Here is a 57,671-nt window from a genome sequence, read left to right as displayed (position 1 = left end):
ATCAACCTCTGACGAAATCCGTGAAAGTTGGTCTTGTAAAAAACGCTAAAAAAAACAAAAATGGAATCCTTAGTAAAATTTGTTGAAGACGAATTTGTTCCAAAAAAAGAATTTCCAAAATTTTCAGCTGGTGATACCATCACTGTTTATTACGAAATCAAAGAAGGTGAAAAAACACGTACCCAGTTCTTTAAAGGTGTAGTGATACAACGTAGAGGGAGCGGTGCCACTGAAACCTTTACCATCCGCAAAATGTCAGGTACCGTAGGTGTGGAAAGAATTTTCCCGGTAAACATGCCGGCTTTGCAAAGAATTGAAGTAAACAAAAAAGGTAAAGTACGTAGATCTAGAATCTTCTACTTTAGAGGTCTTACCGGTAAAAAGGCACGTATCAAAGAAGTTAAGGGATAATCAATATCCACTACAACATGTAAAAGCACCCAAATTGGGTGCTTTTTTTATGAACAATTGTTAATAACTATGGTTCATATTGTGTTGATTTTTAATGCTTTGAAAAGTTGCTGAATTTAATTTTACGCTCTACTTTAGCAGAAGATATGATGGTGATACCATCACGATTATATCAAATTTTAAAGTTGACGTTCTTTAAAACTGTGGATTCCCTTTTAATTGGTAACACTACTGATCACAAAAGGAATTTCGATTTGGGAAGTGCTTTGGCAGAACCCAATGAGAAATAATAAATTTTATGTGCGAATGGAAGAGCAATTTTCCGTTTTGATAAAATTTAGGAATACAACAGCACGCTTTGCAAAATGTAGTTTAGTTGAAAAATTAAAAACATAGCAGCGTATAAACGTCGAAAGGGCAATAGATGTAATCTGATAGATTGCAGTTTTGGTACCACCAAACAAATCTTGAGTCCTATCTGAAAGCCATATCTTTTGTAAAAAAAATGATATGGCTTTTGTTTTTTTCACAAATTCTTATCAAAAGCACACACTTTTAGCCACTTCCATTCGTGCTTCACGGCCCATAAATCGTATATTTGCAACCGCTCAAACAAATACATATAAATGGCTAAACTTTATTATACCAAAACAGACGAGGCTCCTGCCTTAGCAACATTATCATTCTTACCCATTGTAAAATCTTTTACCGAAACCGCCAATATTGCCGTAGAAACCAAGGATATTTCTTTGGCCGGTAGAATTGCCGCCGTATTTCCGGAATTGTTAACCGAGGACCAACAAGTTTCTGACGACCTGTCCATTTTGGGCGAACTCGCCAAAACCCCTGAGGCCAACATTATCAAACTTCCAAATATCAGTGCTTCCATCCCACAGTTAAAAGAAGCCATTGAGGAACTTCAAGGAAAAGGCTATAAACTGCCAGATTACCCAGATGAACCCAAAACAGACGAAGAAAAAACCATTAAGGCCAAATACGACAAAGTAAAAGGTAGCGCGGTAAACCCGGTGCTTCGTGAGGGCAACTCAGACAGACGCGCTCCAAAAGCCGTTAAAAACTACGCCAAAGCTCACCCACATACCATGGGCGAATGGTCTTCGGATTCCAAAACCCATGTAGCTACCATGTCTCATGGTGACTTTAAGGCCAACGAAAAATCGTTGACCATGGCCCATGCCGAGGATATCCGAATTGAATTGGTGGACACAGCGGGCAATACAACCGTGCTTAAAGATAAACTTTCCCTGTTGCAAGGTGAGGTTATCGATGCCACGGTGATGAGCAAAAAAGCATTGGTAGATTTCTTGACCAAGGAAATCGCCGATGCCAGAGAAAAAAACATCTTGCTTTCCTTGCACTTTAAGGCTACTATGATGAAGGTTTCCGACCCAATTATTTTTGGACATGCTTTGAAAGTATATTTTTCTGAATTGTTCAAAACCTACGGAGATACTTTTGAAAAATTGGGAATCAACCCAAACAATGGCCTAGAGACTTTGTTGGACAAAATCGGGGAACTGCCCGAAGAGCAGCACAAAGAAATTGAAGAGGCCATCAAATCCAGCATAGAAAACGGACCCGATTTGGCTATGGTAAATTCCGACAAGGGGATTACCAACCTTCATGTACCTAGCGATATAATTATTGATGCCTCCATGCCTGCCATGATCAGAAACTCAGGTAAAATGTGGGACAAAAGCGGAGAGCTTCAAGATACCAAGGCCATTATTCCAGACAGTAGTTATGCTGGAGTATACCAGGCCACTATAGATTTTTGTAAGGCACACGGTGCTTTTGACCCCAAAACCATGGGAACTGTTCCCAATGTAGGTTTAATGGCCCAAAAAGCCGAAGAATACGGTTCACACGACAAAACTTTCGAAATTGAAAAAGCTGGAACCGTAAAAGTAGTCAACACAGCTGGCGAAACATTGATTGAACACGCTGTTGAGGAAGGCGATATTTGGAGAATGTGCCAAGTAAAGGATGCCCCTGTTCAGGATTGGGTAAAATTGGCCGTATCCCGTGCCAGGGCCACCAATACCCCAGCCGTTTTTTGGTTGGATGAAAACAGGGCACACGATGCCGAATTGATCAAAAAAGTAAACCTTTACCTAAAGGACCACGATACAAATGGATTGGACATCAGAATCCTTTCCCCTATCGAAGCTACCAAGTTCACCTTGAAGCGCATGAAGGAAGGAAAAGATACCATTTCTGTATCGGGCAACGTATTAAGAGACTACTTGACCGACCTCTTCCCTATTTTGGAAGTTGGTACCAGTGCCAAAATGTTATCCATTGTACCGTTGATGAACGGTGGTGGATTGTTTGAGACCGGTGCCGGTGGTTCCGCTCCAAAACACGTAGAACAATTCTTGGAAGAAGGTCACCTTAGATGGGATTCCCTTGGGGAGTTCTTGGCACTAGCTGTTTCTTTGGAATTCTTTGGAGAAAAGAACAACAATACAAAAGCCCAAGTTTTAGCTGATGCCTTGGATAAGGCTACTGAAGAATTCTTGAACCAAGACAGATCACCATCCAGAAAAGTAAACGAACTGGATACGCGTGGAAGCCACTTCTACCTTGCATTGTACTGGGCAGAAGAACTGGCCAAACAAGATAAAGACGGTGAACTAAAGGCTGTATTCAGCAAGGTTTATGATGCAATGTCATCCAACGAGGAGAAAATTGCTCAAGAATTGATAAACGCACAAGGATCGCCCGTGGATATCGGAGGCTATTACCTTCCAAACCCTGAGATGGCTTCAAAAGCTATGCGACCTAGTGAAACTTTGAACAATATTCTAACTTCTATAGGATAAATAATTTCAAAATTGCTTTAAAAATGCAAATCTATGTTCTTCTGGGTTTGCATTTTTTTGTTTTTGATGGTAGGTAAACCCCCATCATCAAACAAAAAAGTACAGCAACAGTATCATTAAAATACCTACAGCCCCCTGAACCAATGTGCCTAGGGTATGTCCTCGTAGTGCCGTTTTTACCTTCATATTGGAAAATTGCGAAACTACCCAAAAATAACTGTCGTTGATATGGGAAACGGTCATGGCCCCTGCTCCAATAGCCAAAACGGCCAAAGCCTTGTCTGTAATAGAAACCAGCCCAAAAGTCTCCAGTAATGGCGCTATGATGGCCGAAGTGGTTATAATGGCTACTGTGGATGACCCCTGAGCCGTTTTAAGCACGGCTGCAATCACAAAAGCAATCAAAAGCCCAGCAACCCCCGTACTGGATTCCAAATTAATGATGGATGCAATGTCCATAGTACGAAGAATGATCCCAAAAGCCCCTCCTGCACCAGTTATGAGCACAATGGCACCTGCCTGCTTAAAAGCTTCAGGCACCCATCCTTTTTTGTCTTCGGACGGTACATTCCTACCTAGGGCGAACGCAAAGAAAACACCGATGAGCAATGCAATTACAGGACTGCCCAAAAAGTTGAAAATATTGAAAACCCAACCTTCACCCAAAGGGTGTGTTGGATAATCTACAATGGACTTCATCGCAATCAAAATTATGGGAACGAGCAAGGGGAGAAAAGCTTGAAATGGTTTTACTGTAGATTGAATCTCCTCTTTTTCTTTCTGTAGATGGGCAGTTTCATCTTCCTTTAAAGATTTACCTATGAACCGTGCCCAAAAATACCCTGAAATAGAAACAGGAATGGCAACTACCAGCCCAAAAATCAGTACCATGCCCAAATCAGCATCTAAAATGGCTGCCGCAGCCAGCGGTCCAGGTGTGGGAGGCACAAAAACGTGGGCAGAATATAAGCCTGTGGCCAATGCAATGGCAAAAACCAAAGTAGGAATCCCCGTTTTTTTACTGATAGCCTTGTTTAAGGAGGAAAGTATGATGTAACCCGAATCGCAATACACCGGAATGGAAATGACGAATCCAGCCAAATTCATCGCCAATGGGGAACGTTTTAAGCCAATCACTTTTAAGATGCTGTTGGCCAAAACCTGGGTGCTTCCCGTTCTTTCCAAATAAATACCGATAACAGTTCCGAATGCGATAACCAATCCAATACCCGAAAGTGTATTTCCAAAGCCTTCGGCCATGGTGGACATGATATCTTTAGGCGCAATTCCCAACAAAAAACCAGAAGCTATGGCAGCAATGGTCAGTGAAAAAATGGGGTGCATCTTAAATTTTACGGTTGCAATAATAATGAAGAGGACGACAACTCCAAGAACTAGTATTTCCATGGTCAATTTTTGGCGCTATTTGCTCTAAATATAAGCTAATATTCCTACTTTGGTCCCATGAGGCGAACTAACAAGGAACTTCTGGTAAAAGGAATAAAATCGTTTGGCTACACCGTGCTTGCCATGTTTATGGGGCCATTTTTAATCTACGAGGCCTTTAAAAATGAGGGGCACCCTTTTTATTGGCCTGTTTTGATTTTGGGCATTATCTGCGCCATTTTGGCCATCTATTTAGGGTTTAGGTCTGTAAAAATTGTAATGGACGCTGTTTTTGGTAAGAAACCTAAAAATTAGTTGCCCGTGCTGGACGGTTTGCTTTTCCATTTATTGGTGAGTTGGGCGTAATCATAATCCAAGACCGATTCTTGCCGTTCCAACCTGCTTGCAGCAAAAGCACGTTGTAGAATGTCCTCTATTAAATAATCCTCATGGATTTCTTCGGGCCTAAACTCTTCCTTTAAACTGATCTTGAACAAGCTTGCCGTGGTGTTGTACCAAAATGCCCGCCAACCGCTACGGAGTTCCTTTACCAAATCAAAAGCGGTTGTTCCTGTTTGACGATGAATCAGTTTTACCAAAATCTGTCCTTCGGTACGGGTCAATTTTTTTAGTTCTTCGGAAAACTCCCCTTCAATATATTTTTGAACCTTTCGGGTATAACGCCTTTGGTGCCTACGTTTTTTTATGAGTTCTAAGCTATCATTGAGCTCTACTAATCGTTCTGCGGCCAACTTGGCATAAGGGTACACCTTCAAGGTTTTTCGTCGTAGAATGTAATAGCGAAGTTTATCATTGCGGTTTGCGAACTCCAGTTTTCCAAAAATGTAGACTTCGTCAAGTTCAATGGAGCTCATCAAAATGGAGTCTCCCTCAAACCGAACATAATAATCGGCAATGGAATCGTTGACAATGGAATCCTTGGGGTTCATCAACGAATCCTTTTGCGGTTCCTGAGCCAACCCAAGGGTGTTAATTACCAGAAAAACAACAAGAAAACAGTTACGCAGCATAACATTTCTTTCGCAATAGTCTTGCCAAAAGTAAGTATAAAGGTGTGATTTGGCTATTAAATAAAAGTGAATATTCTTATGTTTGTGTACTAAATCAGATACATGGCAAAAGAGAAGATCATCAACGAAAAATCCCTTGAATTTTTAGAAAAATACTTGAACAACCCATCCCCGACAGGTTATGAATGGGAAGGGCAGAAAATTTGGATGGACTATGTAAAACCTTATGTGGACGAATTTATTACGGACACCTACGGAACGGCGGTTGGAGTTATCAATCCAGATGCCAAATACAGGGTTGTGATCGAGGGGCATTCCGATGAAATTTCTTGGTACGTTAACTATATCACCGATGAAGGTCTCCTTTACGTTATCCGAAATGGAGGGAGCGACCATCAAATTGCCCCATCTAAATGGGTAAACATCCATACCAAAAATGGTATTGTAAAAGGTGTTTTCGGATGGCCCGCCATCCACACAAGGGACAAGGCCAAGGAGGAACCACCGAAATTGGACAACATATTTATTGATATAGGCGCCAAGGACAAGAAAGAAGTGGAAAAAATGGGCGTGCACGTAGGTTGTGTGATCACTTACCCTGACAATTTCCAGATTCTGAACAAGGACAAGTTTGTTTGTAGGGCTTTGGACAACCGTATGGGCGGTTTTATGATTGCCGAAGTGGCCCGTTTGCTCAAAACGAACAAAAAAGAGCTTCCTTTTGGACTGTACATCACCAATTCGGTGCAGGAAGAGATTGGGCTTCGTGGTGCTGAAATGATCACACAGACCATAAAACCGAACGTAGCCATCGTAACAGATGTCTGCCACGACACCACTACCCCCATGATCAATAAAAAGACTGAGGGTGAGACCAAAATCGGTGATGGGCCTGTAATTTCTTATGCCCCTGCTGTACAGAACAAATTGCGAGAGCGTATTTTAGAAACAGCGGAATCCAAAAAGATTCCGTTCCAGCGTAATGCATCATCAAGGTACACGGGAACGGATACCGATGCCTTTGCGTACAGTAACGGAGGTGTGGCGTCTGCATTGATTTCACTGCCTTTACGTTATATGCATACTACGGTAGAAACAGTACATAAAGATGATGTAGAAAATGTTATCCGGTTGATTTACGAAACTTTATTGAACATCAAAGAAGGGGAAACTTTCAGTTATTTTGATTAAAACTTGTCATTTCGAACGGATGTGAGAAATCTCACGCTTAGATTTCTCAATCGATACTTTGTATCTCATTTCGAAATGACACAAAAATCTTAAAGCATCGTAATCCAAAAATAGGTTACGATGCTTTTTTTGTTATTGGTTGATTATCATTGTTTGCCATCATCCTGTCCCCAATAACTATCGGGATGGTTTCAGGGGCTTACAACGAATGGATTCCTGCTTCCGCAGGAATGACACTAGCACCTATCATCCTATGTTTGTAAGAGGATGACATAGAGAAACATAAAAACCGATTTCAAGAAATTATATTCCATCTCGACTGCGCTCGATGTGACAATTTCTTATCTTTATATAATATGGATGAGCGCATTGACATTTTGGACGAACAAGGAAAGCCTACGGGGAAATCCTGTTTAAAATCGGAAGCACACCGCAAAGGATTGCTCCATCCTACCGTTCACGTTTGGCTCTACACATCCGATGGTCGAGTTTTGATTCAGCAAAGGGGCAGAAATAAGTCCACCCACCCTTTACTTTGGGATGTCTCCGTCGCTGGCCACGTTGCTGCAGGGGAAGAAATTGTAACCGCTGCCATACGTGAAGTTGAAGAGGAAATTGGCCTTACCATATCAGAACCCGATTTGGAACCTTTGGGCACTTATAAAGCCGTTCACAAAATTGCTGAAGATTTTATAGATGCGGAACTACATCATATCTTTTTATGCAAGTTGAACGTTCCTTTGAATCAACTTACCAAACAGGAAAGCGAGGTCGAGGACTTGGCATTGGCACCCCTTTTTAAATTTGCCGAAGAAACTTGGGGTTTGGCCAGTGTGGGGAAATACGTGCCCCACGGCCCTACCTACTACAAAACCATCATTAAAGCGATTAAAAGTCGGACTTAACTTTTTCCGCAAATTCTTCGAGCGAATCTAAAGCGTAATCGTTTTGGTCGCCTGTCTTCATGTTTTTGGCTACAAACTTACCATCGGTCAATTCTTGGTCCCCCAAAAGTATCACGTAGGGAACACCCCTTTTATCAGCATACTTAAATTGCTTCTGCACTTTGGTATCCATTGGGTATAAATCCGCCCTAAGTCCTTGTTTGCGCAGTCCAGACACCAATTTTAAGGTTGCCATCCCCTCTTTTTTCCCAAAATTGAGGCAAAGTACGTCCAACGAAGTATCCAGGCTGTCAGGGAACAGATTTAATTCTTCCAGAACCAAGTAAATACGGTCCAGTCCAAAGGAAATCCCCACACCGCTCACATCTTTGAGCCCAAAAATACCAGTAAGGTCATCATAACGGCCTCCACCGCCAATGGAACCCATTTTTACGCCTTCGGGTGCGGCGACTTCAAAAATGGCACCTGTATAATAGTTAAGCCCGCGGGCAAGGGTTACATCCAACTGCAAATTGGCCGACTGCAGCCCGACCATATCCACGGTGGAGATAATCTCTTCCAATTCGGAAACACCCAACATTCCGACCTCGGAGTCGGCAAGAATGGTTTTTAGTTTTTCCAATTGTTCCGAAGCGGTACCTGTCATATCAAACAAAGGCTGTGCATTGGCAATAGCAGCTTCGGAAATTCCTTTTTCCATCATCTCCGTTTTTACCTTCTCCTCCCCTATTTTATCCAACTTGTCCAAGGCCACAGTAAAATCTACCAATAAATGTTTGGCACCGATAACTTCGGCAATTCCTGAAAGTATCTTTCGGTTGTTGATTTTGATGGTGGCTCCTTTCAGTCCCAAATCGGTGAAAACGGCATCATACAACTGTATAAATTCCACTTCTTGAAGCAAGGAATTGGCGCCAACCACATCGGCATCACATTGGTAAAACTCACGGAAACGCCCTTTTTGCGGACGGTCGGCACGCCACACAGGCTGAATTTGGTAGCGTTTAAATGGAAAATCAATTTCATTCTGGTGCATCACCACATAACGGGCAAAAGGTACAGTAAGGTCGTAGCGTAGGGCCTTTTCTGAAATTTTCGGCGTCAACGAGGCTGAATTCTTAGAACTATAGGTTACATCATCCACTTTGGAAATAAAGTCTCCCGAATTCAATATTTTAAATATCAAACGATCGCCTTCATCCCCATATTTACCCATCAGGGTTTCCGAATTTTCGAAAGAAGGAGTTTCAATCGGTTGAAAACCATAGGTTTCAAAATGTTTTTTTATGGTCTGGATGATATAGTTACGCTTGGACACCTCTGCAGGTGAAAAATCGCGGGTTCCTTTAGGTATGGATGGTTTCTTTGCCATGTGGTGTTAAATTCTCGTGCAAATATACGTTTTAGGTTGAAGATGCAGTAGGCAGTAATCAGTTAACAGTTGGCAGTGGGTAGTCAAAGGTTTCGGATTACGGATTACGGGTTTCAAGCACCAAATCCCAGATTCCCTGCTTGCCGCAGGCAGGCAATAACCTGATAACAAAATAACCCCGTAGGCAGTTGCAGTTGGTTCTAATCATGTGCCTCTATTTTCTATGCGCTGTTTTAATGTATCCCGTACTTGACACGAATGGCACGAATGACCACAAAACCTTTGGGCTTGATTCTTGAACTTGGTCTTTAAATTTAAGATTATTCCATTATCTGCTCAAACCATTGGTACAGTTCCCCTTTGGTAATGACAGCTCCCTGCTTGATAATTTCAAATTTATCCATATTCTTGTCCTCACCATACGCCTTGGAAGCGGATAGGTATTCCACAAAATCAGATTGATAGTTGCGCTTGAACCAGCCAAAACCTACCTCGGTCCTCAGGTCGATTTCAGGATTTAAAATCTTAACGGACAGGAGCTTCATCTCTTTTTCTGTTAAGTGGAACAAATGCATGTGCCGTTCGGAAATATTCTCCAAATATTCCACTTTGCTCAATACCCCTTCCCAAATCAAATCACTAAAAACGTCTATTTCCTCCTCGGCTACTTCCGGCTTCTCCTTTTTTAAATTATCCCACTCATCTGCGGTGATGGACTGGGTCGCCAAAAAGTTGATGAATTCGGGATGGAGTTCCTCTAATTGCTCCTTGGTCAATCGTTTATATTTCATGCTGCAAAAATATAAAAGGCTAGGTAAAACCACGGTGTTTTTGACTCAAGAAAACCGTCGAATCCTTGAATTCGTTACAATTTCTTTAAGTTTAGATTAACACCCATAATCCCGGTGATTTTTGGCAAGCCCTTTTATTTATTGTAGTTTCGGAAACTAACATTTTTAATAAAACACGTACAGAATGAGATTTTTGAAATCATTTAAAACTTTAGCGGTCTGTATTGCAGCCATTGGTGTAAGTGCTTTTGCACAAGTCAATGCACAAGAACAAGTACAGGTTAGCGATGCGGAATTGAATAAAATCGCCTCGGCATTCCAAGGTATTCAAAAAGTGAATATGGAAGCTCAGCAACAAGTAATGAAAACTGTTGAGGAAAGTGGTTTTGATGCCAATAGGTTCAACGAAATGTACCAAGCCTCTGCTTCTCCGGAAAAAACAGTAGATGCCAGTGATGAGGAAAAAGAACGTTTTGGCAAGTTGATGAACGAGATTCAGCAAATGCAGGTTGGTTTTACCGAACAAATCGAAGAGATTATCAGTAATGAAGGCATGAGCATAGAACGTTACCAAAAAATAGCAATGGCGTTACAAAGTGATGCCGAACTACAAGGTAGACTAAGAACCAAGTTGGAAGAACAACAGCCTGAATAGTTTTTTAAAAAAAGAGGCTGTCTAAAAAGTCCGTTTTAGTCAAACTGAACATGTTACATCTTTCATAATAACCTGTTTGTCAATATGGTGGACATGGGTTAACGGGGGAAATGGTGTATTTCAATGCTTTTAAGACAGCTTCTTTGTGATGTCGAACTCATCTTATATTCACTTTCGTCACTCATATATGGTTTTAGCCGATTGTCGTATGGGTTGTCTTAAAACTGTACAGATAGGGAGCCTTATGGGAATTTCCAGAAAACCTCTTTTCATGACGCAACAAGGTATTTGCACCCAACATTTTTCGTTGAAAACCACTTCGGTTAAAAGAGGTGCCGGTAATGGCCTCATATACCTGTTGTAGCTCTTTCATGGTAAATTTTTTGGGAAGCAAATTCATGCCCAATAGCTTTTTGTCCAGATTTTCTCTAAGGGTTTCAAGTGCTTTTTCAATAATTTGTTGGTGATCCATCATCAAGGGTGGTAGCTCATCTAACGAATACCAATCAATTCCGTCGGATAATGGGTCTGGTTTTGGCATCACTTTTTCAAAGTTGATCAGGGCATAATAGGCAACGGTGATAAACCGGTCCAATAACCAACTATGCGATGTTATGTCCAGCCCGTTCATTTCCAAAATCCGTTTCATGGGCTCTGGGTCAAACCGTTTCACATCACCAAAGGTCCGAAATTGCTCCAAATAGATGTTCTTGAGCCCCGTCCTCTCGCTCACCCCTTTTTTAACAGCTTCTTCTAAACTCTCATTGCGTCTAACAAAACCGCCAGGAAGCGCATAAAGTCCCGTATTTCGATACTCCAGTACAAGTATTTTCAATTTCTTGCCGTTAAAACCAAAAATAACTGAATCAAATGCCAGGTTTGGAATGTAGTCTTCTTTGTTAAGGATCTGTTTTTTTGGGGCCAAAATGAAATTTTTTTTAAATAAAGTATATTTTCTCGTAAAAACAAAGTACTATTGTAACAATATGTAACAATAGAAAAACAAGATATAATGAAAAAGCGACTACTTTCCGTGGCGTTGGTTCTCTTTGTAATGTCGGAACTGAGCTCACAACAGAAAAACGCCTTTCCTGTTCAAGCCAAACTCAAGAACGGTATTATTGAAGGGCTTTACGATACTCATACGGGTATCCAAAAATATTTTGGAATACCTTTTGCAAAACCACCGATCGGTGAATTGCGATGGAAGGCCCCCCAGCCCTTGGACCCTTGGGAGGGTGTGGTAGAGACAAAGCGTTTTGGCCCAAGGCCTATGCAAGCCATGGTATTCGGCGATATGAAGTCCCGCTCCAATGGCGTAAGTGAGGATTGTCTTTACCTTAACGTTTGGACACCTGCCAAGCGTAACGATAAAAACCTTCCCGTTCTGGTATACTTTTATGGGGGCGGGAACGTTGCGGGAGATGCATCGGAATATAGATATGACGGTGAAAGTATGGCGAAAAAGGGCATTGTGGTTGTCACCACCAATTATCGCCTGAATATTTTCGGGAATCTGGCCCATCCAGAGCTGTCTGCCGAGGCTCCTTACAAAGCATCTGGAAATTATGGACAGCTAGATCAAAACATGGCCCTTCAATGGGTACAGGAAAACATAGCTGCCTTTGGCGGAGACCCAAATCAAGTGACCATAGCTGGGGAATCTGCCGGATCTATTGGGGTTAGTGTACAAATGGCCTCCCCTTTGTCCAAAGACCTTATTGCAGGAGCTATTGGGGAAAGCGGAGCTGCCATTCCACCAACTATGGCACCAATTCCTTTGGCAGAGGCGGAAAAGCAAGGTGTACAATTTTTGGATAATGCCGGTATCAAGAACATTTCTCAATTAAGAAAATTGAGCACACGTGACCTGTACGAGATTTATAATGAATCCCAGAGATTTGGCTTTCCTATGGTTATTGACGGGTATTTACTCACCAAGTCCTTGCCCGAAACCTTTGCCTCACAGGAGCAGGCACAGGTTCCATTATTGGTTGGATGGAATTCTGCCGAAATACCTGGTATGGCCTTTACCCAAGGCCCCATTACAAAAGAGGTATTTGTAGCTAAAGTGAAGGAGGCCTATCCGGAGAACCATCAAACTGTATTGGATCTGTACCCACATAGTACAGAAGAAGAGCTTCAATGGGCAGCAACGAACCTTGCTTCCGATCGTTTTATAGCCTATAGCACATGGAAGTGGTTCGACTTACACCGCAAGAACAGTGATCAACCCGTATATCGCTATCTATACAGTAAAATAAGACCTCCGTTAAAGGATAAAAACCTAGTATCTGGATTGGCGGGTGGTACCGTGGAAAAAAATTCCAATGCCCCACAAATGCCCAAGCCCATTGGCGCGCCACATGCAGCTGAAATCGAATACGCTATGGGTAATCTGCATCTTGTGGATGATTATGCTTGGACCGCCGAGGATTACAAGGCTTCCAAAACCATGCAGCAGTTTTTTGCCAATTTTATTAAGAGTGGAAACCCCAATGGTGAAGATTTGCCCAATTGGGAAGCAGTAGAGCCCAAAGCAAATGAACCCGCCGTAATGATCATAGATACGGAGAGCAAATTGACCAAGGCCGTAGATGATGCGCGGTACGAGTTTTTGGACAAGGATTACAAAAATTAATCCTGCTAGTTTGTAAAACAGCGATAAGACACCTTTGTTGTCGAGCATCTTTTCTACAGGGGGCAATGCCAAAAAGGCTTTGCCCCCTGTATGATTGTTAGGAACAATATCATAAACATACATATTAAGCAGGTCGCAGTTATCTAGTGATTGTGCTTTGTTGGTCATCAACATACTCCAAGATGTCGCCTGGTTGGCATTCCAATACATTGCAAATCAATTCCAGTGTGCTGAACCTAATTGCTTTGGCCTTGCCCGTTTTAAGTATTGAAAGATTTGCCAATGTCAAGCCTACTTTCTCGGAAAGTTCATTTAAGGACATCTTCCTCTTGGCCATTACTACATCTAAATTTACTATAATAGCCATATATTAAACGGTTAGATCATTTTCAGATTTTATATTCAAACCGTTTTGAAACAGCTTGAGCAAAACTGCGGCAAATACAGCCACTACAAATGGAACAGCGGCCAAAATTAACCCCATTAATATGACGCCGGGCGCATCGTCAACCTCTCCCACATAATATATATAAGGCATCCCCCCAGTGTACAACAAACTTATCGTAAAAGCACTCAACTTAATTTTGTTTAAGGCTTTGATCGATACATTTGAAAATGCTTCGTTCCTATCAATAAAAAGCAATAGTCTGTGGGCTTGGTAGAGAGCATACAGGAAAGGAATTTCAGTCACACATATCCCCAATAAAATTGGCCTAAACATCCCTACGCTATCGGAGGTAATGGATACATACAATAAAAACCCAAACAAACAGATTGCTGCGATAGCTAAAAATATAACAACAAATTTTAGTAAGAGAGTGGAGCCTCGATCTGTAATTTGTGATTTAATGTCTTTCATTTCTCTTAATTTTTGAATACTGAGGCAAATAAACCAATATTTATTGAAAAACAATAAAAATTTATCGAAAAAAATTATGAGTAATTGAAAATATGTCAGTTTCTTTTAGGAAATTTTTAAGAATATCTGTCATTCCTTTCATTATTTAGACAATGAAAATGAGTTTAAATTGCCATTTTGACATTTCAAAAACCATTTTTGCGATAATAATGTATGATTCATGGTTTGGAATACATTTTGACTAATTGTCAACCGGTATGTTCCAATAGTTTAACATTTAAAAATTTTAGATTATGGAGAATAAACCGGTCAAAGTTAGATTAGTAGGTAAAAGTGGAAGAAACTATAACATCCAATTTCCCTATCTACATATACCCGTAACTGTCAACGAAACTCTTTATCGAAGAATGTTAAAAAGCCCTGATTACCAGTTTGATAATGGTATGGAGAGGTTTAAAGAGCGTGCTGCAAATTGAACTAAAGTTTATGCCTATTGATTGGCATGAATGAATAATTTGAAGATTGTGTTCCAACCTTTTGACTTGAATAGGTTCCACGTTGCTTGGCAGAACCAAAGTTTTGTATGACAAAACGTATTGTCGCTGTAGCAATTTACAAATGTTTAAAAAGTTGAAAAACACTTTCTTCTATAATCAATCAAAGTATTTACCAATACTTATTATTGTTTAGCAGATAAAAAAGACTGTCCAAAAGGCAATAAAATTTTGTTGCCTTTTGGACAGCTTCTATTCTTCACAATATTTCATACCATATTGTTTGGTTTGAAATTACATTTTCAATCTCATGAACAATTCATGGGTATTGTTGTCCAGCCCATCAATAGGATTTTGGATGGAGGTCTCATAGGCATAGCCCAAGTTGAACCCACTGCTGATGTTGAACAGGAACAGCCCGCTGATGCTCTCCTCGTGACGATAACTGGCTCCGAACTCAAAACGTTCCCCAAAGTCCAATATACCTGTCAGTTCCACCGATATAGGGGAAGCATCCACGTAGCGCAACATCCCCATGGTCTTCAAATCCAAGGTTTTGCCCAAGAGAAAGGTATATCCCCCGCTGAGGTAGGCATGCATGCGATCTACACCAAGATAGGCGTTGCCATCGCGCTCTTGTAGCCGTTCCGGGGTCAACAACTTTGGAGCGGACAGAGATGCAAAATACCTATCGTGCTTTAAATAGACCCCCGCCCCGACATTGGGGGTGAAACGGCTCTCGTAGTCCATTAGGGCACCATCCTGACCCACACCGTAGGTCACAAGGCCTTGGGTGTTGGCATCATAGGAGTTGGCACTTCCTTTAATTCCAAAATAGAGCATGTGTTCATCGTCCAATTGAATGTTGTAAGATACATCTATGGCTACCCAGGTCTGCTGTTCGATAAAGGTCTTATCATTGAGTATGGATGCACCCAGCCCAACGTTTTTCCCCACAGGCATACCGAAAATGGCACTTTGGCTTTCCGGGGCTCCCTCAATGCCCGCCCATTGGCTGCGGATTCCCAAAGAGAATTCGGCTGCCTCTGAACTCCCCACAAAGGCGGGGTTGTAAAGGTTCATATTATAGCGGTAAAACGTATAGTTTGGGTCCTGTTGTGCGCTTACCGTAACGGAAACTACAAGCAGTATGACCATTAATTGTATATTATTGAAAAGTTTCATCTGTTTTGTATGGTGTTTTTTGTTCTGTTGGTATTAATAGTTGATGAATATCCATCCTTGCAAGGGAGCGGAGCCATCACCTAAATTGATGACGTACATGTACGATCCGGCAGGGAGTTTCTCGTTCCTATTCTTGTAGAAGCCTTCCCAGTTGTTTCGATACGATTTTGTACCGAACACTTGATGCCCCCATCGGTTGTAAACTTTGACCACATTATTGGGATAGTTGTCTATTCCAGGTATGATCCAAGCATCGTTGTTTCCATCACCATTTGGTGTAAAGGCCTGTGCCGGCACCAATGAAGGTTCTTCACTTGTTGGAAATGCATCATCGACGTCTGCAACACCATCATTGTCATCATCTTCATCCGTGCTGTCAGGAATACCATCACCATCGGTATCCAATGGGGTGCTGGATGCATCCGTTGGGTCGGTTCCTTCGGTCAATTCCACTTCATCGGAATAACCATCGCCATCATCATCGGTATCGGCGTTGTCACCTGTTCCATCTCCATCTGTATCTATTGTTTCAGAGGCATCATTTGGAAAATCGTCCTGATCATCAGGTATCCCATCGTTGTCATCATCGTTGTCAACATTATCTCCAAGACCGTCCCCGTCCGTATCGGTATCGGTTATCCCATCATTGTCGTCGTCCGTATCGGAATTATCACCAATACCATCGCCATCTATGTCGGAATCTTCATTGGGGTCGTTAGGAAAAACATCCTCATCATCAGGGGTACCATCATTGTCGGCATCATTGTCAGCATTGTCCCCCGTTCCGTCCCCATCGGTATCGGTATCCTCGGAATCATCCTTTGGGAAGGCGTCCTCGGAATCCGGTGTACCGTCGTTGTCGTCGTCTTCGTCGGCATTGTCACCAGTTCCGTCTCCGTCTGTATCCGTATCCTCCGAATCATCCTTCGGGAAGGCATCTTCGGAATCAGGCGTACCGTCGTTGTCATCATCTTCGTCTGCATTGTCCCCCGTGCCGTCACCATCGGTATCGGTATCCTCCGAATCATCCTTTGGGAAGGCGTCCTCGGAATCCGGTGTACCGTCATTGTCATCATCTTCGTCTGCATTGTCCCCGGTTCCGTCACCATCGGTATCGGTATCCTCCGAATCATCCTTCGGGAAAGCATCTTCGGCATCGGGTGTACCGTCGTTGTCATCGTCTTCATCCGCATTGTCACCAGTTCCGTCACCATCGGTATCGGTATCCTCCGAATCATCTTTTGGGAAGGCATCTTCGGAATCCGGTGTACCGTCATTGTCATCATCTTCATCCGCATTGTCACCAGTTCCGTCACCATCGGTATCGGTATCCTCCGAATCATCCTTCGGGAAGGCATCTTCGGAATCCGGTGTACCGTCATTGTCATCATCTTCGTCGGCATTGTCACCTGTTCCGTCGCCGTCGGTATCGGTATCCTCCGAATCATCCTTCGGGAAGGCATCTTCGGAATCCGGTGTACCGTCATTGTCATCATCTTCGTCGGCATTGTCACCTGTTCCGTCGCCGTCGGTATCGGTATCCTCGGAATCATCCTTTGGGAAGGCGTCCTCGGAATCCGGTGTACCGTCGTTGTCATCGTCTTCGTCGGCATTGTCCCCTGTTCCGTCTCCGTCTGTATCCGTATCCTCCGAATCATCCTTCGGGAAGGCATCTTCGGAATCAGGCGTACCGTCGTTGTCATCATCTTCGTCTGCATTGTCCCCCGTGCCGTCACCATCGGTATCGGTATCCTCCGAATCATCCTTCGGGAAGGCATCTTCGGCATCGGGTGTGCCATCGTTGTCATCATCCTCATCCGTATTGTCTCCGGTTCCGTCCCCATCGGTATCGGTATCCTCCGAATCATCCTTCGGGAAGGCATCTTCGGCATCGGGTGTACCGTCGTTGTCGTCGTCTTCGTCATCCTCATCGGGTATGCCGTCACCATCGGTATCTTGGGCAGCATTAATACCCGCGGTGTGCGTAGCTGTACTTAGGGCATCATCGCCATCTTTTACCTTAAAAGAAAAAGAGGTATAGTTGTCACCATACTCCCCATCTACCGTTGTGAAGACAAGTTGGGTTACGTCATCGATCATATCATTTGCCTGAACGGGAGTTCCATTGTATTCCAAAGTACCCTTTGCGGGAAGTGAAATCACCTGTATGCCATTAAAAGTGTCACCTGGGTCAACATCAGTAAAGTTGAAATCATCTGTTTTAAAAGTATACCCTGAATCCTGAACCACTTCCAAGGTAATATCACCGCCTTCCGGTGCATCGTTTACATTGGTTATGTTCAAAGTTGCTGTTACAGTTTCCGAAAAGGAAACGGCATCTTCAAAATTATAAGTGAAACTATCCGTTGCTGATTCATCTCCATTATGCTCGTAACTGAACGTACCATCAGCATTAAATGTAAATGCGCTTGCATTTGCCGGGTTTGAGATGATGTGGTAAATTCTATCATCACCGTCCACTTCAACATCGTTGGTCGATACATCTTCATTCAGGGTAGCGTTTTCATCCAAAGTGAAGGAATCCGCTATAGCTGTTGGGGTGTCGTCCACAGCGGTGATGGACAAGGTAAGTGTTGCGGTTACCTTAGTGCCGGCATCATCCAATTCATAGATGACCGAATCACTTCCAAATTCATTTTCATTTGGGGTATAGATAATCTGATTGTTTTCGTCCACCACAGCGGAACCTTTGGCTCCTTGTGTTGTAATGCTTACCGTTGGCGTATTGTTGGTATCGTAGACGTCATTGTACAAAACATCGATGGGGTCGGACTCGGTATCTTCGTCCAATACAGCCAAGTCGTTCTTTGCACCGACCACCAAGGCAAGATCAAACGGACCAAAGGAAGCGGTTCCCGTATTGCCTGCATTGTCCTTGGCCTCAGCATGAATGTACCATCCCGAGCCACCGCTTGAGAACGAGGTGGTCTTGGATTGACTGTTGCTCCAAGAGGTCCAAAGATTGCTGTCGGATGCAGGCGGATTACTGTCTTGGATCAATACATAACGTTGAACATCGAAACCACTTCCGTCATTTTCATCTTGAAAGGTCAACAAAATGTTGGTGTCCGTGTCAATGGAACCACTATTTGGTGTTGCTGATAACGTTGGTTCGGTGGTATCGTGGGTAATGGTCAATGTTCGGAAGAACGGCTCTGACCAAACCCCTGTACCGGTTTGGACGCGCAGGCTAATGATGTATTCCGCGGTTAGATTGTTGTAACTGGAGAAATCCGTCATTTCAGTAGTGGAGTTATGGATTTCGGTATCGGCTGGGTTTCCTTCGCTGTCATACACCCTTTGGGTCACGATCCATTCTTCGTTGGAAAGTGTTCGTCCGTAAGGATCGATAGAGTTGTTTTCAATATTGATGTTCATGGAACCGTTGTAGGTGAACAGTGCATCCGGTTGGATATTGAATTGTGCCACAGGTAGGTCTTCATTTGTGGATGAACTGCTGCTGTCCACCAATATATATGCACTGGATGGGCTACTCCATACCCCTTGATGGTCCTGCACGTTCAACATCACCAGATATTCTCCATCGGCAACGGCATTTTTATCGAATATTCCGTTGGTCCAGCCTGCGGTGGACGCTGCATCCACGGGTTTCCATTTCCATTCGGTCTGTGCAATACCGTTGTTGGCACCACCATCCAAATCGTAAGAAGTATCATTGAACACCCCTGTATCCGAACTATAGGAGAAGCTCGCCACCGGTTTTCTGTGGAAATAAAGGGTAGTGGGTGAGGTAGGAAGGTCTTCAAAAGTAAAGGAATATTTCCCTGTTTTTTCATAGAATTCGGGAACATCTTCCAAATAAAGGTCGTTCCATGAAACTCTTCCTTGATTGTTGGGGAAAAAGGTTTCATCGTGTGTTATTTTCCATCTACCGCTTGGGTAGCTTGCGTTGGCGGTACTGGTCTTCATTTCGGATGGGTCCACAGCTATTTCAACGCTTGTTCCAGCAATAAAATAGTCCCCTTCGGTCACGGTAAGGAACTGGTATTGTTCATAGATATATTGGGCGATATCATCCATCCAGGTAGACCAACTTCCCATATCCCGGTTTACAAAGGTTCCTTTGTCGTTGTTTTGTTGCACAAAACGCTCGAACTGGGCTTGGTTGCCGTTCAGTCCCCATCCAATGTAGTGGATGTCCTCATTGATGGTTCGCATCAATATCTCCGCCAGGTCTTGGTCGTTGTCGAAATCCGCAACTTCTTGATCGTCCAAATTCACATTAAAGCGCATGGCACTGTTTCTCCATTGTGGCTCCCTAAGCACGTCCTTGAACTTTTTAAGACTCAACGAGGTCACTTCAATGTTTTTAAAGGTGGCATAAGGCTGACTGTTGGAGAAGAATCCATAACTGCCGCCTATCTCCTCGGCCGCGGTATAGTCGATGATCAATGCATCATCCATATAGATTTTTACGTTCTTACCGCTGACCACTACCTTAAAATGATACCAAGTCGTGGTGGAGTTTTTGTTGAAAATGGTAGTCTCAGCACCTTGCAATCCCTGAACATAGTGTCGGGGGTTCGCAGTACCATCATCCCTTGTAATCTTGTAAAGGCCTGATGCAAAACCGTGGCTTGGGATAAATTCATTGGTGGTAAATGTTCGTACCGCTCCCGAAAGGTTGAAGAGATAGGAGCCTACAGCACCATTTTCCATTCCAAAAGTGATACCCATATCATCGTCATCGGAACCAGAAGTAAAGGCAATGTCCGCTTCCAAGGTATAATTGGAAGAATCGAAAACGGGGTCGTAAAATCCAGCCATGTAGTCGTTATTGATTCTTCGTATAAACTTTTCCGCATCTACGAATTCCCAGGTCTCTGGGTTGTAGCCCCAACGTATCCAGTTGTTGAAGATGTCTGCTGCATCTTCGGAGTTGGAGGAGATGGTAGTCCGTTCAAACCCTTGTACGTAGAGTTTGTCTGCAGGGATACCCTTGCTTTCCAGGGCGGCACCTAAATCTTCTTCGAAGGTGTCAATGTTTTGGTCGGTGATTCCTACCGTAAGTACCACATCAATGTTGGGGCCTTGTTGTACTTCCATGTTGACCGTTTGGCCGAACATAGAGTTGAATCCCAACCCAAAGAACATTAGAGCTATGATGTAGGAATAGTGAAGGTTGATTTTCTTCATTTTTGGTTGAATTTGTATTTGGATATTGAAATGTTTATTCAAAAAGGTTGCTGGTTATGGTCAATGGCCTTATGGAAAAGTCAAAGACAATTGCTTCATTCAGATTATCGCATGTTGCAGACGAGGCAACATTGAACCCGGTATTGGAGGCCATGGTTTCCAACAATGCTTTGCCATCGTTGTTTTTTGCCAGAGAGCAGGAATACACAAATAGGGTAACATCGCTGTTGGCTTGGAACACCTCAGAACTTAATTGTTGTAGGGTGTCGGCAGTGTAAATTTGGCCGCCTAGGGTAAAGGATTTCTCGCCAGTTGGCACAAACAGGTGAATACTCTTCACATCAGGGTTTTTGGTCAATGCCTGTTTCAATGTCTGTGACAGAGTAGCGGTTGTATTTGCTTCAACCAGCCCAACATTTATCGGCAATGATGCAATGAGTCCACCGCTATTCGGGAAACTGGAATCCATAATTACGACATCATCCGTTTGGGCCATGGAGATACCTATGGCCATAGAAAAAAAGAGCATGAAGCTCAACGATGTTTTTCGGCTAAAAAAGTTTTTCATTTGTAAATTCAGTTTAGGTTTTAATAGATTGATTTTTCGTTCGGAAAAGGCATAGAGGGTTTTGGCCGCTTGTTTGCGGCTTTTTTTCGTACGCCATGTATTTAGCACTGCTAAATCAGGTTACCGATAAGTTTTTGCGAAATTTCTTTTGGTTTTTGGGAATGTATTTTTATGTCATATTACTTGGGAACTACTTTTGGTTTTTGAAAGGATTTTTCATTTTTTTCTTACAAATGAAATCCGAACAAGTACAATTTTTCTTGTTTGTCACAGAGGAAACGGCATGGATATATTTATTATTCTAATAAATCGTTCACGAAATTGACATATATCAATTTGAGGTCGTTTTCTCACAAAAAGTGCAGGATAATAACAGAAAAATGTAACATATAGAGATTGGGAAATACATTCCTTTATATATTTCCTTCAAGAAGTGGTTGGTGGGTTGGAAGCCGGGAGTAAGGTTTAATTTATTTCTTTCATAAGTCTGGATAACGTCTCCGGCCTTATGGCGAGATAAGATGCCAAATGCTTTCGAGGAATTCGTTCCACAATCTGGGGCTTCATATATTGCATAAAAAAGGCCAACCGCTTTCGGGCATTCGGAATTCTTGCCAAATAAACCCTGTGTTCGGCCAAAATGTAATATTCTTCGAGCAATATACGGTTAATGTGTCGCATTTCGGGGAAATGGTTCAAACAGTATTTGTAGTCCTCATATTCCAAATAATCGCAATGGGTCTTTTCCAGACTTTCAATATATTCTTCGCTCTTTTGATTTCTAAAAAAGCCCGTTATTGAAGTGAAAACTTCATTTTCGGTATCTATCCATGTTGTTATTTCTGAAGAATCACTTACAAAATACCCTCTTACCATTCCCTTTTTAATAAGATAAAGACGGTTGCAAACCTCCCCGGCCTTGCTAATAAGTTCGTTTTTTTCGAAGGAACAACTTTTTAGATGCTGAACAAGATAATTTTTTAAACTGGGGCTTAAGGGATAGATTGAGTTGAGAAATAAAATGATAAATAGATTTTTCTCTGTATTCTTTTTGGGCAACATGTAAAAATTAGTTAGTTTTTTGTTTGGTTCCCAAAAATACCAATTACAACAGCTTTCTGTATGTCGCAGACCATGTTTTTCAATTTGGTGAAAAGATGTTTTAGGCTTAACAAATCTGCCCGTCTTTTAGTTTACCAAGAATGGTGCTTTAGAAACTTTTTCCACGTTTCTGACCAATTGTGTTCCTCATGAATCGGTTTATGTCCAAACATCGTATACTTCTTGGAAAACCCGTACACTCCTATAGACTTTAACACGAAAAGTGGTTAGTATCGGTAATTGTATACGCAACCAAAAATAAATTCTTGAAACAATTTATTTAATTAGGATTCCTTACTATATTTGTATCGGCAATAGTGCCAAAACACAATTTAAACCTTAATCAAATGAAAAAATCAATTTTTTATCACGCCGGATGTTCTGTATGTGTAAGTGCAGAGCACGAAATAGTAAATCTAATTGGCGCGGAAAATGTTGAACTCGTTCACATTGGCCAAGACCGCGACCGAATCACAGAAGCAGAAAAAGCAGGAGTAAACTCTGTTCCAGCTTTGCTAACACCAAATGGAAATGTATTGCATATCAATTTTGGTGCCTCCATGGCAGATGTGAAAGGATAATTTTTTTAACTACATAGTTAGGATTCCTAATTTAAAAACGGGATCCTAACTTCTAAAAACAACCCACAATGAAAACAATACTATTTATATCTTCAATAACATTACTTTTAAGCACCAATAAAACTTGTGCACAAGCAAACGACTACAATAACAATGACTTCAAGATCCATGAGGTAAGCGTCAAGCACGAACCGGATCTCGGAATTGTGGTTTGGGAAATAAGTGTACATGGAACCGCAGGAAATACAACACCGACAAAAGCTGGACAGCTTGATGGCGCACCAGTTTTAGGGTATGTATTCCCGACCAATTTAAATCCAACCGACGTAGGATTTAATCAAACAGATGGAATTGTGGCACTTGCCCTAACATCTCATCCCGATTTTGACGACACACCATTATGGGACGAGAACAATGATCAAGTATACAACAACGATGGTGTTGTTTGGCATCCACATTGGGTAATACTTCATGAAGATAAGCGAGTAGCCGGTGGTCTCTCGGTAAAACAATTTAAAAAAGCGGATAAAACAGTAGTATTACCACCAACAAATCCAGGAATGCCCATGTATATGGATTCACCTGGGTACCCTGTTACCACTAAAAGCAACACCATAAAAGTTGTAGTTCCCGATTACCGAGTGAACAACAAAACGGATTTCAATTATGATGGAGTAACCGCATTTATGCAGGTAAACACAAGTAATGAAAATTTACCAATGCTCGGCGTTTACAAGCTATATTCCGTGGCAAGTGGCGACCTGTCTCTCCCCTATAAAGTCAAGTAATATTTTTGCCCTGTAAAGTAAGGATTCCTATCTTTACGGGGCTTTCCTTTTATCAAAACAAAACTAAAATGAAAGTAGCAGTTTGGGACACCTATGTAACCAAAAAAGACGGTAGCGTAATGCACTTTGATATTATTGCTCCTGAAGAAATTAGAGATACAGCCTTAATCTATAGTTATGGTAAAGAATATTTAAAAACCAAAGCGCAAGAAGGACAAGCTTTAACATCAAAAGAATGTAGATTCTGCCACATGGAAACAGTACAGACCCAATGGGAATCGGAGATTAAGCAAAAAGGGTACATAATCGTTGAAATGGAAAATTGTAAATGAAAGAGGGCACACATTTATTATTCTCTTACGGCACCTTACAGTTAAAGAAGGTACAGATTGAAAATTACGGTCGAACCTTAAAAGGAGAGCGAGATAGATTGATTGGGTATACAGTTGAAAAAACACAAATTACAGATCCAACAGTCCTTGCTAAAAGTCAGCTAGATTATCACCCAATTGCCGTTAAATCTGCCAATGAAAATGATTCTATAGAAGGAACTTTATTTGAAATTACGAATACCGAACTTGCCGAAACCGACAAGTATGAAGTAAGTGAATACCATAGAATACTCGAAACTTTTGAATCAGAAAAAAAGGCCTGGGTCTATGTGGCGAAAATATAACACTATGAAATATCCATCATTCAATTTAAACGAACAAAACCAAAAAATAGAGAGCCGGATCGTGGTTGCTTTGGAACGTATTTCGGAAGCATTCAGGGTATTGCTTTGGAACGAAAGCAAAGTAAGCTCATTAAGCCCGATACAAATTCAAATTTTGATATTCATCTCTTTCCATTCCTTGGAAAAATGTAAAGTGGGATATTTGGCAAACGAGTTTAATATGACAAAGGCCACCATTAGTGACAGTGTCAGGGTTTTACTCTCCAAAGCATTGGTTACCAAAGAAACAGACCCCGCCGACACAAGAAGCTATTCCCTTTCCCTTACGGCCGAAGGAAAAAATATTGCCAAAAAAGCATCGTTCTTTGCTTCTTCCATCCAACAACCGATTGAAAAATTGACACAAGAACAGAAAACAACAATGCTCAACGGGTTGCTGAAATTGATTTATGACCTAAACAAGTCCGGTGTCATTACCATTCAACGGATGTGTTTTACCTGCTCCTTTTACAATGGCGAAAATGGAAATCATTATTGTAATTTACTGAAAACAAAACTCGCCGAATCTCAAATACGATTGGACTGCCCTGAACACGAAATGGTTAAGTGAGCAAAGAGTAAGATCAAATCCGTATATTGACCACAATCTTATCATCATACATGGCATCCAATCCCATTTGTACGCAAGTTGCGGCCATGGCACCTGTTTTAGCATTGGAAACAGGCAACGTATTGTTTATGATGTTGTCCCTAAAATCAATCAAGGCTTGCTTACTAGGGTCCTCATGATCAAAATTTAGAGGTATGCCCTTGCCTTTGTCCCAGTTTAGGGTGGCTCCTGAAACACCATCGACCTCTCCAATCTCTTTTTCGTAGCTTCCCTCGGGATAGTACCAAGCATTGACATAATCCAAAATATAGGTCCCCTTATCCCCCATTACCTTGACCTTGTAATCGCCCATGGCATTACTGGTAAGGCAGGTAAATGATGCCCGTACCCCTTCAGGGTAGCCATAGATAAGATGGATGTTGTCATAAGTTTCCCTACCGTCTTTCCAGTAATCGATACCACCAACTCCCATCACCTTTTCGGGCATGGCACCCATTACCCAGTTGGCAAAATCCAACTGGTGCGAACAAAGTTCGGCCAAAAGCCCACCAGAATATTCCCGGTACATTCGCCAGTTGATCATGCGCTCCCATTTTGGGTCAGGTACAGGACGCCGCCAATTGCCATTTCGGTTCCATTGGCACTCAAAAGCTGTTATCTTGCCTATTTTCCCTTGTTTGATCTCCTCCACAACATGCGAATATAAACGGGAGCTATGGTATTGGTGCCCTGCTTGGAATATACCATTGGACGCATCGACCGCTGAGACCAATTCCTCAATCCCTTCGTATCCTTTTGCCATGGTCTTTTCCCCATACACATGCTTTCCTGCCCGTAAGGCATCAATAACGATTTGGGAATGTGTACTGAAAGGCGTCGCTACCAAAACGGCATCCACATCCTTGTCCTCCAACATTTTTTTATAATCGGAATAGCCTTTCGCCTTCCCTTCTACTTTTGAAAGTCCCGACCTAAGTCTGAAGGGGATGATGTCACAACAGGCAACCACCCGAAAATTGGGAATCTGGTTGATGAAAGGGATAAGTCCACCGCCTCGGTCCCCTGTTCCAATGACCCCAATATTGATGGTTTCGTTCGCCCTGGAGGGACCATACCCAAGCACCGTTGGGGCATACAAGGCGGCAGAACCGGCCAAACTACTTTTTATCACAAAATCTCGTCGCTTCATACTACTTAAAGTTTAGGTTCCCAGCCTTTTTCGTACTCCCTTTTCCAGCTTTGCATGGCTTTCTCACTGTTCAAGACCTTGCCTGTTTGGGTGTTTATTTCGATGGTATGCCCGGCGTCGTGGGCCATATTTCCCAAGTGGCAGAGCATGGTGGAAACGCTAGCATCCCTTATATCGGAATTTAGGGAATTATCTTTCCGGATAGCATTGAAAAAGTTGGACACATGATCCACATCCAGTCCACCGATGCCCTGGGTATTGGTGGTGGCACTGAGTTCTTTCTCAAATTCAATTTTGATCGGATTACCTCCAAGATCGTATAACTTGTAAAAATTTCGACTCAGCTCGATTACCCCTTTGCTTCCATAAATAGTGATTCCCCGTCCAGGTCGCTCTGGCTTCATTATACCACGGCTGTGGGAAGTCCATGTAATAAATTTATCCCCTGGGAATGTATAGGTCACTTGTTGGTTGTCGGGGAATTCCCAGTCATCATCATAAGTGTACTTTCCCCCAAACGCTGTTACTGTTTCTGGTAGGTCCACGCCCAGTGCCCAACGGCAAATATCAATCTCGTGGGTACCGTTGTTGTGGATTTCTCCCGTGCCCCAATTCCGAAACCAATGCCAGTTATAGGGGTGGATGTTATCCCGATAATTTTCACGAGGCGCCGGCCCTTGCCACATATCCCAGTTTAAGGTCTGGGGTACTTCAATCACCTTTCCGTGTCCAATGGAACCACGGTTATTGGAATAGTAGGCTTCCCCTTTAAAAACGTCTCCGATCACACCTTTTTTTATGTCTTCCACCGCTGACATCGAAGTTTTGGCCGAGCGTTGTTGGTTGCCCATCTGTACTTTTTTTCCATACTTCTTTTGAGCTGCAACCAACAAATCATTTTCATAAGGGTTATGGCTACAGGGCTTCTCCACATAAACATGTTTTCCTGCCTGTAGGCCCATAATGGCCATGGGAGCATGCCAATGTTCAGGTGTAGCAATAAAGATGGCATCCACATCCTTATCCTCCAAAATCTTACGAAAATCCTTTTCTACCTTTGGTACATATCCTATGCGCTCTTGGCACCAAGCATTGTGCTCTTCCAGAATGGTATCGTCTACATCACAACTGTATAAAATCTTGGCGTTGACATCTTGGTGGATAGCCAATACATGTGCCTTGGCACGGCTCCTTACACCTATTACCGCACAATTGATATGATCGTTGGCTCCCAGAATTCGGGCATTCGCCCAAGAAGGAAATACTGTAGCGCCCAAGGTAACTGCAGCGGTACCTGTAGTTGTTTTTTTTATGAAATCGCGTCTTGTAGTCATGGTTTACTGTTATTTAATAGGTTTTATCTTGATGTTTTTAAAACTTACACGATCTCCATGGTCCTGTAACAATATGTGACCTCTATCGGCCTCCCCAAAATTGGGCCATTTCTCATACTTGCTTTCGGAGACCAGTTTGCGATATGCATCGCTTTTTCGCTCGTACTCCAAAACCTTTGTGCCATTGAGCCAATGCTCCACATGGTTGTTCTTAGAAATAATATGGGCCGTATTCCATTCCCCGATCGGGTTGATGGGCTTGTTGATATCCGCTTGAATCAAATCGTACAAAGAAGCTACGGTACGACTACCTTCATGGTTTCCCAATTTTGCATCCGGATGCCTTTCATCGTCCAAAATTTGATATTCCAAACCAATTGAAGAGCCGGGTCCCTTGTTCAAATCCGTGTCCACATAATATTTTATACCACTATTGGCGCCTTCCGTTAATTTGAAATCGACTTTGAGTTCAAAATCCTCGTACAACTCAGTGGTCACAATATCGCCACCTGCAGCAGATTCTTCGCCACCTGAAGACAAAACGGTCAACACACCGTCCTTGATTTCCCATCCTTTATCTGGAAAATCATCCAAGCGTGCACCGCGCCAACCTACAGTGGTCTCGCCGTCCCATAACAACTGCCATCCGTTTTTCTCCTCATCAATGGTCAGTTGATTTTTGGTCACGACCTGGGCCAAGGGCATTTCTTTGTTGTATTTTGAAAGACTGTCCGTTAATATTTTGACATTTTTCCAGGCTATCTCCGTGCCCGCCTTCTGATCTTTGCCAATGCTGTGCACCTGAAGCGCAATAAAGCCGCTTGCTGTTTTGTCATCAATCAAATGAACAGCCGGCACTCCGTTGATCCAGGTTTGAATCGTATCTCCGATGGCCTCGATGCGATAGTGGTTCCAATCATTTTGTTTGAAGGCCTTTTGTGCCTCAGGATTATCTTCCAAGGTTACGAGCCAACCTCTTCGTCCTTCATCGTAGATTCCGGCACTCCACGCCCGGTCCGATGGGTCAATCTCAATCTGATAACCGTGCACCCTTCCATTTTGATAATGGGGAAAGCTATTGCTCCGTATTTGGATTCCGGAATTCATGGTGGAATCCACTTTGTAATCCAGCTCCAAGATAAAATCGTCGTACATCTTATCCGTGGTCAAAAAGGAATTGGGGGTATCATGGACGGTAGACCCCACAATGACATCCCCTTTTATCTCATAATTGGCTTTTCCGCCCTTTTGGTTCCATCCGTTGAGCGTTCCATCGGACAATTCTATCCACGGAGCATCATCTTTGGGGGCATCGGCACATGCCCAACACAGTAGCAATGCCAAGGCCCCTAGTTTCAGTTTGTTCATTTTATGTGTCATGAGTTATAAATTATATTCTACAATTCGATTTATAGGCCAAATAGACCTGGTAGCCACAAGGCCAATTCTGGGATATAGGTAATCAGAAAAAGTGCTAATATCATGGCGGCGAACAATGGCAACAACGGCCTTATCACTTTTTCAATGGATGTCTTTGCCACCCCAACCCCTACAAAGAGTACTGAACCCACCGGAGGTGTACATAGTCCAATACAAAGGTTCAAGATCATTATGATACCAAAATGCACCGGATCTATTCCCAATTTTGTCACGATAGGCAAAAATATCGGGGTAAATATGAGAACGGCCGGGGTGATGTCCATAAAGATACCCACTATCAGCAAGATTATATTTATAATGAGCAACAGGGCAATCTTGTTATCGGTAATGGATAAAAGTCCCGAACTGATGTCCTGAGGTATATGCTCAAAGGAAAGTGCCCATGACATGCTCATGGAGGCTGCTATCAAAAGCATAACAACAGCGGTGGTGGCCGAGGCGTTCAAAAAGATATTGGGTAGTTTTTTAAACGTTATCTCTTTATAGACAAAGCCCAGTATCATACTGTAGAGCACTGCAATGGCGGAAGCTTCGGTGGCGGTAAACACACCCGCCACAATGCCCCCAATGACCAGAACCAAAAGAAATAAGCTTGGGACGGCATCAACAAACGTTTTAAAAACTTGTTTTAATGAGCTTCGTTGTCCCTTGCCGTAGCCTTTCTTCTTGGCCCAGAACATGGCGACCACCATCAACAATAAGCCGGTGATCAAACCAGGGATGTATCCGGCCAAGAAAAGTGCGGCAATCGATGCCCCTCCACTTGCCAAGGAATACACGATCAATACATTGCTTGGAGGAATTACCAACCCTGTTGTGGCCGAGGTAATGTTGACGGATACCGAAAAACCCTTATCATATCCTTCCTTTTCCATTTCCGGGCCCAGAATGCTTCCCATGGCAGAGGCCGAGGCCATGGCCGAACCTGCAATGGCGCCCATGAACATCGCCGATATAATATTGATCAGGGCAAGCCCTCCGGGCAATGCCCCTACCAAGCTTTTGGCAAAAGCTATCAAACGGTGGGCAATTCCACCGTGGTTCATCAGTTCGCCTGACAATATAAAGAATGGAATCGCCAACAGAGCGAAACTATCCAAGCCCGTGGCCATTCGTTGGGATATAGTGGCGAATGCGGGCAGCATGGGCAAACTGACCAGTAGGGTCAACATAGATGAAATGGCTATGCTCCAAGCTACAGGAGTGCCAATGGCCAAAAGCCCCACAAAACTGATGATCAAAACTAGCAAGGGTATATATTCCATAAGACTCAATCCGTTATTATATCAACAGCTTTGTTATAGGTCACTATCAATCCGCTCAAGGGAATCACGACATATACATACGCCAAGGGCAACCCCAATGCAGGGGAGTGCTGTTTGAGTTCGTAGGTAGTGTACACCAACCATCCGCCGCCTATCACCATTGCCGCCAGACAGAAGAGGATAATAAAACCGGACACTGTTCTTTTTAATACTTTTTGATTTTTGGCATTGGCCCGTTTGGCCAATACATCTATGGCCACATGACCATTTTTCCCCGACACATACGCCGCTCCCAACAATCCCAACCAGATCATAAGAAATCTGGCAAGTTCATCCGTGAAGGCACTTGGTGTACCCAGAACATATCTACTGAACACCTGCCAAAGCACATTAAGTACCATAAGGCTCATTAACAATACCAGCAAGTGCGCCAAAATATTTTCCAATGTCCTTTTGAGTCCCATCAATTTGCCAATGATTTGATTTGTTCTATCATGTTGTTCAACGCTTCGTCCTTTTCGTAGGTCCGGTACATTTCCTTTGTCATTTCGATAAACGGTTTTTTGTCCGGATATGAAACCTCTACACCAGCTTCCTTGATTTTTTCCAACGCTTCGGCTTCCGATTCGGCCCACAATTTCCGCTGATGCTCCAGCGACTTTTTTACTGCTTTGTCGAGCCAACCTTTTTCCTGCTCCGAAAGGGTGTCCCAAAATTGAGTGCCAACGATCAAGACATCTGGCGAAAATGTATGTTCGTCCAGCGAATAATAAGGACACACCTCATAATGTTTGGAAAGATAAAAACTAGGGAGATTGTTCTCCGCTCCGTCCACCACACCTTGTTGTAGGGATGTGTAGAGCTCTCCCCACGAAATGGGGGTCGGGGAACCTCCGAGACTTTTGACCATATCCATTGCGGTAATACTCTCCATCACCCTGATTTTAAGTCCCTTTAGGTCATCTGGGGCGGTTATTGGCGAATGTTCGGTATAAAAGCTTCGAAACCCAGCATCGTAATAGCCCAAACCTTTCAATCTAAATTGTTCGGCATTGTCCAACAATGATTGTCCGATCGGACCATCCAACACCTCAAATGCGTGTTCCCGGCTCTCAAAAAGATAGGGTAGCCCCAATATTCTGGTCTTCGGGGCAAAATTCTCCAAGGTGGCGACCGACACTTTGGTCATATCAAGGCTTCCCAATTGAATCAACTCCAGAATTTCACGTTCAGTGCCCAATTGCTGATTGGGGTAGATCTCGATTCGAAGCTTTCCTTTTGAAACACTATCAAGGTCTTTCCCCATTTTCACCATGGCCCTGTGCACCGAATGGTTGATATCCAAGCCATGTGCCAACCTAATTGTTCTAATGCCCGAGGTTTCTTCGCAACCGAGGGCAAAAAACAACGTGCACAATAAAAGGATGACATTGAAGTGTTTCATTATTTTTCCCTTCTGATTGTTTCTATCAATTTTAAGGTGTCCGCCACTTTTTTCTGCAATCCTTCAAAATCTTTTTGCTCCAGAACCTCTTTGGAAATCAATTTCGAGCCCATTCCCACGCAAGTTACTCCTGCATCAAACCAAGCCCGCAGGTTTGCCTCCTCTGTACTGACCCCTCCAGTGGGCATGATACTTGTCCACGGCTGGGGTCCTTTGATGGCTTTTACGAAGCTTGGACCGTAGGTGGACCCGGGGAAAAGCTTGATGAGCTCACAGCCCAATTCTTCCGCTCTGTTGATTTCGGTCAAAGAGCCACACCCCGGTGACCAAAGTACTTTCCTTCGATTGCACACTATGGCGATATCCTCCCTTAAAGACGGGGTCACCACAAAGCTTGCTCCCATTTGCATGTACATGGATGCTGCAGCTGCATCTGTAATGGAACCAACGCCCATCATCATACCGGGCAACTCCTTGATTGCATATTTGTTCAGCTCCGAGAATACTTCAAAGGCAAAATCGCCACGTGCGGTGAACTCCATCAAACGGGCACCACCATCATAGCATGCTTTGAGCACTTTCTTCCCAATTTCGATATCGGAATGATAGAACAAGGGAACCATACCCGTTTCCTGCATTACCCGAACTACTTCCAATCTTGTATATCTTGCCATTTTATTTTTTTATCGTGATACTCTCCCAGAGGCATCACCTCCCATTAACTTTTCTACTTCTGAAACGGTGGCCAAATTGGCATCCCCTTTTATGGTATGCTTCAAGCATGAGGCCGCTACAGCAAAGTCCAATGCTTTTTGGTCGTCGCCGGGCCAGTTCAGCAATCCATAGATAAGACCGCCCATAAAGGAGTCTCCTCCACCGACACGGTCCACGATGTGTGTGATTTGATACTCACGTGATTGGTACATGGTACTGCCATCATACAGCACGCCGGCCCATGTATTGTGCGAAGCTGACAAAGACCCCCTTAATGTTGTAATGACCTTTTTTGCGTTGGGGAACCTTTTCATCATCTGTTGGCAGACCGATAAAAAAGCATCCGCCTTTACATGCTCGCCTTGCGTGGTGATGTCCAGCCCTTCGGGTTTGATACCAAAGTGTTTTTCCGCATCCTCCTCATTTCCCAAAACAATATCGCAATACGAGGTCAGTTCGGACATGATCTCTTCTCGCTTGGCATCGTCACAATAGTTCCAAAGTTTGGCCCGGTAGTTTAAATCCGTGGATATAGTAACCCCATGTTTTTTTGCGATTTTCACGGCCTCGATACAGGCATCTGCTGCTCCCTGCGATATCGCCGGTGTGATTCCGGTCCAATGGAACCATTCCACATCCTTGAACACACTGTTCCAATCTACCATACCAGGCTCTATCTCCGCCATGGCAGAATGTGCTCTATCGTAGACCACCTTGCTGCCCCTGCTGACCGCACCTGTTTCCAAAAAATAAATGCCCAAGCGGTCTCCTCCATAAACAATGTTATTGGTACCGACACCTCGCTTTCGCATCTCCATCAGGGCACATTCCCCAATATCATTTTTTGGTAATCGGGTCACAAAATCCACTGGCACGCCATAGTTTGCCAAGGAAACTGCGACATTGGACTCCCCTCCGCCATAGACCACATCAAAACTATTGGCCTGAGAGAACCTCAAAAATCCCGAAGGGGCCAAGCGAAGCATTATTTCCCCAAAGGTTACTACTTTTTTCATTCTGTTACTTTTGTTTTAGTTATCTCCTAAATTAAAATAGGCTTTGGCATTTCCGTAAGAAATGTCTTGGACTAATCCGCCTATGTATTCGATATCATTGGGCACCAGGCCCTTTTTTATGTCATTCCCCAATATATTGCACAACAGTCTCCTGAAGTATTCGTGCCTTGGAAAGGACAGAAAGCTCCGGGAATCCGTGAGCATTCCCACAAAACAACTGAGCAATCCCATGTTCGATATCGCGTTCATTTGTCTTTCCATACCCTCCAGTTGATCATTGTACCACCATCCGGAACCCATTTGCATCTTACCGCGCACACTGCCATCATTGAAATTTCCCACCATTGTGGCAAAAACCTCATTAAGGGCGGGATTGAGGTTATAGAGGATTGTCTTGCCAAGCTGTCCCGTACTTTCAAGAGTGTTCAAAAACTTTGCAAGATTGAAGGCTTGTGGGAAATCGCCAATCGAATCAAAACCTGTGTCAGCTCCTAGCTGGGCCAATTTTCTTTTATTTGTGTTACGCAGCGCACCCAAATGGAATTGCTGCACCCATCCCAGTTTATGGTATTCACGGCAAAGATGAACCAAGGTCTCAAAGGTAAAGTATTGTATTTCCTCGACTTCCAGAGAATGACCGTTCATCAGTTTTCCAAAGATGTACTCAACATCATAACGGTTCATCTCAAAATGATACAATTGTTCCAAACCATGGTCTGAAAGACGACAACCTTCTTGATGAAAATATGCCATTCTTTTTTTGAGGGCCGTAATCAAATCCTGATAGTTGGATATTTGTGTTCCTGATACCTCTCCTAATTTTTCCAAATATGCCCTGTAGGCACTATTGTTCTCTAAGGCATATGCTTTATCGGGCCTGAAGGTTGGCAGCATTTTTAGCGAGGCATTCTTTTTCGCCGTGCTACGGTGGTGTTCCAAAGCATCGATGGGGTCATCAGTCGTGCAGATGACCTCTACGTTGAACTGTTGCAACAGTCCCAATGCACTATGGCTTTTCTCTTGCAATTGTTCTTTAGTGTCCTCATAAATACGTCCTGCATTTTTTCCGGTAAGCAAATCATCGATTCCAAAGTAACGTTTCAACTCCAAGTGTGTCCAATGATATAAGGGGTTTCTTAGGGTATAGGGAACTGTCTCGGCCCATTTTTGAAACTTTTCCCTTTCCGGTGCATCACCGGTGATATAAGTTTCATCAATAGCACAAGCCCGCATTGCCCTCCACTTATAGTGGTCATCCGTCAACCAGGCCTCAGTCAGGTTTTTAAACTGGTGATCTTTGGCAACATGCTCGGGTGACAAGTGGTTATGGTAATCGATAATGGGCATTTCCTTGGCATAGCCATGGTACAGCTTCTTTGCTTGTGGGGTCTCCAGCAAAAAGTCATCTTTTATAAACTTCATTGAAGCAAGGATTTTTCTATACCGTACATGAGCCCTCTTAATTCAGCAAGGCCCCGAAGGCGCCCTATTGCGGAATATCCCGGATTCGTTTTTTTGTGGATATCGTCCAACATTTGATGTCCATGGTCAGGCCGCATCGGCATGCGTTGGTTCTTTACATTTTTTTCGTTGCGAGCAAGCTGTTCTTTTATCAATTCGTACATGACTCCATACATATCCACATCACCATCCAAATGGTCCGCTTCATAAAAATTGCCGAGCGCATCTCTTTTCGTGCTTCTTAGATGTATAAAATTGATTCTTTCCGATAAACGATTGGCCATACCCACCAAATCATTGTCTTCCCTTACCCCGTAGGAGCCTGTACAAAAACACAGTCCATTATGGGGACTGTTGTAGGCTGCAAGCAATTTTTGGGCATCCTCTTCCGTACTCACCACTCTTGGAAGGCCCAGTATAGGGTATGGGGGATCATCTGGATGGATTGCCAAAAAGACACCTGACTTTTCAGCTGCTGGGCCGATCTCTTTTATAAAACTATATAGGTTGTTCCTAAGTTCTTCTTCTCCAATGTCCCGATACATGTCCAAAGCCTTTTGAAACTGTTCAACGGTGTACCCCTCCTCTGCCCCGGGCAGACCGGCAATGATGTTTTGGACCAAACGCTTCTTGGCTTCGTCATCCATGCTTTCTAATGCTGTTTTGGCCATTTCAATAGTTTCTTTGGAATAATGACCAAAGGCTTCTTCACGATTTAAGATAAAGAGTTCAAAGGCTGCAAATTCAATAGCATCAAAACGAAGTGCATAGGAACCATCGGACATTTTATAGGAAAGATCCGTTCGGGTCCAGTCCAGAATGGGCATAAAATTGTAACACACTATATCAATCCCACATAGACCGAGGTTTTCAATGCTCTGCTTGTAATTCGCTATGTATTCCTTATACTTCCCTGTTTGTTTTTTAATGTCCTCGTGAACGGGTATACTCTCCACTACTGACCAAGTAAGACCATAGGCCTCCACTTCTTGCTTTCTTTTGTTTATCTCCGATATGGACCAAACATCACCATTTGGAATGTGGTGCAATGCCGTTACAATGCCAGTTGCCCCGGCCTGCTTTATATCTGCAAGGGAAACGGGGTCTTTTGGCCCGTACCATCGCCATGTCTGTTCTAAACCCATTGATATTGAATTTTCATCGTTCCCTAATTTAATTAAACGCCGCTAAAAGCACTGAATCCCCCATCAATAGGAACTACTATACCCGTTATAAATTTAGATTGTTCACTGCTCAACCATAAGGAAGTACCCACCAAATCCTCTGGTTCACCAAAGCGTCCCATCGGGGTTTGATCGATGATCGTTTTTCCTCTAGCGGTCAACCCACCTTCCTTCTCGGTCAATAAACTCCTGTTTTGGTCGGTCAGAAAAAAACCAGGGGCCAAGGCATTGACCCTAATATCCACTTTGGAAAAATGGACGGCAAGCCATTGGGTAAAATTGGAAACGGCAGCTTTTGCCCCGCTGTATGCTGGTATTTTCGTAAGCGGTGTAAAGGCATTCATCGAGGAAATGTTCAAAACACTACATCCTTTGCGACCTACCATGTCTTTTGAAAAAACCTGTGTGGGCAAAAGGGTTCCAATGAAATTCAAGTTGAACACAAATTGAATCCCTTCCGTATCCAAGTCAAAGAACGTCTTGAAATCCTTTGCTGTTTCAATCAAATCCTCCTTGAGCAAATAGGGGTTGCTGGTCGTTCCCAAAGGATGATTCCCTCCTGCTCCATTAATCAAAATATCGCAGGGACCAAACTTTTCCGTAATCTTCTTTTTGGCCTCTTCCAGACTTTCCCGATCAAGTACATCCACTTTGAGAGCAATCGCCATGCCTTCGGACTTATTAATCTTATCGACAACGGTTTGGGCAGATTCCACATTCAAATCCATAACACAGACCTTTGCACCTTGATCGGCAAAAGCATGGGCCAAGGTGCTGCACAAAATGCCGCCACCACCTGTTATCGCCACAACTTTGCCTTTCAATTCTTTATATTTGGGATTATCCATTGCTATTATCTTTTTCTTTGAATAAAGTATTGGACTAGGTAAAAAATATTCTGTGTACTTTTGACATAGTTTCAAATATATAAATTTTAATTGTCCTTTTAGAGAAAAAGATAAAATTTCCCATAAAAAAATGAACACTCACGAAAAATTACAAGATATTCAAGTAAAACCGGATTCCTTTGAATGCTCTGTCACTGCTGACATAACGGTTTTTGGATATGTTGACGGAAAACTAAAGGTCCTTCTTATAAAAAGATCTTTGGGACATTTTAAAAACCAATGGCATGTCCCTGGAGGGGTAATGGAGGAACATGAAACCATTGAGGACTGTGCCGCAAAGGTCCTTTTTTCCCTTACTGGATTTAGGGACATACACTTTGAACAGGTAAAGACCTATACAGCATTGGACAGGCATCCTTTGAAAAGAGTCATTACCATCTGTTTTTATGCATTGGTGAAACCAGAGAACCATCCGCTGACGTTAAAGGACAACATTACGAGCATTGATTGGTTCGATGTGGACAATATCCCAGAAAATCTTGGTTATGACCATGAAAAGCTGATCCACGAAGCCTACTCATTTGTACAGAACAACTTACGGCACAAACTTATTGTTGGCGAACTTCTTCCCAAAGAGTTTACCTTACACGAACTGCAAAACCTATATGAAGATATCCTGAATGTTGAACTGGATAGAAGGAATTTCAGAAAACGGATATTCCAAATGGATGTTTTGGAGAACACTGGAAAGAAAAAGCAAGGTGTTAAGGGAGGTCCCTATCTGTACAGGTTAAAATAATTTATACTGTGTGTTGGACCTGCAACAAACTTATTCTTCTCCTCCTTTTTAGGAAACTCGGGGTATATACTAGAAATTCCTCCACTTCTGCGTCAGCTCAAAAACGTGCTCCAAAATCTTTGCCTCTGTGTTGTTGAATTCCATATTGCGGCGCTTCATCATAGCTTCGGCCACTTCAAAAGCCTTGTTAGTCTTAAACGCTGTAAACCCAGAAGCACCTCCCCAACTAAAACTGGGAATAAAGTTTCTGGGGAAACCACTGCCAAAAATATTGGCGCTCACCCCAACTACGGTTCCCGTGTTAAACATTACATTGATGCCACATTTGCTATGGTCGCCCATCATCAACCCACAAAATTGCAGCCCTGTTTTGGCAAAACCTTCGGTTTTGTAGTTCCACAGCCGCACGGGTGCGTAATTGTTTTTTAAGTTGGAGGTATTGGTATCCGCTCCAATGTTGCACCACTCCCCCAACACGGAATTCCCAAGAAAACCATCGTGACCTTTATTGGAGTTGGCGAACAGCACGGCATTGTTGACCTCTCCGCCGAGCTTACATCCTGGTCCGGCAGTAACCGCACCGTAAATTTTAGCGCCCATCTTTACAATGGCACTTTCGCAAAGCGCAAATCCACCACGGATTTTGCAACCTTCCATCACCAAAGCATTTTTACCAATGTAGATGGGACCTGTGGAGGCATTCAAAATACTGAACTCCACCGAAGCACCTTCTTCGATAAAAATATTTTCTGGGTTCAACACTTGGTTGGTACGGGATATGGGTTGGCTCTCTCTTCCTTGGGTCAATATATCAAAATCGGACTGAAGGGCTTCCCCGTTTTTAGAAAAGATATCCCAAGTATTTTTAATGGTCAGCACCTCACCATCAAAAGGAACGGCGGTATATGCCGATTCCTCTAAACCCGTTTCTGGGTTTTCTGTTACGTAAGCAATATAACCATCGTCCCCAATCAAAGCTTCTCCCATTTTTAGGTTTTGAATGGCGTCAATCAAAGATTGATTGGGCAAATAACTGCTGTTGATGACAGTATTTTCGGTAGCTACAGTCATCGGAAATTTTTCCGAAAGGTATGCTTCGGTTTGATGGCTCACGGATACATTCAACCATTTTTCCCATTTTTCGCTAATCGTCAATATACCCACTCTAATCTCAGATACAGGGCGCGTGAACGTAAAAGGAAAAAGGTCTTCGCGATGGATACCGTCGGAAAGGATATAGTTCATAGCTCAACTTTGAATGCCTATTTGGAAAGTTTTGATTGAAATTCCCAAACAGACTACATACCGTAAAAATAAAAAACGCCCTCGAAAACCATCGAGAGCGTCTATATATTTCGTTAAAAAGTGCAACCTACTCGGTCTCCTTCTCTTCTTTCTTGAATTTTTTGTACTTGTTTTTAAACTTGTCAATTCTACCAGCGGTATCGACCAATTTAGTCTTACCTGTATAGTATGGGTGAGAAGTTCTTGAAATTTCCAATTTTACCAAAGGGTATTCAACACCATCAACAGTGATGGTCTCTTTCGCTTCAGCAGTGGACTTTGTAATAAACACATCGTCGTTGGACATGTCTTTAAAAGCAACCAATCTATAGTTTTCCGGGTGTATACCTTTTCTCATCGTCTTAAATGCTTAATCTCAGAATTTTCAGGGTGCAAATTTAATGATTTCTTTGAGACCTCCAACTTAAAATCACTAAAAAAATAAAGTTAAATTTATATGTAACAAAATTAAGCATTCTTTAACTAACCTACTATAAGCAACACTAATTTTAAAATCATGGAAGAACAACAACCAAAAACTGGAAAATTTGCACTTAACTACGGATTATTGTTGGGTGTAATATCCGTGGTGTTCGGAGTTATGCTCTACACCCAAAAAATGCACTACGAAAGAAACACAGCAATTATCGTAATTTCCATTGTAATAATGGCTGCCATCGTATTTATGGCGGTCAACGCCTTTAAAAAGGCCAATGGTGGGTATTTAACCATTTCGGAAGCTTTAAAAGTTGCTGTGGGAGCCGCTTTGATCGGGGCTGTAATTTCTTTGGCCTATCAATTTGTACTTACCAATTTTATTGAGCCCGATTTTATGGACAAAGCCATAGAAATGGCCAAGCCAAAAGCCATGGAACAAAACCCGAGCATGACGGAGGAGCAATGGGAACAGGGTGTAGAAATGCAAAAAAGCCTCTCATGGCTCCAATATCCCATTGGTTTAATCATTAATTGTGTACTCGGTCTGATCTTGGGTCTTATTACCGGACTGATCTTGAAAAAGTCCAAAGCGGATTACTAAACAAAAAATGCTACTTTTGAAAGGAATTCCAGAATCGAACAATGCAGATTTCCATTGTAATTCCTTTACTTAACGAACAGGAATCGTTAAAAGAACTACATGATTGGATTGTACAAGTGATGCAATCCAATCATTTTTCTTATGAGGTCATTTTTATTGATGATGGCAGTACCGACGGTTCTTGGAAAACCATTTTGGAGCTTTCCAAAACCGACCCAAATATAAAAGGCATTCGGTTTCTAAAGAATTTTGGTAAATCGCAAGCCCTACACGCAGGTTTTAAAGCTGCCCAGGGCGAAGTGGTCGTTACCATGGATGCCGACCTTCAGGACAATCCGGAAGAAATCCCCGAGATGTACCGGATGGTCACCCAAGAAGGGCATCATGTAGTATCGGGTTGGAAAAAGAAACGATACGATTCCGTTATTACCAAGAACATTCCCTCCAAACTGTTCAATTGGGCGGCACGGAAAACTTCTGGCGTAAAATTGCACGATTTTAATTGTGGACTCAAAGCCTTCAATCAAAAAGTGATAAAAACCATCGAAGTTTCCGGTGAAATGCATCGGTACATTCCTGTTTTGGCCAAAAATGCCGGCTTCTCCAATATTACCGAAAAAGTGGTACAGCACCAAGCCAGAAAATATGGCTCCACCAAGTTTGGGGCAGAACGTTTTATCAACGGTTTTTTGGATTTGATCACCATTTGGTTCATTTCAAAATTTGGTCGAAGACCCATGCACCTGTTTGGGGCTTGGGGCGTACTCATGTTTGTTGTGGGTTTTGGGTTTTCACTCTATTTGGGCATTGACAAACTCTTTTTAAACCCAACAGGTCGTCTAATTACGCAAAGACCACAATTTTATATAGCGTTGACTGCCATGATCATTGGTACACAATTATTTTTGGCGGGCTTTATTGGAGAAATTATGGTGCGGTCCCGAAAAAATGATACACGATACAACATCTCCGATAAAATTAACCTCTAGGTCATTCCCAAACCCAGTAAACTTTGTATTTTTAAACATCTAAACAACTATAAACACTATGGACTCCATTACAGCTACAGCGCAAACTTGGTTGACCGATTTTTTTGACGAAGACACAAAAAAGGAAATCAAACATCTTATAGAAAACGACCCTGAAGAGCTTAAGGAACGCTTTTATAAGGATTTAGAGTTTGGTACCGGGGGCATGCGCGGTGTAATGGGTGTTGGCACTAATAGAATTAACAGGTACACCTTGGGGAAAAACACCCAAGGCCTTAGCAATTATCTTAAAAAAACATATACAGACAATGATCTTAGGGTTGTGATTGCTTACGATTGTAGGCACAATTCTAAATCTTTGGCAAAAACGGTGGCAGAGGTTTTCTCGGCCAATGGCATCAGGGTGCACCTGTTTTCCGATTTAAGGACAACCCCTGAACTTTCTTATGCCGTAAAGCATATAGGCTGCCATGCAGGGATTGTTTTAACAGCTTCCCACAACCCGCCGGAATACAACGGGTACAAAGTATATTGGGCCGATGGCGGACAGATTGTGCCTCCGCAGGATGAAGAAATTATAGCAGAAATCAATGCGCTATCTTTTGAGGATATCAAATTTGATAAGGATGAAAGTCTGATACATTTAATTGATGAAGATGTGGACGAAGCCTTTTTTGATGCATCTGTAAAAAATGGAAGTTTTGACGCCAAGGGGAAGGACAATTTTAAAATCGTGTTCACGTCCTTGCACGGAACCTCCATTACCGCTATTCCGGAGGTCTTGAAACGAGCAGGTTACAAAAACGTTACCATTATTGAGGAGCAAGCAAAACCTGATGGGGATTTCCCAACTGTGGAATCTCCAAACCCTGAAGAACCGGAAGCATTGTCCATGGCCATAAAAAAAGCCGAAGAGATTGGTGCGGACATGGTGGTGGGCACCGACCCCGATAGTGATCGTTTGGGAATCGCAGTGCGCAACTTGGATGGTAAAATAGAGCTACTGAACGGGAACCAGACCATGGTACTCATGACAAAATTTCTTTTGGACCAATATAAGGAAGAAGGATTCAAGGGCAACGAATTTATCGCTACCACCATTGTTTCTACCCCAATGATGCAGCAAATGGCAAAATCGTATGGCGTGGAGTTTAAAACAGCACTGACGGGCTTTAAATGGATCGGCAAAATGATCAAGGATTTTCCCAACTCCCGATTTATTGGCGGTGGCGAGGAAAGTTTTGGATATATGGTGGGCGACTTTGTACGTGACAAGGATGCAGTCACCGCTACCCTATTGGCCTGCGAAATCGCTGCGAATGCCAAAGCCAATGGAAGCTCTTTTTATAAAGATTTGATTGATGCCTACGTTGAATTTGGTTTCTACAAGGAAAAACTCATCTCCATCACCAAAAAAGGCATGAGCGGAGCAGAAGAAATCAAACAAATGCTGAAGGATTTTAAAGAAAACCCAGTAAACAGCGTTCAAGGTTCAAAGCTTCTGTATATAGAGGATTACAATACTTCCATTGTTAAAAATGTACAGACAGGCGAAGAGTTTACGCTTCACTTGCCAAAATCCAATGTATTGATTTACGAGACAGAGGATGGCACCCGAATTGCCGCTCGACCCAGCGGAACAGAACCCAAAGTAAAGTTCTACATCAGTACAAATGCAAAATTGGAAAAGGCAGCGGATTATAAATCCGTAAATTCGCAGTTGGATACCAAAATAGAAGGTATTATTTCTGAGCTGAATTTATAAGTGAATGAACTACTTTAAAAAGATTCTCCAATTTGCGAGACCATACCGCAAATATGGTGTTCTGAATATTTTCTTCAATATTCTTTATGCATTGTTCAGTGCATTGTCCTATGCTGCACTAATACCAATGCTCAATGTACTTTTTGATAAAACCAAGCAAATCAATGAGCCTCCTTCATATGATGGCATTGGCAAGCTGAAGGATTATTTCATGGACTATATGAACTATCAGGTGACCCAATACTCCGGTGAGGATCCCATGAAAGGACTTCTTTTGGCTGTAGGACTCATTTTGTTTTTGTTTCTCTTCAAGAACATCTTCAATTACTTGGCGATGTATTTTATTACCTTTTTGCGTAACGGAGTACTCAAGGATATCCGCAACAAGATGTACCGGAAAATCGTGGATTTGCCCATCTCCTACTTCTCCGAGAAAAAGAAAGGCGATGTTATTGCCAGGATCACTTCCGATGTATTGGAAATACAACATTCCTTTCTGTCAATTTTAGAATTGATCGTGCGCGAGCCATTGACCATCCTGTTTACCATCATTGTAATGTTTATCATCAGTGTAAAGCTGACCATTTTTGTGTTCATTTTTATTCCCATTGCCGGAATGATCATATCCCGGATTGGAAAATCTTTAAAGAAAAAATCGGACAGGGTACAAAAGGAACAAGGCGAATTTCTCTCCATCGTTGAAGAAACCTTGGGCGGACTTCGCGTTATCAAAGCATTTAACGCGGAATCTAAATTCTACAATATATTTAAAACCTCAACTTCACGCTTTTTCAGGTTTTCAAACTCCTTGTTGAACCGTCAAAACCTTTCATCACCCACCAGCGAATTCCTTGGAATAGTTGTTTTTGGCGTACTGCTTTGGTTTGGCGGACGGATGGTACTTTTGGAGGGAACATTGGACGCCGCTTCTTTTATATCCTATATGGGGTTAGCATTTAATATATTGACGCCTGCAAAAGCCATTAGTAAGGCTTCCTATGCCGTTAAAAAAGGAAATTCCGCTGCCGAGCGAGTTTTGGAAATACTCGAATCCGAAAACCCCATCACCGATATTGATGGAGCTGAAGATAAAACAGATTTTAATTCAGGTATTGAATTGAAAGAAGTCGGTTTCAAATATGAAGACGATTATATCCTGAAAAATTTCAACCTAAAGGTTGATAAAGGGAAAACTGTTGCCTTGGTGGGACAATCCGGTAGCGGAAAAAGTACCGTTGCCAATTTGGTTACCCGTTTCTACGACGTCAACAAAGGAGAAATACTGATTGATGGCACCAACATCAAAAACATTACCAAAAAGTCGTTGCGCGGACTCATGGGGCTGGTAACGCAGGACTCTATTCTCTTCAACGATTCCGTAAAGAACAACATTGCCCTAGGCAAGGAAAATGCCATGATGGACGAGATTATCGCCGCCGCAAAGGTCGCCAATGCCCACGATTTTATTATGGAGCTCCCTCATGGCTACGATACCAATATTGGAGATAGCGGAAATAAATTGAGCGGCGGACAAAAACAGCGGTTGTCCATTGCGCGTGCCGTACTCAAAAATCCGCCTATTATGATTTTGGACGAGGCAACCTCCGCCTTGGACACTGAAAGTGAGCGATTGGTACAGGACGCCTTGGAAAAAATGATGCTGAACCGCACTTCCATTGTAATTGCACACCGATTATCCACTATCCAAAATGCAGATACCATTGTGGTGATGAGCAAAGGGGAAATTGTAGAACAAGGCACCCATGAAGAACTGATGAAATCCGCAAAAAGCTATAAAAAACTGGTAGAAATGCAGTCGTTCACCTCTTAATCCATCTCAGCACAGTTATTTTGAGATAATTTGTGCCATTTGTGTCAATAAAAGACTCCCGACCCCGACTTCGGACAAGTTCAAGTTCAAATATCAAGCTCCAAAACTCCCGACGTTTCGACTTTAGTTTATCCTGAGCATAGCCTAAGGGCTCAACGTGACACTTCAGACTTCGTGCTTCCGACACCGAGCACCGCGCATCAAACTCAAACATCAAGTTCAAGTTCAAGTTCAAATGTTACTGTAAACTCCCGACTCCTAAAAAAGTCCCTTTATTTGAACATCAATTGTGCAATCCTGTTTTTTCCTGCAGCGTATGCAATTGAATCATTCAAAAAACGAAGGGTGTAAAAAGACGCTTCACTCAATTGTAGCCAACTTTCACCCCCATCATGGGAATAGGAAACTCCTGTAAATCCAACAGCTACCAAATCCTTGCCACCAGAATTCGGAACAAACTGCACACAACTTTTATATCCAGGTTCCAGGCCATCAGCTACCAATTGCCAGATTTTACCTCCATCAACCGTTTTTATTTTATTCGCCTTGTTGGATTCTGGTTGGGTGTAATCCCCTCCAATGGCAAACCCGGTCTGCTCATCAAAAAAGTCCATGGAATAAATACCTTGGGTGGGTTCGTCCGAAATAATAGGGGTTTCTTGTATCTCCCAAGTCGCTCCTTTATCACCTGAAAAATAAATTCTTCCCTCCGTGGTTCCAATCCAAACTTTATTTCCCTGCACGGCAATATTACTGTTACTGGCAGCAAAAGCACCTTCGCCCTCAATACCTTTAGGCAAGTCTGAACACGGTAATTTGCTCCACGAAGCCCCTCCATCTCTTGTAATAATTATGGAAAGGCATCCATCTACCGTATCGCCTACCGCAATACCTTCGGAATCGTTCCAAAATGTAAGGCTATCATAAAAAACACCTTCCCCATCTTCGGTATATACCAATTCCATCTTTCCTTGGTCACCTGTTTTGTACAATAAGGCAGGACTTTCCACCGAAAGCATGAAAAAATCACTTGAGGTATGGCCTACGGCCCTAAAATGTGGTTGAATGGAATCAAACACCTGAACATTTGCCCTAACCTTGTGCGAATTAACATCAACAGTGCCATAAATCCCATTGCTACCAGCAAAGGCCAAGGTTTGTTTATCCAAAAAGGTTATCGCGCGAATGCTTACGGAATCTTCAAAAACTGGAGTTACATCAACTGTTTTGAATGGTTGTTTCTTTGGTTCTTGCCCACAAGAAAACAAAACAAGAACAATTAAAAAGGATAGGATGGACCTCATTGCATTTATTTTCTTCAAAAGTAAGGAGAAATCATACCTTTGCAACCTTATTTTATATGATGCGTTTACACAGAAACTTGGTATTTGCCGTAATTGATGCCCTTCACATGATTTTCAACGAGGGGGAATATGCCGATAAAGTGATTGAAAAAGTACTTCGTTACGATAAACGTTGGGGGTCTCGTGACCGTGGTTTTATCGCGGAAACAACCTACGATATTGTTCGATGGAAACGCCTCTATTCCGAAATTGCCGAAGTTCACGAACCATACAGCAAACCCCATTTGTTCCGATTGTTCGGTGTTTGGTGCGTGCTACGTGGCATCCGAATCCCTGATTGGAAACAATTGGAAGGCACGCCCGAACGTCGCATAAAAGGAAGGTTTGATGAATTGTCCAAAATCCGAAAGTTCAGGGAGTCCATTCCCGATTGGATGGATGAACTTGGAGAAAAGTCGTTGGGCAACGAGCTTTGGACCAAAGAAATTGCCGCTCAAAACCAACAAGCAGATGTTATTTTGCGAACCAACACACTAAAGGTCCCAAAACCCCAGCTAAAGAATTTTTTGGCCAAGGAGGATATAGCTACGGAATTTATAGAAGGTTACCCCGATGCGTTAAAGCTGGTGGAACGCAAGAATGTTTTTGTAACCCAAGCCTTTAAAGATGGTTTGTTCGAGGTACAAGATGCTTCCTCCCAATTGGTCGCTCCATTTTTGGAAGTGGAACCAGGGCAAAGAGTAATTGATGCATGCGCAGGAGCAGGAGGCAAAACGCTTCATTTAGCTTCACAAATGCAAAACAAAGGGCAATTGATCGCTTTGGACATTTATGAAAGTAAATTGAAAAAACTCAAAAAGAGAGCGAGACGAAACGGTGTGCACAATGTTGAGACCAGAGTAATCGATTCCACCAAAGTGATCAAAAAACTGCACAATAGTGCCGACCGAGTGTTGCTTGATGCTCCATGCTCAGGTCTGGGAGTCATTAAAAGAAACCCTGACTCCAAATGGAAACTAGAGCCCGAGTTTGTGGACAGAATCATGGGAGTTCAACAGGATATTCTTCAGAATTACAGTAAAATGGTGAAAAAAGGAGGGCAAATGGTCTATGCCACCTGCTCCATTCTACCCCAAGAAAATTCAGAACAGATCAAAAAGTTCTTGGAATCTGAAAACGGAAAGGATTTTGAGTTTGTGAAAGAGCGAAACATTTTTGCTTCGGAAACGGGATTTGATGGATTTTATATGGCGTTGTTGAAAAAGCAATAGGCCACCTTTTCCTTTTTACACTTCTTATAAAATTTAGACTACAACAATCATAGATTAGGCTACATACCTTCCCTCTACTAAGGGCAACTTTGCTGTGTCAATTCATAATAACAAAAAATCTGAGAAAATGGACACAAAAAAAGTATGGTTGGTCACTGGCGCATCTAAAGGTTTGGGACTGACTTTGGTAAAGAAATTGTTGAACAACGACTATCCTGTAGCTGCCACTTCTAGAGATTTGAATACCCTGAAAAATGCGGTAGGAAATCATAATGGTTTCTTGCCACTTAAAGTGGACCTAATGAGCGAGGAAAGTGTGGCAAACTCAATTTCTCAAGTAATCGAAACTTTTGGACATCTTGATGTGGTCGTCAACAACGCAGGCTATGGACAAAATGGTACGTTGGAAGAAATTTCGGATGAGGAAGCTCGACTTAATTTCGACGTTAATGTCTTTGGTCTATTGAACGTCATTAGAAAATCCATGCCGCAGTTAAGGTCCCAAAAATCGGGACACATTTTCAATATTGCTTCGGTTGCAGGTGTAGTGGGCAATTTTCCAGGTTTTGGAATATATTGTGCCACAAAGTTTGCCGTTGCTGGATTAACCGAAGCATTGTCCGTAGAAGCAAGACCATTTGGTATTCATACCACTTTGGTATATCCTGGGTATTTCAGAACGGAATTTCTTTCCGATGACTCCTTCAAATTGGCAAGCAATCGTATGGATGTTTATAAAGAAGCACGTGAATCCGAGCGGTTGCACAAAGAAGAAATTGCAGGAAATCAACTGGGAAACCCTGAAAAAGCCGCTGAGGTACTTATAACAATGGCGGAAAGCAAAAATCCTGCCTTACATTTATTTTTAGGGAGTGATGCTTACGGTATGGCAAAGCAAAAAACAGAAACCTTGGAGAGCGCTTTGGAAGCCAACAAAGAACTAAGTCACTCAACGGATTTTAAAAATTAATATGTAATTTAAAACAGGGCAAGCTAAAACCTTGCCCTGAATTCATGATTAACGTATGCACACTTTTAACACCCTTACCGAGTTCCACAAGTTTTGTGCGCTGCCCAAGCCCGAACATCCATTAATAAGCTTGATAGATTATGGCAAAGTGGATTATCAAACTATTGAAAATCAAATCACATGGATGCAAAATTTCTATTCCATTGGATTGAAGCGAGATATCCAGGCAAAAGTACGTTATGGGCAACAGGAGTATGATTTTGATGAAGGGCTTTTATCCTTTATCGGGCCACGACAAGTTCTTCAGTTTGAAATGTTACCTACAGAAAAGAAGCCTTCAGGCTGGTTATTGCTCATCCACCCGGATTTTTTGTGGAACACTCCATTGGCCAAGACTATAAAAAACTATGAGTTCTTTGGCTATGCCATAAATGAAGCACTTTTCCTTTCAGAAAAGGAAGAGAAAACCATCGTTGATGTTTTGCTCAATATTCAGCAGGAATATAAATCAAACATCGACAAATTCAGTCAAAACATCATTGTTGCACAACTCGAACTACTGCTTAACTATGCCGAAAGATACTATCAAAGACAATTTCTTACGAGAAAAATCAATAACCACGAGATTTTGGTTCGGCTGGAGAATCTTCTCGACACCTACTTCAACAATGAAGAGGCCATCGACAAAGGAATACCGTCGGTCCAATTCGTAGCTCAAAGCCTGCATGTTTCAACAAGTTATTTGAGCAGTTTGCTCAAAGTGTTAACAGGATTGAGTACCCAACAGCATATCCATGAAAAACTAATTGAAAAGGCTAAGGAAAAACTATCCACTACCCAACTTTCAGTTAGTGAAATCGCCCATATACTTGGCTTTGAACACTCACAATCCTTTAGCAAATTGTTCAAGAACAAAACCCAACAGTCACCTTTGGCCTTTCGAGCTTCTTTTAATTGAACACTCTTATATCGAACGCAGTCGAGATGCTGTATTCGAGAAAATTCGTGCCAAATGAATTATGGATTCCTGCCTTCGCAGGAATGACACAATGAAATGGTCTAAAATTGTCATTCCGCACTTGATACGGAATCTCATCCCAATTGAAACTAGTTCAGCATGACGACTTGCTTCAATATTTATGTCACATCGAGCGTAGTCGAGATAGGTTTAAGTTCTCGACTCCGCTCGAACTGACATATCAAATTATTCCTTCACTGTTGGATACTCTACTCCTAATTGTTCCAAATAGGTGTCGTACTTGGTTTCATCGTAGTAGAATTTTTCCAACTTGCCTCGATACATGTCTTGCTTGTCTTTGTTCAAAAATATGGGTGGCATATCATCCGCAGAAATCATGGGCTCGTATTTGGTTTCCTTGGTCTGCTCATTATTGAAATAATCCCAAGCTTGGGTCAATAGTTCTGGTTTCAACAAGAAATCCATAATAGTCATAGCCTCTGCTTTGGCTCCAGCAGTCGCTCCTTTATGCGCAATCGGTGTAGCCATGGCAATGGCATTGGCCCAGTGATGACCAGGTAATCCAGGAATGTTGGACGGAAAACGCATGGTTACTGTGGGCACTTTCCAAGAAACGTCCCCGATATCATCCGACCCCCCGCTCACAGGTTCCAAAACTGGAAGTCCTAATTCTGATAGTTCCGTGGGCAGGCCTTCCACTTTTTTGGATTTCATCTCTGTTTGTACTGCTTTAGCCAATTTTTGGTCGGCTTCGGACCAAGTAGGGAGACCAACTTCCTTTATATTCTCATACATGGTCTCGGCAATCACTTTGTTAAAATGTCTTGGCCAAGCGGTACCCAACACGCGAGAAGTCATTTTGGTTCCAGTCATCATGGCTGCCCCCTTGGCAATATCATTGGCCTCGGCATACATTTCCATGATTCCTTCATAAGTAACATCCCTAAAATAGAACCAAATACCTGCTTTGGAAGGCACCACATTGGGTTGGTCTCCCGCATCGGTGAAAATCGAATGTGAACGTTTCAATGGATGCAAATGTTCCCTTTTATAGTTCCACCCTACGTTCATAAGCTCAGCGGCATCCAAGGCACTTCGTCCTCTCCAAGGCGCTCCTGCAGAATGTGCGGCTTCACCCTCAAACATATATTCCACGGAAATAAGGCCAGTTCCCCGAGTAGGTCCCCAAGAAACACTAAGATTACTGCTTACATGGGTAAAAATGCACATATCAATATCATCAAAAAGGCCATCACGAACATACCATGCTTTGGCTGCGACCAATTCCTCGGCAATTCCCGGCCAAAGAATCAAGGTTCCTCCAATATTCTCCTTTTCCATCACCTCTTTTACGGCCAATGCCGATGTAATGTTCAATGGAATACCGGCATTGTGCCCTTCACCGTGCCCAGGCGCACCTTCAACAATTGGCTTGTGATAAGCTACACCAGGGTACTGCGAAGCTTTTGGAATACAGTCCACATCACTTCCCAAGGCAATAACGGGACCTTCTCCATTGCTCCATGTTGCAAACCATGCCGTTGGAATATTGGAAATGGAGCGCTCTATGGTAAATCCATTTTCTTCTAAAATTCCAGTGAGGTATTTCGAGCTTTCCTCTTCTTGAAAGCCCAGTTCTGCAAAACTGAAAATTTTATCCACCATTACCTGTGTCTGCTTTTTATTGGCCTCCACAATGGCTTCGACTTCCGCTTTAAACTTTTTGATTTTACTTTTAGAATACTTTTTCTGTGCTGTTGTAGTGGCAATACCAGCGAACAGCATAATCCCGCACAACAGGATTTTGGTAGTTTTCATAAGGTTGGTTTTGAGTTAGCTATAATGCTTCTAAGATAGTTAAACTACTTTAACTTTGCACACTCTGAACCATTCTAAGCTTCGATTTCTCAAATCAATAAAGTTTATGTAACATTTCTATGAAACAAAAAACTGGAAGCTCGGCAAGAACAATTTCCTATACAAAATCCAATCAAAAAATATTTCTAATGATGTTTCTTATGAGATGCCTAAAAAAGTTGGCCCAATTCCAATCATCATGAAGCAACGAAAACAAAACAGCAAACACCGTAAATAAAAGTATAACAGTATATCTTTTGTTCATTTTACTTGATTCTCCACTTTCTTTCATGCTTATCAATTATTTATATGGTACCAAACCTACATTAATCAGTCTTAAACTAAGTGGATCAATTCATGTAACCCCCGTTTCAATTGACGAATACCCTATCAACATTGATTAGTTAACAAAACACCTTTCCTGTAGGACGAATTACGTTCCAAAATCGTAAATTTGCATTTTCTTAAACCGTTCAACGCACAGATTGTATGATCCATTTTTTTGGGGACAAGGCGACCAAGGTTTTTGCCGTCCAAACCGCTCAGGAAATCGCTCAGGAAGACATTAATAAATTAACTTGGTTGTTTGGCAACCAGCCTAAGATAGAAGCGGCGTCACTCGACGCCTTTTTTGTTGGGCCACGTGCCGCTATGGTAACGCCGTGGAGCACCAACGCCACCGAAATCACCCAGAACATGGGCATCACCGGAATTATCCGTATCGAGGAATTCCATGCCGTTGAAGAGGGTTTCACCGATTTTGACCCCATGCTTTCCCAAAAATACACCTCCTTGGGACAGGATATCTTTACCATAAATATTGTTCCTGAAGCCATCCAAGAAATTGATGATATTGCCGCCTATAATGAAAAAGAAGGTTTGGCCCTCAGCGATGAAGAAGTGGAATATTTGGAGGGACTGGCCAAAAAATTGGGACGCAAGTTGACAGATTCCGAAGTATTTGGTTTCAGTCAGGTAAATTCCGAGCATTGCAGGCACAAAATTTTTAATGGGACCTTTGTGATTGATGGAGAGGAGAAACCTTCTTCCCTGTTTAAATTAATCAAAAAAACATCCGAAGCCAACCCTAATGATATCGTTTCGGCTTACAAGGACAATGTGGCCTTCATCAAAGGGCCAAAAGCCATTCAGTTTGCTCCGAAAAGTGCTGACATGCCCGACTTTTATGAAGAAAAAGAGTTTGATTCCGTACTGTCGCTAAAAGCGGAAACCCATAACTTCCCGACCACCGTGGAGCCTTTCAACGGGGCCGCGACAGGTTCCGGAGGAGAAATCAGGGACCGTTTGGCTGGTGGAAAAGGCTCTTTGCCTTTGGCAGGAACTGCTGTTTATATGACTTCCTATTCACGTTTGGAAGAAAACCGTCCTTGGGAAAAAGGAATGAAGGAACGGGATTGGCTGTACCAGACCCCAATGGATATTTTGATCAAAGCATCCAACGGGGCATCCGATTTTGGAAACAAATTCGGTCAACCCCTGATTGCCGGTTCGGTTCTGACCTTTGAGCATGAAGAAGAAGCACGAAAATTAGGCTTCGACAAAGTAATTATGATGGCCGGAGGCATTGGTTATGGAAAAACCGACCAAGCCTTGAAAGATACTCCCAGCAAAGGAGACAGAATAGTTGTTCTAGGCGGTGACAACTACCGTATTGGGATGGGTGGAGCCGCCGTATCCAGTGCAGATACTGGAGAATTTAGCTCTGCTATTGAATTGAATGCGGTACAACGTTCCAACCCGGAAATGCAGAAAAGAGCTTCGAACGCCGTTCGTGGCTTGTTCGAAAGCCATTACAACCCCATTGTTTCCATTCACGATCACGGAGCTGGTGGACACCTGAACTGTTTGTCGGAACTAGTCGAAGAAACCGGGGGAACCATTGATACGGACAAGCTACCCATCGGAGACCCTACGCTTTCCAAAAAAGAATTGATAGGAAACGAATCCCAAGAACGTATGGGATTGGTAATCGGGGAAAAGGATTTGGACCTATTGGACCGCGTTTCGGCACGCGAACGCTCTCCCATGTACAACGTAGGGGAAGTTACAGGTGACCACACCTTTAAATTCACTTCGGGCAAAACTGGTGAAACTCCCATGAATTTGGAGCTTTCCGATATGTTCGGAAGTTCCCCCAAAACCATTATGGCCGACAAAACGGCCCAGCAGAAATATCCCGCCCTATCGTATTCTTTGGAGCATTTCCACGATTATCTGGAACAAGTGCTGCAACTGGAAGCCGTGGGCTGTAAAGATTGGTTGACCAATAAGGTGGACCGATGTGTTGGCGGACGTGTTGCAAAGCAACAATGTGCCGGACCATTACAGTTGCCCTTGAACAATTGCGGTGTGATGGCCCTCGACTTTAAAGGAAAAGAAGGTATTGCCACCAGTATTGGGCACTCCCCTATCTCAGCTCTAATCGACCCTGTGGCAGGAAGCAGAAACAGCGTAGCGGAATCCTTGACCAATATTGTTTGGGCACCGTTGAAAGATGGTCTAAAATCCGTATCGCTATCCGCCAACTGGATGTGGCCCTGCAGAAACGAAGGTGAAGATGCCCGTTTATACGCTGCCGTGGAATCCTTATCGGAATTTGCGATAGACTTGGGTATCAATGTGCCCACTGGAAAGGATTCACTTTCCATGAAACAAAAATATAAGGACGGTGACGTATTGTCTCCTGGAACAGTAATTATTTCAGCAGCTGCCAATTGCAACAACATCAACCAAGTAGTGGAACCTGTTTTGCAAAAAGATGGCGGGGATATATACTACATCAACATATCCAAGGATAGCCACAAATTGGGCGGCTCCTCCTTTGCACAGATTTTGAACGGAATTGGCGATGAAGCCCCATCTGTTTTGGATGCTGGTTATTTCAAGACCGTTTTCAATACCTTGCAAAAGCTCATCAAAGATGGTCAGCTATTGGCGGGGCACGATGTAGCTTCAGGTGGTTTGATCACTACCTTGTTGGAACTTTGCTTTGCAAATAACGATTTGGGTGCCAATTTGGATTTGTCCATCTTAAACGAGCAGGATATCATCAAACTATTGTTCGCTGAAAATAGTGGCGTGGTATTCCAAGCCAAGGATACATCAGTGGAAAATGAACTTAAAGCCGTAGGCGTTGAATTCGCCAAAATCGGTACGCCAACCTCAGAAAGCACCTTGAAAATCAAAAATAATGGTATTGAAATCGGGTTGAACATTGCCTCTTTACGTGATACTTGGTTCAAAACGTCATATCTATTGGATAACAAACAGACCGCAAATAGTCTGGCCAAGGACCGCTATGACAATTACAAGGAGCAACCGTTAAACTATGTTTTTCCTAAACATTTTGATGGGAAATTGTCAACTCGAGCGCAGTCAAGAGACACCAACAGACCAAAAGCAGCCATCCTACGTGAAAAAGGAAGCAATTCCGAGCGCGAAATGGCAAATGCGATGTACTTGGCTGGTTTTGATGTAAAAGATGTGCACATGACCGACCTCATCACTGGAAGGGAAACGCTGGAGGATATTCAATTTATCGGTGCGGTTGGTGGTTTTTCCAATTCCGATGTATTGGGAAGTGCCAAAGGTTGGGCCGGAGCCTTTAAGTACAACGAAAAAGCCAACAAAGCCTTAAAAGATTTCTTTGCCAGACCTGACACCTTATCGATAGGGATTTGCAATGGATGCCAATTGTTCATGGAGTTGGACCTCATCAACCCAGAACATGAAACTCATGGAAGATTGACCTATAACGACTCCAACAAGCACGAGAGTAATTTTACTTCGGTTAAAATTCAAGAGAACAATTCTGTGATGCTTTCCAACATGGCAGGAACCACATTGGGTGTTTGGATTAGTCACGGTGAGGGTAAATTCAGTTTGCCACATACCGAGGACCAATACGATATCGTGGCCAAATACGGTTACAAAAGCTACCCTGCCAATCCAAACGGAAGTGATTACAATACGGCCATGCTTTGCGATAAAACAGGGCGTCATTTAGTGACTATGCCCCACATAGAACGCTCTACTTTCCCCTGGAACTGGGCGCACTATCCAAAGGATAGAAATGATGCGGTATCGCCTTGGTTACAAGCATTTGTGAATGCAAGGGAATGGTTGGAAAATTTGGAAGATTAGTATAATTTATTCCTCTTGAGGGTTATTATTTGGGGATTTTTCAAAATTTACCTTATGTAATTGTTAAATCTGTTTCATTGTTAAGGTCTGATTTGCTAATTTGCAATCGCTTAACATATAACTAACTATGCAGACGGTTACCCGATTATTTGATTTCCCATACTATCAACTTGAAAAATACCCCTTAGAAAAATCATTGGTCACCAAAAGTGACGGTACATGGATAGCTACATCCACACAACAGTACATTGACAAAGCCAATGCCGTGAGCAGGGCCTTACTTCGGATGGGTGTTAAGCCCAACGACAAAATTGCTGTAATTTCCATGACCAACCGGACGGAATGGAACATTGTTGATATTGGAATTCTTCAAATTGGGGCGCAGAACGTACCCATTTACCCTACCATTTCCGAAGAAGATTATGAATATGTCCTTAACCATTCCGAAGCAAAATATTGTTTTGTTTCCTGTGGTGAAGTGTTGGAAAAAGTTTTGTCCATAAGCTCAAAAATTAAAAAGCTGAAAGAGATTTATTCCTTTGATGAGCTGGATAATTGCAAAAACTGGAAAGAAGTCTTGGAATTGGGGGGCGATACCTCCAACCAAGATGAAGTCGAAAAATTAAAAGATACCGTAAAACCTGATGACTTGGCCACCCTTATATACACCTCTGGCACAACCGGTAGACCAAAAGGAGTTATGCTATCTCATAACAATATAGTTTCCAACGTGGTCGATAGCCAAGTTAGGGTTCCTTTTGAAACAGGTGGAACTGCCTTGAGTTTTTTGCCTGTTTGCCACATTTTTGAACGTATGATTCTTTACCTCTACCAATATTGTGGTGTAGAAATTTATTTTGCGGAAGGATTGGACAAAATCAGTGATAACGTGAAAGAGGTGAAACCCCACGTGATGAGTGTTGTTCCCCGATTGCTGGAGAAAGTCTATGATGCCATTATTGCCAAGGGAACCAATTTAACGGGCATAAAAAAGAAACTCTTTTTCTGGGCTGTTGAAGTAGGGCTCAAATTTGAGCCTTACGGTGCAAACGGCTGGTGGTACGAGAAAAAACTTGGGCTTGCCCGTAAATTAATATTTAGCAAATGGAAAAAAGGTCTTGGCGGCAATCTATCCGTGATGGTTTCCGGTAGTGCCGCGCTACAACCAAGGCTTGCCAGAATTTTTGCTGCAGCGGAGATGCCCGTAATGGAAGGATACGGACTTACAGAGACTTCGCCCGTAATTGCAGTAAACGACCAACGCAACAAAGGTTGGAAAATTGGCACTGTAGGGAAAATGATTGATAATGTAGAAGTGAAAATTGCCGAGGACGGGGAAATTCTTTGTAAAGGCCCCAATGTGATGATGGGCTACTACAAAGACCCAGAAAAAACTGCTGAAGTAATGACAGGAGCTTATTTCCATACTGGAGATATTGGAGAAGTGGACGCAGAAGGCTTTTTGCGCATTACCGATCGTAAAAAAGAGATGTTCAAAACATCCGGCGGAAAATATGTGGCTCCCCAATTATTGGAAAACCGTTTTAAACAATCCCGATTTATAGAACAGATCATGGTGGTCGGCGAAGGTGAAAAAATGCCGGCAGCCTTGATTCAGCCCAATTTTGAATTTGTAAAGGAATGGGCCAAACGCCATAATATCGACTTGGGATCAAATGATGAATTGGTCAAAAACGAAAAGGTTATCGCCCGTATGCAGGAAGAAGTGGATTGGGCCAACCAAGAGTTCGCCAAATGGGAAAAAGTAAAACAGTTTAGACTTACCCCAGATGTTTGGAGCGTGGAAGATGGCCACCTCACCCCTACCATGAAACTAAAACGAAAGCCCGTAAAGGAAATGTACATTGATTTGTACAATGATATCTACGAACACTAAGTCAGTGTTCAATTTACAATGAGCTATTGGCAATAAATTAATGAATAACTGTCATTTCGAACGAATGTGAGAAATCTCATTTACAGCCAATATATTCAATTAACAATGTTCCAAAAACGACTGTCATCTTGGGCAAAGCTAAGAATCTCTTATAGTTCATAGCTGGCAATAAAAAAACCAACGGCAATCCGTTGGTTTTTTATTTATATCGACACTATCCCAATAAGTGTGTAAGTTGAAAATAACGGGGGTTGGACTTTATTAGAGTCTGACCCTTTTTTCATAGATCGTTAGGAACTGGTTTAAAATGATGCCCCAGTTCCTGATGGGCATGGACCACTTCTTTGTGGCCTCCCTT

General features: G+C 42.6%; 48 protein-coding genes. 22 read left to right on the top strand and 26 right to left on the bottom strand.

Features of this window, described 5'->3' with window-relative positions; translation table 11 throughout:
• Positions 1-60 precede the first annotated feature (60 nt).
• Together rplS and GO009_RS15445 are read left to right on the top strand one after the other, a co-directional pair.
• The gene (gene rplS / locus GO009_RS15450) at positions 61-411 is read left to right on the top strand and encodes a 50S ribosomal protein L19 (protein ID WP_163627495.1); all 351 of its coding nucleotides are present in this window, start codon (positions 61-63) and stop codon (positions 409-411) included.
• A gap of 626 nt (positions 412-1,037) precedes the next feature.
• A complete protein-coding gene (locus GO009_RS15445) occupies positions 1,038-3,257 on the top strand; it encodes an NADP-dependent isocitrate dehydrogenase (RefSeq protein ID WP_163627493.1) in 2,220 nt (739 codons plus the stop codon).
• Positions 3,258-3,344: 87 nt separating this feature from the next.
• Here the strand turns inward: GO009_RS15445 and GO009_RS15440 are convergent, their stop codons facing one another.
• A complete protein-coding gene (locus GO009_RS15440; RefSeq protein WP_163627491.1) occupies positions 3,345-4,664 on the bottom strand; it encodes a GntP family permease in 1,320 nt (439 codons plus the stop codon).
• A 57-nt stretch (positions 4,665-4,721) separates the two neighbouring features.
• Between GO009_RS15440 and GO009_RS15435 the strand changes: the two genes are divergently transcribed.
• Positions 4,722-4,958 (top strand): DUF6095 family protein, encoded by a 237-nt coding sequence (locus tag GO009_RS15435; RefSeq protein WP_163627489.1) that lies wholly within the window; start codon positions 4,722-4,724, stop codon positions 4,956-4,958.
• Here GO009_RS15435 and GO009_RS15430 read toward each other — a convergent pair.
• Entirely contained in the window at positions 4,955-5,593 is a 639-nt protein-coding gene (locus GO009_RS15430; RefSeq protein WP_239057489.1) for a DUF4294 domain-containing protein, read from the bottom strand. The genes GO009_RS15435 and GO009_RS15430 overlap by 4 nt on opposite strands.
• A gap of 183 nt (positions 5,594-5,776) precedes the next feature.
• On the opposite strand from GO009_RS15430, the gene GO009_RS15425 reads away from it, so the two are divergent.
• Positions 5,777-6,865: a M42 family metallopeptidase gene (locus GO009_RS15425; RefSeq protein WP_163627485.1), complete on the top strand. Its 1,089-nt coding sequence runs from the start codon at positions 5,777-5,779 to the stop codon at positions 6,863-6,865.
• A 356-nt stretch (positions 6,866-7,221) separates the two neighbouring features.
• Positions 7,222-7,770 (top strand): NUDIX domain-containing protein, encoded by a 549-nt coding sequence (locus GO009_RS15420; RefSeq protein WP_163627483.1) that lies wholly within the window; start codon positions 7,222-7,224, stop codon positions 7,768-7,770.
• On the opposite strand, the gene hisS is transcribed toward GO009_RS15420, so the two are convergent.
• Complete coding sequence (hisS, locus tag GO009_RS15415) at positions 7,754-9,142, bottom strand: histidine--tRNA ligase (protein ID WP_163627481.1); 1,389 nt, start codon at positions 9,140-9,142, stop codon at positions 7,754-7,756. The genes GO009_RS15420 and hisS overlap by 17 nt on opposite strands.
• A gap of 320 nt (positions 9,143-9,462) precedes the next feature.
• On the bottom strand, positions 9,463-9,933 hold the full coding sequence (locus tag GO009_RS15410; protein WP_163627479.1) for a DUF6495 family protein: 471 nt from the start codon (positions 9,931-9,933) through the stop codon (positions 9,463-9,465).
• Between the two features lie 184 nt (positions 9,934-10,117).
• Between GO009_RS15410 and GO009_RS15405 the strand changes: the two genes are divergently transcribed.
• The gene (locus tag GO009_RS15405) at positions 10,118-10,588 is read left to right on the top strand and encodes a DUF4168 domain-containing protein (protein ID WP_163627477.1); all 471 of its coding nucleotides are present in this window, start codon (positions 10,118-10,120) and stop codon (positions 10,586-10,588) included.
• A 193-nt stretch (positions 10,589-10,781) separates the two neighbouring features.
• Here GO009_RS15405 and GO009_RS15400 read toward each other — a convergent pair whose 3' ends face one another.
• Positions 10,782-11,513, bottom strand: coding sequence for an NUDIX domain-containing protein (locus GO009_RS15400; protein WP_203532465.1), 732 nt, complete (start codon positions 11,511-11,513; stop codon positions 10,782-10,784).
• An 87-nt stretch (positions 11,514-11,600) separates the two neighbouring features.
• Here GO009_RS15400 and GO009_RS15395 point away from each other — a divergent pair, with 87 nt between their 5' ends.
• On the top strand, positions 11,601-13,229 hold the full coding sequence (locus GO009_RS15395; protein WP_163627475.1) for a carboxylesterase/lipase family protein: 1,629 nt from the start codon (positions 11,601-11,603) through the stop codon (positions 13,227-13,229).
• 139 nt (positions 13,230-13,368) lie between these two features.
• On the opposite strand, the gene GO009_RS15390 is transcribed toward GO009_RS15395, so the two are convergent.
• From GO009_RS15390 to GO009_RS15365, 6 genes are all read right to left on the bottom strand, one after another.
• A complete protein-coding gene (locus tag GO009_RS15390) occupies positions 13,369-13,596 on the bottom strand; it encodes a helix-turn-helix transcriptional regulator (protein ID WP_163627472.1) in 228 nt (75 codons plus the stop codon).
• Between the two features lie 3 nt (positions 13,597-13,599).
• Positions 13,600-14,088 (bottom strand): DUF2975 domain-containing protein, encoded by a 489-nt coding sequence (locus GO009_RS15385; RefSeq protein ID WP_163627470.1) that lies wholly within the window; start codon positions 14,086-14,088, stop codon positions 13,600-13,602.
• A gap of 788 nt (positions 14,089-14,876) precedes the next feature.
• Positions 14,877-15,767 carry a type IX secretion system membrane protein PorP/SprF gene (locus GO009_RS15380; protein ID WP_163627468.1) on the bottom strand — a complete coding sequence of 297 codons (891 nt, stop codon included), beginning with the start codon at positions 15,765-15,767 and terminating at the stop codon, positions 14,877-14,879.
• 33 nt (positions 15,768-15,800) lie between these two features.
• Complete coding sequence (locus GO009_RS15375; protein WP_163627466.1) at positions 15,801-20,945, bottom strand: gliding motility-associated C-terminal domain-containing protein; 5,145 nt, start codon at positions 20,943-20,945, stop codon at positions 15,801-15,803.
• A gap of 34 nt (positions 20,946-20,979) precedes the next feature.
• Positions 20,980-21,513, bottom strand: coding sequence for a DUF4347 domain-containing protein (locus tag GO009_RS15370; RefSeq protein WP_163627464.1), 534 nt, complete (start codon positions 21,511-21,513; stop codon positions 20,980-20,982).
• Positions 21,514-21,978: 465 nt separating this feature from the next.
• Positions 21,979-22,575 carry a Crp/Fnr family transcriptional regulator gene (locus GO009_RS15365; protein ID WP_163627462.1) on the bottom strand — a complete coding sequence of 199 codons (597 nt, stop codon included), beginning with the start codon at positions 22,573-22,575 and terminating at the stop codon, positions 21,979-21,981.
• Positions 22,576-22,961: 386 nt separating this feature from the next.
• Between GO009_RS15365 and GO009_RS15360 the strand changes: the two genes are divergently transcribed.
• From GO009_RS15360 to GO009_RS15340, 5 genes are all read left to right on the top strand, one after another.
• On the top strand, positions 22,962-23,195 hold the full coding sequence (locus GO009_RS15360) for a thioredoxin family protein (protein WP_163627461.1): 234 nt from the start codon (positions 22,962-22,964) through the stop codon (positions 23,193-23,195).
• Positions 23,196-23,263: 68 nt separating this feature from the next.
• Positions 23,264-23,983, top strand: a complete 720-nt coding sequence (locus GO009_RS15355; RefSeq protein WP_163627459.1) for a hypothetical protein — start codon at positions 23,264-23,266, stop codon at positions 23,981-23,983.
• Between the two features lie 68 nt (positions 23,984-24,051).
• Positions 24,052-24,315, top strand: coding sequence for a DUF2024 family protein (locus tag GO009_RS15350; protein ID WP_163627457.1), 264 nt, complete (start codon positions 24,052-24,054; stop codon positions 24,313-24,315).
• The gene (locus GO009_RS15345) at positions 24,312-24,659 is read left to right on the top strand and encodes a gamma-glutamylcyclotransferase family protein (protein WP_163627456.1); all 348 of its coding nucleotides are present in this window, start codon (positions 24,312-24,314) and stop codon (positions 24,657-24,659) included. The genes GO009_RS15350 and GO009_RS15345 overlap by 4 nt, the downstream gene beginning before the upstream one ends.
• Before the next feature lie 4 nt (positions 24,660-24,663).
• Positions 24,664-25,269, top strand: coding sequence for a MarR family winged helix-turn-helix transcriptional regulator (locus GO009_RS15340; protein ID WP_163627454.1), 606 nt, complete (start codon positions 24,664-24,666; stop codon positions 25,267-25,269).
• A gap of 13 nt (positions 25,270-25,282) precedes the next feature.
• On the opposite strand, the gene GO009_RS15335 is transcribed toward GO009_RS15340, so the two are convergent.
• Genes GO009_RS15335 through GO009_RS15285 form a run of 11 tightly spaced genes read right to left on the bottom strand, consistent with a single transcriptional unit; the run spans position 25,283 to position 37,164 of the window.
• Complete coding sequence (locus GO009_RS15335; RefSeq protein ID WP_163627452.1) at positions 25,283-26,458, bottom strand: Gfo/Idh/MocA family protein; 1,176 nt, start codon at positions 26,456-26,458, stop codon at positions 25,283-25,285.
• A gap of 5 nt (positions 26,459-26,463) precedes the next feature.
• Complete coding sequence (locus GO009_RS15330) at positions 26,464-27,792, bottom strand: Gfo/Idh/MocA family oxidoreductase (protein ID WP_163627450.1); 1,329 nt, start codon at positions 27,790-27,792, stop codon at positions 26,464-26,466.
• Positions 27,793-27,801: 9 nt separating this feature from the next.
• Positions 27,802-29,160, bottom strand: a complete 1,359-nt coding sequence (locus tag GO009_RS15325; RefSeq protein WP_163627448.1) for a DUF1080 domain-containing protein — start codon at positions 29,158-29,160, stop codon at positions 27,802-27,804.
• A 41-nt stretch (positions 29,161-29,201) separates the two neighbouring features.
• A complete protein-coding gene (locus GO009_RS15320; RefSeq protein ID WP_163627446.1) occupies positions 29,202-30,497 on the bottom strand; it encodes a TRAP transporter large permease in 1,296 nt (431 codons plus the stop codon).
• A 5-nt stretch (positions 30,498-30,502) separates the two neighbouring features.
• A complete protein-coding gene (locus GO009_RS15315) occupies positions 30,503-30,961 on the bottom strand; it encodes a TRAP transporter small permease (protein WP_163627444.1) in 459 nt (152 codons plus the stop codon).
• Positions 30,961-31,941 carry a TRAP transporter substrate-binding protein gene (locus tag GO009_RS15310; RefSeq protein ID WP_163627442.1) on the bottom strand — a complete coding sequence of 327 codons (981 nt, stop codon included), beginning with the start codon at positions 31,939-31,941 and terminating at the stop codon, positions 30,961-30,963. Before GO009_RS15310 ends, GO009_RS15315 begins: the two co-directional genes overlap by 1 nt.
• Positions 31,941-32,615, bottom strand: coding sequence for a bifunctional 4-hydroxy-2-oxoglutarate aldolase/2-dehydro-3-deoxy-phosphogluconate aldolase (locus tag GO009_RS15305; RefSeq protein WP_163627440.1), 675 nt, complete (start codon positions 32,613-32,615; stop codon positions 31,941-31,943). The genes GO009_RS15310 and GO009_RS15305 overlap by 1 nt, the downstream gene beginning before the upstream one ends.
• 9 nt (positions 32,616-32,624) lie before the next feature.
• Positions 32,625-33,671, bottom strand: a complete 1,047-nt coding sequence (locus GO009_RS15300; RefSeq protein ID WP_163627438.1) for a sugar kinase — start codon at positions 33,669-33,671, stop codon at positions 32,625-32,627.
• A gap of 15 nt (positions 33,672-33,686) precedes the next feature.
• Positions 33,687-35,093: a glucuronate isomerase gene (gene uxaC / locus GO009_RS15295; protein ID WP_163627436.1), complete on the bottom strand. Its 1,407-nt coding sequence runs from the start codon at positions 35,091-35,093 to the stop codon at positions 33,687-33,689.
• Entirely contained in the window at positions 35,090-36,277 is a 1,188-nt protein-coding gene (uxuA, locus tag GO009_RS15290) for a mannonate dehydratase (protein WP_163627434.1), read from the bottom strand. Before uxuA ends, uxaC begins: the two co-directional genes overlap by 4 nt.
• A 32-nt stretch (positions 36,278-36,309) precedes the next feature.
• Positions 36,310-37,164: an SDR family oxidoreductase gene (locus GO009_RS15285; protein WP_163627432.1), complete on the bottom strand. Its 855-nt coding sequence runs from the start codon at positions 37,162-37,164 to the stop codon at positions 36,310-36,312.
• A gap of 130 nt (positions 37,165-37,294) precedes the next feature.
• Between GO009_RS15285 and GO009_RS15280 the strand changes: the two genes are divergently transcribed.
• Entirely contained in the window at positions 37,295-37,963 is a 669-nt protein-coding gene (locus GO009_RS15280) for an NUDIX domain-containing protein (protein WP_163627430.1), read from the top strand.
• Positions 37,964-38,032: 69 nt separating this feature from the next.
• On the opposite strand, the gene GO009_RS15275 is transcribed toward GO009_RS15280, so the two are convergent.
• On the bottom strand, positions 38,033-39,208 hold the full coding sequence (locus GO009_RS15275) for a GlmU family protein (protein ID WP_163627428.1): 1,176 nt from the start codon (positions 39,206-39,208) through the stop codon (positions 38,033-38,035).
• 127 nt (positions 39,209-39,335) lie between these two features.
• A complete protein-coding gene (locus GO009_RS15270) occupies positions 39,336-39,605 on the bottom strand; it encodes a type B 50S ribosomal protein L31 (protein WP_163627426.1) in 270 nt (89 codons plus the stop codon).
• A 159-nt stretch (positions 39,606-39,764) separates the two neighbouring features.
• Here GO009_RS15270 and GO009_RS15265 point away from each other — a divergent pair, with 159 nt between their 5' ends.
• Genes GO009_RS15265 through GO009_RS15250 form a run of 4 tightly spaced genes read left to right on the top strand, consistent with a single transcriptional unit; the run spans position 39,765 to position 44,871 of the window.
• Positions 39,765-40,286, top strand: coding sequence for a DUF4199 domain-containing protein (locus tag GO009_RS15265; protein WP_163627424.1), 522 nt, complete (start codon positions 39,765-39,767; stop codon positions 40,284-40,286).
• 41 nt (positions 40,287-40,327) lie between these two features.
• Entirely contained in the window at positions 40,328-41,275 is a 948-nt protein-coding gene (locus GO009_RS15260) for a glycosyltransferase family 2 protein (RefSeq protein ID WP_163627422.1), read from the top strand.
• A gap of 58 nt (positions 41,276-41,333) precedes the next feature.
• Positions 41,334-43,040, top strand: coding sequence for a phospho-sugar mutase (locus GO009_RS15255; protein WP_163627420.1), 1,707 nt, complete (start codon positions 41,334-41,336; stop codon positions 43,038-43,040).
• Between the two features lie 4 nt (positions 43,041-43,044).
• On the top strand, positions 43,045-44,871 hold the full coding sequence (locus GO009_RS15250) for an ABC transporter ATP-binding protein (RefSeq protein WP_163627418.1): 1,827 nt from the start codon (positions 43,045-43,047) through the stop codon (positions 44,869-44,871).
• Between the two features lie 272 nt (positions 44,872-45,143).
• On the opposite strand, the gene GO009_RS15245 is transcribed toward GO009_RS15250, so the two are convergent.
• Entirely contained in the window at positions 45,144-46,175 is a 1,032-nt protein-coding gene (locus GO009_RS15245) for an oxidoreductase (protein ID WP_163627416.1), read from the bottom strand.
• Positions 46,176-46,234: 59 nt separating this feature from the next.
• Between GO009_RS15245 and GO009_RS15240 the strand changes: the two genes are divergently transcribed.
• The 3 genes from GO009_RS15240 (at position 46,235) to GO009_RS15230 (ending at position 49,374) form a co-directional block, all read left to right on the top strand.
• Entirely contained in the window at positions 46,235-47,446 is a 1,212-nt protein-coding gene (locus GO009_RS15240; RefSeq protein ID WP_163627521.1) for an RsmB/NOP family class I SAM-dependent RNA methyltransferase, read from the top strand.
• Positions 47,447-47,573: 127 nt separating this feature from the next.
• Entirely contained in the window at positions 47,574-48,416 is an 843-nt protein-coding gene (locus GO009_RS15235; RefSeq protein WP_163627414.1) for an SDR family oxidoreductase, read from the top strand.
• 55 nt (positions 48,417-48,471) lie between these two features.
• Entirely contained in the window at positions 48,472-49,374 is a 903-nt protein-coding gene (locus GO009_RS15230) for an AraC family transcriptional regulator (protein ID WP_163627412.1), read from the top strand.
• Between the two features lie 246 nt (positions 49,375-49,620).
• On the opposite strand, the gene GO009_RS15225 is transcribed toward GO009_RS15230, so the two are convergent.
• On the bottom strand, positions 49,621-51,213 hold the full coding sequence (locus tag GO009_RS15225; protein WP_163627410.1) for an amidohydrolase: 1,593 nt from the start codon (positions 51,211-51,213) through the stop codon (positions 49,621-49,623).
• 528 nt (positions 51,214-51,741) lie between these two features.
• Between GO009_RS15225 and purL the strand changes: the two genes are divergently transcribed.
• Complete coding sequence (gene purL, locus GO009_RS15220; protein ID WP_163627408.1) at positions 51,742-55,416, top strand: phosphoribosylformylglycinamidine synthase; 3,675 nt, start codon at positions 51,742-51,744, stop codon at positions 55,414-55,416.
• Positions 55,417-55,543: 127 nt separating this feature from the next.
• On the top strand, positions 55,544-57,313 hold the full coding sequence (locus GO009_RS15215) for a long-chain fatty acid--CoA ligase (protein ID WP_163627406.1): 1,770 nt from the start codon (positions 55,544-55,546) through the stop codon (positions 57,311-57,313).
• Positions 57,314-57,671: the final 358 nt, after the last annotated feature.

The organism is Allomuricauda sp. TY007 (genome assembly GCF_010468565.1).
Classification (GTDB): Bacteria; Bacteroidota; Bacteroidia; order Flavobacteriales; family Flavobacteriaceae; genus Flagellimonas.
Note: the sequence above shows the minus strand (reverse complement) of the source record. Positions and strands in the feature narration are given on the sequence as shown.

Coding starts and splice junctions, on each gene's coding strand:
- GO009_RS15325 (WP_163627448.1), bottom strand. CDS start 29,160: ATGAACAAACTGAAACTAGGGGCCTTGGCATTGCTACTGTGTTGGGCA.
- GO009_RS15215 (WP_163627406.1), top strand. CDS start 55,544: ATGCAGACGGTTACCCGATTATTTGATTTCCCATACTATCAACTTGAA.
- GO009_RS15360 (WP_163627461.1), top strand. CDS start 22,962: ATGAAAAAATCAATTTTTTATCACGCCGGATGTTCTGTATGTGTAAGT.
- GO009_RS15235 (WP_163627414.1), top strand. CDS start 47,574: ATGGACACAAAAAAAGTATGGTTGGTCACTGGCGCATCTAAAGGTTTG.
- GO009_RS15265 (WP_163627424.1), top strand. CDS start 39,765: ATGGAAGAACAACAACCAAAAACTGGAAAATTTGCACTTAACTACGGA.
- GO009_RS15270 (WP_163627426.1), bottom strand. CDS start 39,605: ATGAGAAAAGGTATACACCCGGAAAACTATAGATTGGTTGCTTTTAAA.
- GO009_RS15280 (WP_163627430.1), top strand. CDS start 37,295: ATGAACACTCACGAAAAATTACAAGATATTCAAGTAAAACCGGATTCC.
- GO009_RS15350 (WP_163627457.1), top strand. CDS start 24,052: ATGAAAGTAGCAGTTTGGGACACCTATGTAACCAAAAAAGACGGTAGC.
- GO009_RS15285 (WP_163627432.1), bottom strand. CDS start 37,164: ATGGATAATCCCAAATATAAAGAATTGAAAGGCAAAGTTGTGGCGATA.
- GO009_RS15335 (WP_163627452.1), bottom strand. CDS start 26,458: ATGAAGCGACGAGATTTTGTGATAAAAAGTAGTTTGGCCGGTTCTGCC.
- GO009_RS15440 (WP_163627491.1), bottom strand. CDS start 4,664: ATGGAAATACTAGTTCTTGGAGTTGTCGTCCTCTTCATTATTATTGCA.
- uxuA (WP_163627434.1), bottom strand. CDS start 36,277: ATGGGTTTAGAACAGACATGGCGATGGTACGGGCCAAAAGACCCCGTT.
- GO009_RS15390 (WP_163627472.1), bottom strand. CDS start 13,596: ATGGCTATTATAGTAAATTTAGATGTAGTAATGGCCAAGAGGAAGATG.
- GO009_RS15430 (WP_239057489.1), bottom strand. CDS start 5,593: ATGAACCCCAAGGATTCCATTGTCAACGATTCCATTGCCGATTATTAT.
- GO009_RS15260 (WP_163627422.1), top strand. CDS start 40,328: ATGCAGATTTCCATTGTAATTCCTTTACTTAACGAACAGGAATCGTTA.
- GO009_RS15365 (WP_163627462.1), bottom strand. CDS start 22,575: ATGTTGCCCAAAAAGAATACAGAGAAAAATCTATTTATCATTTTATTT.
- GO009_RS15340 (WP_163627454.1), top strand. CDS start 24,664: ATGAAATATCCATCATTCAATTTAAACGAACAAAACCAAAAAATAGAG.
- GO009_RS15315 (WP_163627444.1), bottom strand. CDS start 30,961: ATGGGACTCAAAAGGACATTGGAAAATATTTTGGCGCACTTGCTGGTA.
- GO009_RS15245 (WP_163627416.1), bottom strand. CDS start 46,175: ATGAGGTCCATCCTATCCTTTTTAATTGTTCTTGTTTTGTTTTCTTGT.
- GO009_RS15300 (WP_163627438.1), bottom strand. CDS start 33,671: ATGAAAAAAGTAGTAACCTTTGGGGAAATAATGCTTCGCTTGGCCCCT.
- GO009_RS15255 (WP_163627420.1), top strand. CDS start 41,334: ATGGACTCCATTACAGCTACAGCGCAAACTTGGTTGACCGATTTTTTT.
- GO009_RS15420 (WP_163627483.1), top strand. CDS start 7,222: ATGGATGAGCGCATTGACATTTTGGACGAACAAGGAAAGCCTACGGGG.
- GO009_RS15225 (WP_163627410.1), bottom strand. CDS start 51,213: ATGAAAACTACCAAAATCCTGTTGTGCGGGATTATGCTGTTCGCTGGT.
- GO009_RS15425 (WP_163627485.1), top strand. CDS start 5,777: ATGGCAAAAGAGAAGATCATCAACGAAAAATCCCTTGAATTTTTAGAA.
- uxaC (WP_163627436.1), bottom strand. CDS start 35,093: ATGAAGTTTATAAAAGATGACTTTTTGCTGGAGACCCCACAAGCAAAG.
- GO009_RS15355 (WP_163627459.1), top strand. CDS start 23,264: ATGAAAACAATACTATTTATATCTTCAATAACATTACTTTTAAGCACC.
- GO009_RS15385 (WP_163627470.1), bottom strand. CDS start 14,088: ATGAAAGACATTAAATCACAAATTACAGATCGAGGCTCCACTCTCTTA.
- rplS (WP_163627495.1), top strand. CDS start 61: ATGGAATCCTTAGTAAAATTTGTTGAAGACGAATTTGTTCCAAAAAAA.
- purL (WP_163627408.1), top strand. CDS start 51,742: ATGATCCATTTTTTTGGGGACAAGGCGACCAAGGTTTTTGCCGTCCAA.
- GO009_RS15240 (WP_163627521.1), top strand. CDS start 46,235: ATGCGTTTACACAGAAACTTGGTATTTGCCGTAATTGATGCCCTTCAC.
- GO009_RS15345 (WP_163627456.1), top strand. CDS start 24,312: ATGAAAGAGGGCACACATTTATTATTCTCTTACGGCACCTTACAGTTA.
- GO009_RS15375 (WP_163627466.1), bottom strand. CDS start 20,945: ATGAAGAAAATCAACCTTCACTATTCCTACATCATAGCTCTAATGTTC.
- GO009_RS15330 (WP_163627450.1), bottom strand. CDS start 27,792: ATGACTACAAGACGCGATTTCATAAAAAAAACAACTACAGGTACCGCT.
- GO009_RS15230 (WP_163627412.1), top strand. CDS start 48,472: ATGCACACTTTTAACACCCTTACCGAGTTCCACAAGTTTTGTGCGCTG.
- hisS (WP_163627481.1), bottom strand. CDS start 9,142: ATGGCAAAGAAACCATCCATACCTAAAGGAACCCGCGATTTTTCACCT.
- GO009_RS15250 (WP_163627418.1), top strand. CDS start 43,045: ATGAACTACTTTAAAAAGATTCTCCAATTTGCGAGACCATACCGCAAA.
- GO009_RS15395 (WP_163627475.1), top strand. CDS start 11,601: ATGAAAAAGCGACTACTTTCCGTGGCGTTGGTTCTCTTTGTAATGTCG.
- GO009_RS15435 (WP_163627489.1), top strand. CDS start 4,722: ATGAGGCGAACTAACAAGGAACTTCTGGTAAAAGGAATAAAATCGTTT.
- GO009_RS15380 (WP_163627468.1), bottom strand. CDS start 15,767: ATGAAACTTTTCAATAATATACAATTAATGGTCATACTGCTTGTAGTT.
- GO009_RS15445 (WP_163627493.1), top strand. CDS start 1,038: ATGGCTAAACTTTATTATACCAAAACAGACGAGGCTCCTGCCTTAGCA.
- GO009_RS15370 (WP_163627464.1), bottom strand. CDS start 21,513: ATGAAAAACTTTTTTAGCCGAAAAACATCGTTGAGCTTCATGCTCTTT.
- GO009_RS15310 (WP_163627442.1), bottom strand. CDS start 31,941: ATGAAACACTTCAATGTCATCCTTTTATTGTGCACGTTGTTTTTTGCC.
- GO009_RS15305 (WP_163627440.1), bottom strand. CDS start 32,615: ATGGCAAGATATACAAGATTGGAAGTAGTTCGGGTAATGCAGGAAACG.
- GO009_RS15405 (WP_163627477.1), top strand. CDS start 10,118: ATGAGATTTTTGAAATCATTTAAAACTTTAGCGGTCTGTATTGCAGCC.
- GO009_RS15320 (WP_163627446.1), bottom strand. CDS start 30,497: ATGGAATATATACCCTTGCTAGTTTTGATCATCAGTTTTGTGGGGCTT.
- GO009_RS15275 (WP_163627428.1), bottom strand. CDS start 39,208: ATGAACTATATCCTTTCCGACGGTATCCATCGCGAAGACCTTTTTCCT.
- GO009_RS15410 (WP_163627479.1), bottom strand. CDS start 9,933: ATGAAATATAAACGATTGACCAAGGAGCAATTAGAGGAACTCCATCCC.